Raw genomic sequence first — 43,700 nt, 5'->3', positions numbered from 1 at the left:
GCACCCCCTGCACCCCCTGCGCGGCCGGGGACTCGAGGGACACGGCAGGCTCGGCGTCGAGCGGAAGCTCCGTCATGCTGATCACCCTACCCGTAAAACTAGATTTCCGGAAACACAAATCTGGTTTTATCGTAGGGTGATCGTGTTGCGGGCCGGCCGGCCCGCCCGGGAGAGGAGGCCCCCTGTGGACGATGTACGCCGCCGGCCCGGCGAGACCACCGAGGAGTGGGTCGTGCGCATGACCGGCCTGGTCGCCGTCCACGACGCCGAGTTCTACGCCTCCGGCGGCCGCCGGCTCGTCGTGCGCCACCCCGGCGCCGACCGGCTGCCCAACGACCTGCGCGACGTCATCGACACGGCCGCGCACCGCGCCGGCTATAGCGGCGGCGGCACCGTCGGCACCTCCGGCCGACTCGAGGAACGACACACCCGCTGGTCCTGGCCCGCCGGCCACGGCTGCGACCCCGCCACCGTCGCGGACGCCGCCGCCACCGCGGCCCGTGCCCACACCCCGGCCGGCTGGACCGTGCACACCGATGACGACCCCGACACCTGACAGTGATCTGACGCTGATCTGACACACGAGCCCCGGCGGGGCTGGACACGGCAGCGCCGACGATGACAGCGAGACCGTGCCGGTCCTTATGTCACGGAGTGCTCGGGTGGGTCCCGCGTCCGCGTTGACCAGCCGCTGGGCACCCACGGCCCACCCGCCCACCTTTACGGGCGGGCCGGTGGGGGGTCTGGTGAGCGGGCCGGTGGGTGGACCCGTGGGTTGTAGGGATCGCGGGAAGATGGCGAGTCGCCACCGCAGTTGGCGCGTGGATGGCGAGCGACGCGGCCTACTTGGCGAACCGCTGGTCACGGCCCTGCGATCCTCCCGCTGTGCACCTGCTGGCGGTGCCAGCGCTCGCCAACAGGCCCGATGCCCGCCCGCGCGGCGCTCGCCAACAACGAGAACTGCCAGCACGGGCTCGCCATCTCCGGCCGATCCCTACATGGGTTGTAGGGATCGGATCTACCTGGCCACTCGCCGCGCTACTTGGCCACTGCGTGGCCAGAACTCGGTCTACTTGGCCAATCCGCTGGTCAGGGCCCCGCTGTGCATCGCGCTGGCACCGCCAGCGCTGGCCAACACCGCCGGTCGCCGGCGCACCGGCGATGGCCAACTACCGTGACCTGCCAGCTCGGAGTGGCCATCTTCGCGCGATCCCTACATGGGTGGGACAAAACTTCCCACCCACGACAACCGATTTCCCACCCTTCCCGCCGCGAGGAAGCGCGGGAAGGGTCGTGGCGGCGTGCACCCGAGCCACCAGTCGCCCTCAGGTTCGGCGCGTTCCCGCGCCGGCCCCACGGAGAACTCCCGTCCGCCCTCTCGTTGGCCACCGGCCAGGCCGAACTCGTCCTCGCCGGCCCACCCTGCCCGTGATCTACGCCACACTTCCCGGGACACGGTGGGCTGGAGTTGAGGAAACCGACTCGGCGGCCACCAGGTGACTCCAGTTGGCCACGGAGGGAGAGATTCCAGGCACCGCCCGCTACGGGTGGGGTGCGGATGTGTCGGACCCCTGCGATATCCCTTGATCCGGGAAGGGTTCCCTCCCGGCGACGCCGATCGTTATCTCTTGGCGGAGTGGTCGACGTCGCCGGGGCTCGCCTCGACTAGGAGACGCCTCTTGCATACCGCACGCCACCCACAAAAACCGCGCGGGTATGACGCCATGCCCCTGGACACCGCCCGCGGATCGCTGCTCGTGCGGGTCCTCGTGGTCACTCTCGCGAGCGCGCTGGGTGCCCTCGTCGGGCTGGTCGCCGGCCTCCTCGACTGGATCGACGGCGCGGATCCCGCCGGCGCCGTCCTCACCGGCGGCGGCGCGGGCGCCGGCGCCCTGGCCCTCGCCCTCGCGTTGGCCAGCGTGCTCGCACGCGGGCTGTGACGCCGGCCTGATCGCCCTGGGGAGGTCCTCCGTTCCGGGAGGACCTTCCCCATGTGCCGGTGACGGATACGGCCATCCACTTGACGTTACAATCTGACCTTGTATCGTCGTGGGTATGGCGACGACCACCGACACGGACTCACTGCTGGGCATGATCACCGAGGCGTACACCGACTACCAGCGCCACCTCGCCGCCGCAGAGACCCACCTGCGTGACGTGACCGACCCGATCACGCCGGGGCAGGTGGACGAGGACGGCGAGCCGTACCCGGACGACCCGCTGTCCCCCGGCGAGCACCAGACTGCGGCGGCCACGCACGCCGCCCTCGCCCAGGCCGCGGCCACCGCGCTCGCCGCGCTGACCACCCTGCGCACCTCCCGCCCGGCGCCGGCGGCGCGGTGATGGCCGACACCGACCCGACCACCACCGCGGCGGTCATGTTCTCCCGCCACGTCAAGGCCGCGCTGATGCACCTGCGCGCCGCAGCCACCGCGGCCGCGGCCGCCGGCGTCGACATCGACGGCCCCGGCGAGGCCGGGAACCTGGCCCGCGTCGCCGGCGACGCGGTGGAGGACCTCGACCTGTGGGCCATCCGCCACGCCGACACCGCCGGTGTCCGCCGGCTCGCCTACGCCGGCACCGAGCACTGGTGCGCCATCCCCGGCGGAACCCTGCCCCACCCGGACACCACCGCGGGCTCCGAGAGGCTGTGGACCCGCGACGACGTCCTGGCCTACCTGGACAGCGTCGGCGCCCCCGTCGGCGCCGACACCTGGTCCGGCTACGTCTCCCGCGACCAGGCCCCCGCCCCCGCCCGCCGCATCGGCCGGACCCCGGTCTGGGACCCGGCCGCCGTGCGGGCCTGGCACACCGGCCGGCGCGGCCGCGGCTGGCGCGCCGACCAGCCCACCGGCACCCGAGCGGACAACGACGGAGCCGGATGACACCGGCTCCGCCACCCCTCCCGCACCCCCGCAGCCACCCCCTCCGCCGAAGTGGGAGGTAGCGTGCCGACCATGGCCGATCATCACGTGACGGCCGGTGCCGCTGGTTGCGGCTGCGGCTGCCCCCGCCCGGTCCCACCCGCACCGGCCAGCGGGGGCGGGCGGCGGTGTACGCGTCCCGGGCCTGCCAGCAGCGTGCCTACCGGACCCGCCTCGCCGCCAGAGCCAGCACACCGGCCGACCCCCCGAGCGTGGCCGGACTGCTGGACGCGGTCCGCGCCGTGGGCCTGGCCCTGGACGCCGCGGTGCCCGACCCGGAGCTGGTGGCCACCCTCCGCCACGAGATAGCCGGGCTGCTGGCCCGACTGCCCACCGCGGCCGACCCCGGAGAGGACCCCGGCGGGCCGGGGGAGAGCCTGACGGACCTGACGGCCACGCTCGCCGGCGGCCAGCAGCTGCTGGACACCGCCGCGACCACCCTGGCCCGCCACGGCCGCGGCCACACCCTGCGCCGGCCTGACGGGGCGCCGGCGGGGACGTACCGGCTGCTGCTGACCGGCGGCGTCTACGGCGGCACGGTCACCCGGGACCACCGCGGGTGGACCGGCTGGGTCCCCGGCCCGGTACCGCACCGGACCCGGGCGCACCGCACCCGCGGCGCCGCGGTGACCGCCATCCTCGACGCGGTGGACACCCACCGACGCACCCGCCGCCGGCGACGAACACCCCCGACGATCGTCACGTGACGGTTATGCAGGGAGATGATCACCCCCCGGGCTCCGCTATACCCTCCGCTAGTCCCTCCGCTTCGGGGGCCGGTATCCCCTCCTACTAGGGACGGAGGGGGCCTGGCCGACAGGACGGGCCGAGCGGTGCTGGTCAGGGACCTGCCGCCCCCTCCGCACGTTGGCCAGGCTCCCCTGTCGTAGGACCGAGAATGTCGACGGGGACGGCCGGGGGCGGGGGATCAGGGCGCGGGGGCCTACGAGTCTTGGCCCACTCGGGTACACCCCGCACCCCCGCTGACCAGCCCACTGTGCACTCGGGCAACGCCCCGCTAAGCAGGGCCCCGGTCAGGTACGCGGACGGGCCCGCGGTTGGGGTCACCCACAGGCTGTCACCGTGGAAAGACCACGAGTGACACAGCCCGTGCTGTGCACCCGCCCGGCGGTCAGGCCGGGTCGGTCTCGGCCCGCCGCTCCAGCTCGCGGTAGACCGTGCTGCGTCCCCTCCTGACCAGAGCGGCCACCCGATCCGCCGGCACTCCCTGGGCCCGCGCGGCCTGCGCCGCGACCCACATCTCCTCCTCCGCCGTGTCCGCGCGGTGGACCGCGGCCACCAGCGCGTCCAGCGCGGCCTGGTCCTCGGGAGTGCGGGACGTCCATACCGGTCGGGCCATACCCGACACCCTACCGTTAGCGGCTCATATTGACACGACAACCCCACCCGGTTAGCGTTTCATTTTGAAACGACAACTCGGATGGGGGTACCGGTGGACATCACGATCAGCGGACTGACCAGGCCGCAGGCGCACACCCTCCTCCGACTCACCACCACGCTGCTCACCGCCGACGGCCCCAGCGCCACCCTCACCCGCCGGCAGCTGCACCCCGCCACCCTGCGGGTGCTCGTCGACCGCGGGCTCGCCTGGACCTACGAGCGCACCGCCGGGCCGACCGAGGCCGGGCTGGCCACGGTCACCGAGGCGCTGCGCCCGTTGCTCACCGGCCGCCTCGACCGGGTCCAGGCGGTGGCGGACCGGACCTGGCTGCCGCAGACCGTCGGGATCAGCCTGCATCCGGTCTACGGCGAGTGGGACGTGGAGATCCGCTCGCTGGCCATGGCCACCCCCGTCGGCACCTACGGCCCGTACCTGACCGTCCTGCCCACCCGCTACCACCGCCGGTAACCCCCCGGCCCCGACGAACCCACCCTTTCCCACCCACCACCAGGAGGATCATCACGATGATGGAGGCGATCATCGGCGCGGGCGCCGCGCTGCTGGGCACCCTCGCCGGCGGCCTGGCCCAGTGGGCCGCCGCCCGCGCCACCCGCACCACCGCCGAGCGCCAGGCCCGCCACACCGCGGTCGCGACCCTCACCGCCGCGCTCGCCGCGCACCGCACGGCCATGTGGGTCCGCGAGGACGCCCGCCTCACCGGCGCCAACCCGGCCGGCCTCGCCGGCCTGCGCGCCGCCAGCCACACCACCCGCGCCGCGATCACCGTCCCGCTCACCGAGCTGTGCCTGACCGCCCCCGACCTCGCCGACACCGCCCGCGCCGCCGCGGCCGCCACCTACGCCCTACGCCACCCCGCCGACCACACCCAGCTCACCGCCGCCCGCGAGGCCGCCCTCGCCGCCGAACGCACCCTCGTCGACACCGCCGCCCGGCGATGACCCGCACCCAAGCCCTGGACCGAGAGGAACGATCATGAAGCCCACACTCGCCCGCCTGATGCGCGCCACCTCGGCCGCGACCACCCTGGCCAACGAGGCCACCGAGGCCGCGCTCGCCGGCGAACCCGCCGACCCGCGGGTCACCGCCGCCCGGGACAGGGCCCGCGTCGAACTCCGCACCGCCACGGTCGAGGCGATGGCCGCGGGCACCCCGATCAACGTGGTGGCCGTCCTGAGCAAGCGGGTCCGCGACGCGGACCAGCGCGCGACCCGCGCCACCGGCGACTGACCCGACCACCACCGAGGGCCCCGGCGTCACGCCGGGGCCCTCACCCATGTCCAGGCCGCACCCGCCACGGACGATCGTCCGTACTGCATCCGTATGACGGATGCATAACTTGCTACCACCAAACGATCATGAAAACTGCCCCGCCTCGATGCCCGTTCTGGACCCGTGCCGAGCGCCACCGGACACCCGCCAGCGCACCATGAACCGCGAGCCGGAACGGGGTGGATCATCGGCGCGCCGCGCACGCTAGTCAACACTGTTGACTATCTCCCGGCGCCCCATGATCGCCAATAGCACACCCCCGCCCGCCTCCAACTACGAAGATCAAAAGCGCATCGAGGCGAGGCGGTTTTCATGATCGTTTATAGTGGCGGTTCGGTTGGCCGTCCGGGCGGCAGCCTGCTAACTGTTAGCACCCCTGTTAGCGGCTGACACCGTTCCTGACCTGGGTTTCAGGGTGTTAGCGGCCTTCCGGCCGAAACCCCCGAGAACCGGCCCTGGGCGTCTTCCGGCCCCCTCCGGGTACAGCCGCTAACGCCATCGACAACCCGTGGTCGGCGGAGATGCCAGCAGAGCGGCCCAGCGCGACGCTGGGCTCATGGCGAAGTCAGGGAAGTCCAGCAAGGGCTCGCGTGGGTCGACCCCCATGACCCCCCGGGCGGCATCACGGATCCAGTCCGCGGGCGACCAGCGGCCGGCCAGCAGCCGCACCGGCCAGACCCGGTTCGGTTCCCGCGCGCAGTCCAGCGCCGCGCGCAACACCACCGGCGACCGCGGCCGTTCTTGACCCACTCTGGTGCCGGGGCCAGGCCGACCTGGCCCCGGCACCTCACCGTGGCGCCCCCGGCACCTCACCCTGACACGGCGCCCGGGGCCGTGGATGTAGACCCTCTGTGCCCTGACCATCCCGGGCGTCCCGATCCCCAGATGTTGAGAACGCGCGTTTTCGACACCCTCAGATCGCTAGCACGCCTGTTCTCGCTAGCAGGGTGAGCTGCTAGTTCTAGCAGCCCGGCTAGCAGCCGAGACCCGCTCTGACCTGCGCTCTAGCAGCCTAGAGGCCCTTCGACGAACCCGCCGAAAACCGGCGCTGGGCTGCCTCTCGGCCCCTCCCGCGACGCAGCCGCCAGGACCACCCAGCCGCGCCTTGCGGGTAGCGGTAGCGGCCTGGCGCACCCCGCACCCCCGCCGCCGGCCCAGATCGGGTCACCGCGGCCACCGAGGGGCTACCGCTACCCGCTCGTGGACACCCAGCTCGGGCTGGGGTTGGCGACTGCGGTCCGGGTAGCGGCGCCGCTACCCGCCCGGCGCCGCGCGCTACCCGGACCGGTGGGCGAGCCGGGCCAGCACGTCGCCGTGGCACGGGGCCGGGGCGCACCAGCAGCCCAACGCCCGGCCGCGCAGCTCCCCGACGCGGGCGAGGAGGTCCGGGCGGGTCTGCAGGTGCCGCTCGTAGGCGGCGATCGCCTCGGCGCGTTCCTGGCTGCTGGCGCCGGGGTGCAGCCGGTGCGGGTTGCCCCAGATCGTGTCCCGGCCGATCCGGACGAGACGGCCGGTGTCGGCGAGATGGCGCAGCAGCGGGCCATACGGCTGGAACAGGCCGGGCAGCCGGACCACGACCGTGCCGCCGGCGGCCAGGCGCTCCAGGAGCACCCCGTCCGTCGGTCGCAGCCCGCCGGGGCCGTCGGTCTGGCCACCGTCGTCGAACAGGCCCAGTTGCACGGGCGGTGCGGCGACGCGGCGAGCCGCTGAGCGGGCCGCAGCCGGTTCCGCCCTACCCGGCACACCCGGGCGGGGGTGATCGGCGCTCAGCGTGGCGTACGGGGGCACGGTTATGCCCCCGTGGCGTGACGTAGTCGGACCGGTGCGTGCATGAGCCTGGCTGTGCTCATGGCTTGTCCGGACTTGTGTGGGATGGCCAGTAGTCAATGATCGAGTCGTGGGCTGCGTCCCAGCCTGGTGGGTCTGAGGCGGCCGCCGCAGAACAGAGGCAGTTCGGGGGGTGTCGGTCCGTAGCGAAGTACACCGCGATCGCCAGCGCCTGGTCCTGGGAGACGGCCCAGGCGAGTTCGCGGGACTCCTCGATCGTGGCGGGGGTGGAGGCGCTACGCCGTCGTCCTGCGCGGGCCGAGTCCCACCCGGCCACGGCCACGCCGTAGGCGGCCGCCTTCGCCTGGCACAGCCGTGCCTCCAGCTCGTCGACGCGTCGCTGCAGCGTGTCGCGTTCCTGGACCACGCGGACGTACTCGGCGGGCGGGATGGGGTGGGACGCATCGCGCATGCTCACGCGGCTCCTCCAACACGTTGGGCCACAGCGGTCTCCAGATCGGCCAGGGACGGCCGGACAGTCCCGTCGGGGTGGGTCGGGGTGGGTCCGGACTCCACGGGGGTCTCAGGAGCCGGGATGGGGGTCTCGGAGACCACCGGGGGCAGCGTCTCGGCGTGGATACGGATTCGATCAACATCATGATCGTGTGCGGCGTAGGTCGTGTCGAGCAGACCGGCGATGAAGGCGGGGGTACGCCGTGAGCGTTGGTAGACCTCGCTGGTCGCGATGACTGCCGCGACCAGACGGCCGCGCAGCACCGGGCCGAGCGCCTCGTCGATCGCTTCGCGTCGGGTGGTGGTGCCGGTCGCGGTGGCGACCTGGTGGCGGTCGATCGCCTCCCGCTGGCGGGCGGCGTTGCGTTCGGCGGTGACCTGGGCGAGCGCGGGCGGGAGGTCGTCGGCGTCGAGGACATGCCGGAGCAGCCCGGCCGGGGACGTGATGGTCCCGCGATCCCGGGCGGCGGCCGTGCGGGCGTGCACGTGCCGGGTGATCTCGCCAGGGGTGTAGCCGGCGGCGAGCAGCTCCACGACGCGGCCGCGGACCGCCAGCCCGCTGCGCGGGCCACCCCGGACCATCCGGGTGATCTCGGTGACGACCCGGGTCGTGTCGTCGTTGAGGCGGGTTCCTCCTCCTCCCACGGACACCGGCGGCAGCGGCGGCTGCGCGGCCAGGCCGGCGGAGGAGGAATCTTCCCGTTCCCTTCCCGTATAGAGGGGGGTCGCCTGACCCCCCCGATTCCGGGGTTTCGGGGGGGCGGCCTGACCCCCCCCAACGCCATCGGCCGGGGCCGGTTTCGGGGCCGGGTTCGGGGGGGTCGCACGGCCCCCCCCAACGAGGGTTCCGGCGGCGGTCACCATGGGCAGACCGACCCGGCTGGGTTGGCCCTTGACCGTCGACGGCAGGTAGACGATCAGGCCTCGCTGGCCCAGCGAGCGCAGCCGGCGGCCGCACTCCTTGGCGTCCGGCTGGCCGTCCCCCGTCGTCAGCCCGGCGACGATCGCGACGTCGGCGACGTAGACCTCATCCCACAGTCGGGTCCAGGACACGACCAGGCCGTGCACGGCCAGCAGGACGGCGTACTCGATCGGTGGCAGCCGTGGCCGCGTCCCCGCGGCGGCCAGGCTCACCGCTCGCCACGTCCGCATCACCTCGGCGCCCGGGTCCCGGTCCTCGGTGGCCCGGCCGTGGAACATCACGGCCTGCGTCGCGTCCGTGATCGCTGGGCCGCTCATCGCACACCACCGCCCGCGACCAGGGCGGGAGAAACGACCATCGGTGTCGGGTCTGATGCGGGGTGTACCGAGGGTCTGGCATGGGCGGTAACACGTCCGAGCCATTCCTCGGACGCAGTCGCCACCACGCCCGTAGGCATGGCAATCTGGAAGAGCACACGAACTCCTTGGCGGGAGAGAAGTGGGCGACAAGCGGGGGCACCCGAGGTGGCACTCGGGCCCCGCGCATACGTGAACGAGGGCCACGCTGGCTGGCGTGGTCCTCGTTGCGTTAGCTGGCCATCTGGACGTCCTCCTGGTCGCTGACGGAGGTCGTGTCCAGGTCGAGCAGGGGCGGAGCCTCGCGCAGCACGAGCTCCTCCAACCATCTGTTGAACGTGACGCCGGCGGCCGCGGCCGCCGCTTCGGCGCGCGCCTTCACCTCGGGTGATGTCCGGGCTTTGATCAACGCGGATCGGCGGTGTGACCGGCGGTTGGTGGTCGGATGGTTGCCCACCGGGCATTGCTATCGCATCCCGCAAGGCATGTGGTGAACGTGGGTACCCATGCGGCGTGTCGGGCGTGTCGGGCCTGGACAGGGCTGTGGCCCGACCCCCGGTTACGTCGGGGGTCGGGCCACAGTTGTTCTGGCGTGGGGGATTCATGCGCCCTTCACGGGTCGGCGGGACAGGTGCTGTCGGAGGGGCCGGGCCCACTGGCAGATCACTGGTGGGCCCGGCCGGGGGTGTGTCAGGACAGGGCGGTGGCGGCCAGGGCGGCGGCCCACAGGCAGGCGACGTGCAGTGCCTGGTCGGCCACGTACATGCCGTTCATGCCGTGGCTGGCCGTCGCGGCGAGGCCTGGGGAGCCGGTGCGCTCGAGGAGCCAGCGCACCGGTGCGCGCCGGTCCCACAGCCCGTGGCTGGCCACCGAGATCGCCAGCCCGGCGGCCGCGCCGGCCGGTGCCAGCGGCAGGTCCAGCACGGCGACCGCGACGGCGACCATGACCACCTGGGTGAAGTGGTAGCCCGCCAGGTGCCCAACCAGTGCGGCCCAGCCGACCGGGCCGCGGTCGGCTTTGTGCTCGGCGAGCCAGTCGGTCTGGCCGGTGAGATGGTCGCCGAGCTGGTGGGCGGCGTAGCCGGTCGCGAACAACGCGGCGAACATCGCGGCGGCGATCACCGCGACACCGCCGGCGCGGTGGAGGGCATCTGCTCCCAGATGCGGCCGTCCAGCTCCCGGCCGCCGGACTTGGGGGTGCGGCCGCCCCACTGCTTGAACAGGAACGGCACAGCGGCGGCTGTGCACTGGTCGCGCAGGGCACGGGCCCAGTCCGGATCGGCCGGCCTGGGGGTGGGGCCGGACTCGCCGCCGGCGACGACCCAGTCGATCCCACGCCGCGCGCCGAGGTGACGCAGCCAGTCCCGGACGACGGCCAGGTCCCCGGGGCTGGCCGGGACCGGACCGCACAGCCGGCCCGGGAGCCCCAGCCAGCGGGTGAGGTCCACCGGGCCCAGCAGCGGCTCGGCCGACACCCAGCGCACCGCGGCGGGGGTGTCCAGCAGCTGGGGCAGGCGGATGTCGGCCCACCGCTGGTCCTCGGCGCTCACGCCGAGCCACACGTTCGGCAGCGGCAGCACCAGCTGCCCGGGCCACCCATCGGCGTCGAGCACGGCCTGGACCAGCGCGGCGAACCCCGGCCAAGACAGCAGCGTCCGCGCCCGGGCCGGCCGCTTGGTCAGCACCTGGTAGGTGTGCTGGGGAGTGGCGGCCATGACGGCGAAAACCCTGGCGATGTACTCATCGGTGACATCCCGGTGGAACAGGTCGCTCATCGAGTTGACGAACACCCGCCTGCCGCGCCGCCACCGGTGCGGCAGGTCCAGCGCGGCGGCGTGCATCGCCACCCCGAACCCCGGCCCGGATGTCCGCGGGTCACCGTCGGTCTGGTACTTCGGGCTGCCCATCGCCTTGAGCCGCCCAGCCAGCGTCAGGGCGTAGCAGTGATCGCACCCGGCCGAGACCTGGTCGCAGCCCGTCGTGGGGTTCCAGGTCGCCTCGGTCCACTCGATCCCGCTGCGGTCACTCACCGGACCTCACCCGCCAGCGAGCGCACCGCGGTGAGCAGCAGCTCGGCGACGTGGTCCGGGGTGACACCGGCGGTGGTCTGCCACAGGGTGAGCAGATCGCCGGCGTCGTGGACGGTGGGGTCGGCGCCGAGCGCGGCGGCGAGGGCGTCCTCGGCGTCGTACAGCGCGAGCAGCAGCCGCTCGTCGTCCGGCAGCTCCAGCGGGTGGACACCGGCGGCGAGGTGCAGCGAACCGGACAGGTCCACCCGGCCGGCGTCGTCAATCACGTCGTCAGGCGTCCACCCCCGGTCCGCGAGGGCGACCAGGCCGCCGGCGAGCAGCGCCGCGGCGGTGACCGTGACCCGGGTGGCCTGGTAGAGCCCGGCACCAGCACGCAGGTCCGGGCCCAGCCGAGTCACGGTGCCGTCCTCGATGCCGGTGTCCAGCTGGGCGTACACCCACGCCTCGCTGTGGCCCAGCGCGGCCGCGGCCGCCGGCGCGGTCAGCCCGGCCGGGGTGTGCAGCGCGAGGTCCAGCAGCCGGGCCGCGTCGGTGTCGGTGAGCGCGGCCGCGCTGGTGGTGGTCTGGGTGGTCATGCCAGCTCCATGTCTCGTGCGGTCGGGTAGCCGGTGGAGGTCCCACCGGCGAGGGCGACCCGCGGCCGCCGGCGCACAGCCACCGGCGCTGGTGCCGGTGCCGGTGCCGGGGCCGCGACGGGCTCGGCCGGGGGGGTCACCCCGCACTGGTGCGGGGCGGTGGCGGCCGCCAGGACGGTGGGGTAGTCGGCGGTCCAGCCGCAGGTGCAGGACACGGTCGCGGTCACCGCCGGCCCGTCCCGCCGTTGCCGCGGGCGGTGCTGCGGGTGAGGGAGCCGTGCACGACCTGGGCGTGCGTGGCCTGGGCCTGGGCGAGCGCCGCGTCGGTGGGGGCTTTCAAGGTCAGCCCGCAGTCGGTGCAGGTGCAGCTGGCCATCACACGGCCCCCTGATGGTGGGTCGGCAGGCTGGTGACGCAGCGGGTGCAGATCAGCCCGGAGTAGGGGCCGTGGGTCGGGCAGGTCGAGCTGTTGGTTGGGTTCTGGTCGCCGGCGGCCGCCGGCGCGATGATGGGTGTCATCGCCTCTCTCCTGATGGGGATGGGTGAGGGCCCCGGCGCGGCGGTGCTGTCCAGGCTTTGCGCCGCGCCGGGGGCGCACTCAGCGGGCCGTCGCGTCCGCGTCGGCCGTGCCGACGTCGTCGTGCTCGTGCTCGCTGGTGTCGGTGAGGAGCTCGGCCAGGGTGACGCAGCCAGCGAGGCCCAGCGCGTCGCGCAGGATCCGCTCGTGGTCGAACGCCAGCCCGTCGCTGAGGGCCTGCGTGATGGGCACCCAGCGGGCGGCGGCCGCGTCGTCGCCGGCGGTCGGGGTGCCCGGGGTGGTGAGCTCGGTCAGGAACGCGTGGGTGACGTAGTGGCCGCGGGGGTCCCGGCCGGGGGCGTCGTAGGTGCCGACGTCGTCCAGCAGCCGCTCGGCGACGACGATGCCGGTCTCCTCCGCCAGCTCCCGGGCTGCGGCGGCGGGGATGGACTCGCCTGGGTCGACGTGGCCGCCGGGCAGTGCCCACAGGCCGGCGTACGGGTCGTGGCCGCGACGGACGAGCAGCACATGGGTCTGCCCGTCGAGCTGGGCCAGGGCGACGACGTCGGCGGTCAGCCGAATGTCGGACTCGTCCGGTGTGGTGTCACCGAGCGCGTCGCGCAGGATCGGCCCACGGGCCTGGATCGAGGCGCGGTCCGCGCGGTCCTGCCAGGCCAGGGTGAGGAACAGGCGGGTGCGGTGGCGCAGCAGGTCGGCGGCCTGCCGGGCCAGGCGCGGTACCAGGACACCCAGGCCGTCGGATGTCGTCGCGGGCCGGTCGGAGACGTAGACAACCGTGGCGCCGGGGGTGAGGGGGCTGGTGTCGCCCTCCGTGAGGGAGTAGATCGCGCCGTCGGGTCCGAGGCCGATCCAGCCGCCGTGCCCGTCGGCCCAGGAGCGGGCGCTGGCGGCGTCTTCCTGCGCGGTGGCGGGACGCAGCCGGCGGACGCCCCGCCCGTACATGGCGGGGGTGTAGAGCCAGCCGTGGCGGGTCGGTGGCTGGGCGCGGTGGGGGCGCAGGGCGTTGTCGGTCAGCTCGTCGACGGCGAGGGCTGCGACGGCGGCCGCGCCGATGCTGAGGGTGGCGTCCCGCAGCGTGGTCAGAGGGATCACGGTCGTGTCCTTTCGGTGGTGGTGCGGTGGGGTCGGGCGGGTCAGTGGGTGGCCACGGTGGGCCGTGTGGTGGGGGCGTAGCGGCCGTGGCCGGCTTTGGCGATCAGGCCTCGGTCGATGAGGACCGCGACGACGTCGTGGAAGTGGCGGGCGGAGACGCCGGTGGCGGCGATGACGGAGGCCTTGTCGGCGGCGCCGTCGCGGATGGCGCCCAGGACGGCCTGGGCGTGGGGGGACAGATCGGCGGTCGCGTGGGTGCGGGTCGCGGCCGGGGCCGGGACGGCGGCCGGCGGCGGTGTGGGCTGCTGGCGGGGTTTGCCGATGAGCGGCTGCCAGACGGTGCGCAGGGTGGTGCCGGTGGTGGTGGTGCGCTGCGCTGGCGTGCGGACCGGGGCGCCGGTGGCGTCGAGCAGCTGCGCGGCCGGTGGGGTCCACAGCTGCCCCTGGCGCTGCTGGGCGATGGTGGCCATGCGGGCGGCGAGGGCGGGGTCGTCCGCGGCGATCTCGGCAAGCAGCGCCGGGTCGACCTCGAACCCGCCGAACCGGGCGGCGAGGCTTTCGGCGGCGGCTTCCTCCACCGCGGCGTGACGGCCGGTGTAGACCTTGCCGAACTTCTTCTCCAGCTGGTGGCGGACGGAGGCCTCGACCTGCAGCGGTGCCGGCAGGGCCTGGTAGTAGGACTCGAGCACCGGTTCGGCGTCGAACGCGCGGCCGAAGCCGTCCCGGCCGGCGGCGGCGTCGCCGACGTAGTAGGCGAACCCGCCCTTGGGCAGCTTGCGGGCGTCCCCGGAGAACGTGGCGATGATGTTCTGGCCGATGTTGCTGGGCAGGCGCATCACGACCGCGTTGACGTTGATCATGTTCAGGCGCATGGACTCCAGGCCCCCGAACACCTTGATGTCGGAGTACTGCGAGGCCAAGATCACGCCGATGCCGGCCTTGCGGTAGGCGCGGGCGATCCGGTCGACGATCTCCGCATTGCGGGCGGCGTTCTCCCTGCCGACGATCTTCGGATCGAAGATCATGTGACATTCGTCGATGATCACGAAGAGGGCGGGCATCCGCGGGGAGATCGCGTGGACCTTGCCGCGGTCACCGCCGACCAGGCCGTTGTTCTCGGTGCGGATGGCGCCGACCATGTCGACGGCTTCGAGCAGCGCGGTGATCCGCCCGCCGCCGGTGCCGGTGACCGCCCAGTCGGCGTACTTCGCCAGGGTGGGCAGCGAGGACCCGTCCTGGGGGTCGATCATCCAGACGGTGGCCAGGCCGGTGGACAGCAGCGTGAGGCACAGCTGTTCGATCAGCCGGCTCTTGCCGGATCCGGAGGCGCCGAACAGGACTCCGGAGTAGGCGCCGCGCTTGAGGTGCATGGCTTCCCAGGGCATGAGCTGCCCGTCGGGCCAGCGACCCCAGTGGATCAGGCCGGTGTCGGGGTCGTAGCAGGCCTGCGGGCCGGGGTAGTCCAGGGAGCCCATCGCGCCGCCGCGGTCCAGGGTGAAGGTGACCCAGGCCAGGTGCTCCCCATCGGGATGGGTCTCGACGTCGATCTGGCCCTGGGCCATGCCCATCCGGCCGGCGACCTGGTAGGCGCGGGCCTGCAGGATGAGGCGGTTCTGGCCGGCGGCCCGGTTCAGCACGGCGAGGTACTTCTCCCCGTGGGCGATCTCCTGGCGGCCGGTCAGTTCGGCGCCTTCGAACAGCCCGCCGGGGCCGCCGATCCAGGCGTCCCACAGCTGCACGACCAGAGGCCGCTGGTCTTCCACCTCGACCGGTGCCGGCGGGGTCTCCTCCTCGACCGGCGGGGCGGGGATCTCGGCGGGCGGGTCGGGGATCCGGACCCGGTTCCAGTAGGGGGCGGCCAGGGCGTAGCCGCCGGCCCACAGCACCGCGGCGCGCCACCCGCCGGGGCCGGTCATGCACGCCCAGACGGTCCAGGTGGCGCCGGCGGTGGTGACCAGGACGGTGTACCGGTAGCGCCGGGCCCGGTCGGCCCAGCCGGCGGTGCGGCCCCGGGCCCACCACCACACGACCGCGAGGGCGAAGTAGATCCCGGACAGGGTGTAGCCGCCGTTCGGGACCATCTGGCCGGCGGCCGCGGCCGCCCACAGCAGGCCGATCACGGCGAACGGGGCGGCCTGCGCGCGGACGCGGAGCACCCGGCCGCGGCGGCGGTGCAACGCCTCGTGCGCCGCGGCGCGTAGCGCGACCGCGCGGCGCTGGTGGGCGTCGGCGACGGCGTGCAGCTCGGCGGCGCGGTCCGGGTCGTCGGCGGCGGCCGCCGCCGCGGCGCGGGCCTTCGCGGTGGCCTCGGCGGCGCCGTTGACCAGGCGCATGACCAGCGGGTCGTTCTGGGCGCGGGCGGTGTCGGCCTCCAGCCGGGCCGCGGCCCGGGCGGCGGTGTCCGCGTCGATCGCCGCGCCGACCATCGCCGCGGCGGTGTCGGCGTCGCCGGTCGCGGCGGCCGCGGCGAGGATCGCCGCCGGGGTCGGCGCGGACCGGGTCCGGCGTGTGCTGGTGCTGGTGGCCGTCACAGCGGCTCTCCTCTCCTCGGACGGGGCGGTGGTGGGGTCCGGCGGTCTCCGCACGGCCCACCCCGACGGATCGGGGTGGGCCGCACAGGCACAGCCGGGCCGGACTAGCCCTGGCCGTAGAAGGCGCTGTCGCGCGCCACCGCGTCGGCGCCGCCGGCGGCCGCGACGGTCTCGGCGACCGCCTGGTGCTCGCCGAGCAACCTGTCCAGCGCGAGGGTGAACAGGCCGTGGGCGGCGGTCAGCCCGTCGCGGGCGGCGGCGATGTTGCCCACCACGTCGTCGTCGTTCAGTTCGACCTGGGCCAGGCCGGCGAGGAGGACCTCGAGCTCGGTGTCGGTGGTGTGGCTGATGTTGCCGGTGAGCGCCTGCAGGTAGGCGATGGCGCCGGGCAGGTCGATGATCTCCGCGGACTGATCGGTCATGACGTCCTCCAGGTGGGGGTGTGGGGCTGGTCGGGGGATGGGGTCGGCCGGGGCTGTGGAGGGCCGCGGCAGCGCGGCGGGTCGGGCCGCGGCTGCCAGCGGAGGACCTGTCGGCGGGTCACGGGGTGGGCTTGCGCAGCGAGGCCCAGGCGGCGGCCGCGGGCTGCTCCCACACCGCGTCCACCCGCTGACCGGTGCTGTCGGTCACGTCCGCGGCGATCGGCTTCCCCGCCGGCGGCGTGGTCGTGGTGGGCGCGGGGTCCTCGATCACGATCACCACCACCGGCTCCTCGACCACCGGCTCGGCGGGTGGGGTGTCCAGGTGGGAGCGGTGGATCCGGGCGCCGCTGTCGGTGGTGACCAGCGGGTCGTCGACGAAGCCTCGGTGGCCGCAGACCGTGCAGCGCGGGGGCAGGTGGGAGCGGTGGACGGTCTGCCCGTGCTCGCTGGTGACCAGCGGGTCGTCCGCCTGGCCGCGCTTCCCGCAGACGTCGCAGTGGGGCAGCAGTTCGTCGTCGGCGAGGTGGGACTGGTGCACGGTCACCGCCCCGTTGGTGACCAGCTGGTCGGTGTCGGTCCCGGGCTGGCCGCAGATCTGACAGGTCGGCGCGGCCCCGTCTGGTGCTGTCCCCGCGGCGTCCTGTGGGTTGTGGCCGCGGCGTTCGGTGTGACGCCGGACCCGGGTGGCGCGCCGCTCGGCACGGGCGTAGCGGCGGCGTTCCCGGGCCAGGTGGATCCGGTCGCCGTACCGGTCGTCCGCGGCCTCCCGCCCGGCGTGGAACGCCTGGGCGAGCAGCCAGCCGAGCAGGCCCAGCGTGGTGCCCGCGCCGCGGGTGGCGTAGCGGGCGACCTCCTCCGCCTCCGCACCGGCCCGGGAGCCGACGACGATCGGCCGGCCCTTCACCGCGGCGACGATGTTCGTCGCCGCCTCCACCGTCGTCTTCCAGAACACGTACAGCAGGTACAGCGCGATCAGGCCCTCCATGTCACGCCGCCACGGTGGAGAAGCCGGACAGCAGTGCCATGGCCTGGCCGTAGGCGAGCTGACCGATCGGGGTCAGCTGGAACACGAACGCGGCCAGCACGACCGCGAAGACGTGGGCGACCTTCAGCTTGTCCTTCTTGATCAGGACGAAGACGAGCCAGCCGAAGCCGATCAGCGCCAGCATCGTCACGACGCCGCCGGTGACCCCACCGGAGATCGCGGATGCCTGGGTCGTCGCGGCCAGCAGCTCGGTGTGCGGGGTGGTGGGCGTGGGGGTCATGGGACAGGTCCTCTCTGAACACAGGGACACGGGAAGATCACGAATCACAGGAAGATCACGAAGATGAGGAGGAGGAACAGGACCGCCCCGACCCGGCCGGGACGGGCGGCCAGCCACGCGGCGCCGTAGCAGGCGGCGGTCGCGGCCAGCACCGCCGTCGTGACCGCCGGGTGGGTGCCGCGCTCGCCGGCGACGTCCGCGACGTCGGCCAGCGCCGGGGGCCGGCGGTGATGGGTGGCCAGCCACCGCTGGACCCGGCCCTCGCCCGGCCCGGCGGTCCCCTCCGTCCACAGCACCCGGGCACCCAGGCCGCCGTGCAGCAGCCAGGCCAGCCGGTAGGCGGCCCCCGCGGTCGGCACCGCCACGACCATCAGCCACACCACCGCGACCCGCCGCAGCCGCAGCGCGTACCCCGCGCACCACGGCCCGGTCGCGATGTACCGGGCCATCCCGGCGACCTCCGCCGGCGGGGCGGCGACCGCCTCGGACTCCAACAGCCGGCTACGGACCGTGGCCGTCCAGGGGGCCGGCAAAGTGCGGGAAGTGCGGTGTACCCTCACGCGCGCGGGCGCGTGTTGCCCCTCCCCCGCGGCCGCCTCGAGTGCGGCGATCGCACTCTCCGCACTTTCCGCACTTTCACCCACGGTGAGCACCCCCCGGGGTGGCGGTGGCGGCCTGGTGGAGCTGGTCGCCCAGCTCCACCAGCACCCGCGCCGCCGCCTGGGCGACCTCGGCGCGCCGCGCCGGGGGCACCGCCGGATCCGCGAGCCCGGCCCGCAGGTAGTCCCACGCCGCCCCGGCCGCCTCGGCCGGTGTGGTCGCCGCCGTCTGCCGGGACACCAGCCGCACCTGCCGGCGCTCCCACCGGCTGGCCAACGACCGCCGCCGGGCCGTGGTCGGGTCAGTGCGCATGGCCGGCACCCACCAGGTCCTCGGTGCCCCCGGACAACGCCGCGGCGATCCGCACCGGGTCCCGCTCGGGATCCGCCGGCGCCAGTGCCGGTGCCGCCGGGACGGTGATCAGTTCGGGTGAGGCCGGCACCCAGCCGGTCAGCTCGTCCGCCTCACCGGCGATCCGGGCGGCCTCCGCCGCGCGGGCGGCCCGCACCTCGCGGAGCACCCGAGCGCCGTAGTTCTTCGTCCCGAACCGGCGATCCAGCTCCGCGCCGCTGAGCTCCGCCTCGGGGTCCGCGTCCAACTGCGCGTTGATGTAGGCGGCGATCGCCTCGCGCTGCGAGACAGGGGCCTTCTGCGTCTTGTTCGCGCCGGCCCGCCGGGACCGAGACGACGGCGAGACATCCGACCGAGACGCCACCGGGCGAGACCGAGACACGGATGGGGCCGGCGTCTCGGTCACCGTCTCGTTGGTTGTCTCGCTGACCGAGACGACCGGCGGCGGTGCCGTCTCGACCGTGCGGACGATCGGGGGCGCCGCGGGAACGACCGCCGACGCGACCGCGGTCCGCTGCGGGGCTTCCGCCTCGGCGGCGGCCCGCGGGGCCTGGGCGACGTCCGCCTGGTCCTCGTGGTCGCCGTGCGGGGTGCTGACCTTCAGCAGCGACACCAGGCCGAACGCGATCACCGGCCAGATCGCCATGATCTGCACCCACTGGCCTGGATCGTCCTGCAAGGCGTCCGCGCCCGCGGCCTGCAGGTTGCACGCCCCGGAGAACACGATCGCCGCGAGCAGCACGACCACCGGCCAGAAGATCGACACCCCGTGCCGGCGGCAGGCCAGGATCGCCGCGCCGGCCGCGATCGCCATCAGCTCGCCGGTGCACGCGAGCATCCACGACGCCCACTCCGGCTGACCCGCCCACCGCGCCACGTCGTGCACGTGGACGAACGCGACCGCGAACACCCCGGCGCCCAGCGCCGCGGGCAGCACCGTGAGCGCGGCCCGCTCCCACCGCGCCGGCGCCGCGCTCACCGGGACACCCCCGGATCCGCCACCGGCGAGGCGGCGACCCGGCGGGCCTGGTCCACCACGACCTGGGCCGCGCGAACCGCCACCAGCGAACGGGCCGCACCCACCGCACGCGCCGCGGTCTCCCGCGCGCTCAGCGCGGCCGCCAGCGCGACGCGGGCCTGCTGGGCCACGCTGGCGTCGATCAGGTCGCCGCGGGCGACAGCGGCCGCGTAGGCGACCAACGCCTCCGTCTCCGCCTCGATCGCCGCGGCGTACGCGCGGGCGGCCCCAGCGAGCTCGGTCTGGGTCTCCTGCCAGGTCGCCCACGCCCGGCCCAGATCCATCACCGTGTCAGTGACCAGCAGGTACGGGCCGGCGGTCATGCCACCCACCCCGCACCCAGCACCACGACCGCCACCGCCAGCAGCAGCGGGATCGCCCGGCGACGCAGGTAGTCCAGCCAGTCGTGGAGGCGGTCGGGGGCCGTCGGGTCCAGCAGATCGGCGGTGGGCCGGCCGATCTCACGGACCAGCCAGCCCCCGGCCGCCACCGCCACCGCGTCCGGCACCCCGCCGGCCAGAGGCATCCAGGTCGCCACCAGCCCATCGGGCACGGCCAGCACAACCGCGACCCAGCAGGCCATCCAAGCCGCGCAGATCGACACCCAGTCAGCCGCCACGGCCAGGGCGGACCGCAGCCCACCCTGGCGCGACGCCTCCAGCGCGGACAGGTCCCAGCAGGTGACCAGCCGGTCCCCCAGCCAGTCCCTCACCACCGCCGCCAGCTCCTGGTGCTCGGCCTCGTCCACCGCGTCCGTGGCGAACTCGACCTGCATCACCCCGGCGTCCGGCTGGGGCCACACCGCCACCGCGACCGGGCACTGGCCGACCAGGCCGTGGCCCGTCCAGCCCTGCCGCGGGCTGTCCACCGCCACCACGGTGTCGATCTCCAGATCGAGACCGGACGCCGTGAGCCACCACAGGTCCTCCGCGCCCAGCAGCTCGGGGCGGACCTCGAACACCGTCGTCCACGCCGTCGCGATCATGAGGCCACCGCCTGACCGTGGTCGGCGTCGTGGTCGGCGTGCCGAATCGCCCAGGCGATGTCCATCAACCGGGCGTCGGCCGTCCGCAGCCGGGACGGCGGGTAGGCCAGACCCATCGCCGCGAACGCCCTGGAGCACAGGGCCATAGCCCGCGTCGCGACCCGTAGCGCGGTCTCGCTCTCCGCGCCGCCGGCGGGCGACGCGAGCGTCACCGCCGACGCCACGGTGGCCTCGGACGCCTCGGACAACGCCCGCGCGGCCAGACGAAGCAGATTCCTGGCCCGGGGGGTCTGCATGGCGTCGGCGGTGACGCGCAGGATCTCGTCCAACCGCGCGACCTCAGCGAGATAGACGCTGTGCGCTTGGTCCAGCCGCTCCTCCGCGGCAGTGATGGGGGCGGTCATGACGTCCTGACCCTCAGACGCTCCCGGCGCTTCAGCGCCCGGCGCTCGTCCTCGGACAGACCACCCCAGACACCGGAGTCCTGCCCGGTGTCCAACGCCCAGTTCAGGCAGTCGCTCGTGACCGGGCAACGCCTGCAGACGGCCTTCGCCTCTTCGACCTGGCGCTCGGCCGGGCCGGTCGTACCAACAGGGAAGAAGAGTTCCGGGTCCTCATCGCGGCACAGGGCACGGTGACGCCAATCCATGATCAGCGCACCCCCCCGGCCAGGTCAGGACGGCGGAGAGTCGGGAATCGGGCAGGATTGCCCATGGGTCTGACCTCCGGTGCAGTCGGGGGCGGATCCCTCCGGCCAGTGTTGCGATCACTGGCCGGAGCTCTCATCACAGTCATTGCAATGACTGTGATGAGCATCGTGACCCGTCAGCTCCAACCGGTCAAGGGCTCTGAGTACATTCATGGCCATGACTTTTCGGGAGGGGCGATGACACCGGCTCGGCGACACGTGCCTGCGTACCAGCGGGTCGCAGATGACCTGCGCACTCGGATCGAGGCGGGAGAGTTCGGCGAGACAGGCCGTCTCCCAACGGAGCCGCAGCTCCAGAAGCAGTACAGCGTGTCGTCGACGACTGCCCGCAACGCGGTGAAGAGGCTGGCGGCGGCTGGAATCGTGGAGACAATCCACGGGTCAGGTACGTATGTGATAGATCATCAACTTCTGACGATCTACGCGACTCACAGCGAAGATCTTGATCGTCGGGAGGGGATCACCGCTCAGGACTCATGGATGACGGATGTCCTGGAGGCGATGCGTCGACCGAGCCAGCGCTTTGAATGCCTGAACGTTCCCGCGACTGCCGATCAGGCGACTCTGCTCGATGTTGAGCCGAACGCTCCGCTGGTAATGCGACGTTGTTGGCGCTCAGTCGACGACGTCCCAGCCTCAATCGAGGCGTCGATCTTCCCCCGCTGGCTGGTAGATGAGATCCCCGAGCTGGCCTCACCACACGACATCAGCCAGGGCACCACATCGTTCGTGGCGGAGCGCGGGCACCCGATGCGGCTGCACCGGGACTACCTGTCCGGGCGTCCCCTGACGGCAGTGGAGTCCGGCTTCTTCGAAGCCCCCGCTGGCGTATTCGCCTTGATCAGGCAGCGGGTGTCCTACGAGACGCCTGGCGGCAGGGTCCTCCGCGTCACCGAAACCGTCTACCGTTCGGACATGCATCGAGTCGTCTACGACGTCGCAGGCCGCGGCAACGAGCGTCACCCATGACCCCCACGCTCTACCTGCGTGGGGCGGTGCCGGACGACGCGGACACGATCCTCCGCTGGCGTCGGGAGACTGCGGCCCGGCTGATGACGTTGCACGGCACCGATCAGTGGTCGACGCCGTTTCCACGGGAGAAGATCGTCGCTTGGATCGACCAAGGTGCGACCGTCATGGCCGCGCTCGAGCCCGGTGGCCCTGCCGTCGGGACGATCACGACCTCGCCACACGGCGATCCGTCCTTGTGGACGCCTGAGGAACTCGCGGTCCCTGCCCGGTACGTGTTCAAAGCGAACGTTGCCCCAGGCCTCGGCGGCCGCGGAATCGGAGCATGTCTCATCACCTGGACCCAGACACGGGCGGCCAAGGCGGGCGCTGATGTCGTTCGTATCGACGTCTGGTCAACGAACCACCAGCTCCAGGAGTACTACCGCCGTGCTGGTTTCACCTACCTCCGGACTGTTCCAGGTACCAACTCCGGAGCCCTGTTCGAGGCACCCGCGACGATCACTCCGGATCTGCCCATCGTGGAGTCGGACGACGTTCGAGTGGCATGAAGGTCGCGAGCTCACGGCCAAGATGTTCTGAAAGATCCAGCTTCATCGGGGTGGGGCGCCAGCCCCACCCTTTGGGCGGAGCGTCGTTAAAAACGAACGTTTTGAACTCGCCACCGCGATTATCATCGCCGAATCAAGATCTGATGTCAGCCTCTCTGCCGCGGCACGCGCACCGCGCCCACGGCCCGCAGCCGCCAGGCTCGGGCCACGCATCGTCCAAGCGGGTTGACCACAGCCCGCACCGATGCTGCTCGGACGACCGATGCGCGGCCCGAGCCGCGCATCCCTGGCCAGGCGGCTCCACAGGTCATGTCAGGCCTTCGGCAGCGATAGCAGAGTAGCCAGCATTTCCGCTGGCGGAAATGCTGGCGCTTTTGCCGCGCTGGCGACGCTCGTGACGGTCGAACCATGCCGCCAGAGCCTCCTCCACGATCTCCTGCGGTCCCATGCCCGCTGTCTCCACGGCAGCGGTGAGGCGAGCGTCTGTCTCGGCCCTGATACGGACAGAGAGGGCTACGCGCCGGGGACCGGGGGGGCGGCCGCGCCGGCGCGCTGGCCTAGGTGCTGGCTGTTCTGCCAGCTCTGGTGCTATCTCGTTGCCATCACCAGAGCTGGCGGACCTGCTGTCTATCGTGCTGGCGTGAGCGCTGGCAGTATCGCTAGCGGAAGAGTCAGCATCCGAGCCAGCTTTATTGCTAGCTTTTTCGCTAGCAGATTTGCTGGCGTTCTCGCCATCATCTTCGGATGCTTCTGGGCGAGGGCGCGACGTGGGAACTGCAGGAATGACGGCCGGATCTGTGTAGGCGTCGCCCGCCTTCTGTAGCCGGCCACGGCCCTGCTGGATGAGCGAGCGGGCCATCAGTCCCCCTTGATCACGATGTCGAGCACAGAGCCGTATGCGGATGCCAAGGTCCGGGCCTCGCGGCCCGGTGCGCTCGTGATGGGCACCGACGCGGTGCGGGCCTCCTCACGTACCGCGTAGTGCGGGATGCGTGCGTCGAGAAGCAGATCGGGGTAGGTCTCGGCGAGTTGACGGTCCAACTCTTGGTGGATCTGCCGGACCGGCCGAGGCGTGATGCTCCGTACGATCCCCGCCACCTGCAGATCGGGGTTCGGGCCGCGTTGGATGTGTCGGACCGTCGTCATCGCCTCGCCGGCCCCGATGTACCCATCGAGGGTCAGGGTCGCGGGGATCACCACCACGTTTGCGGTGACCAGCGCAGCCCCCGCGAGCCGGCCGCCGGCTCGCGGGGGAACGTCGATGACGACCAGGTCCACGTCGATGACTCCTCGCACGGCGCGGGCGAGCCGGTGCTCGAGGCCGATGGTGGCGTCGACCTCCCGGTGGGACAGAGCCCGCTCGGCGGCCAAGACCCGCACCAGATCTGGCCATGCTTCGCCGGCGGGGGAGAGGGCGTCCTGAACCAGCTCGGCCGCGTCAGCCGGGTCCGGGTCGTTGGGGTCGATGAACAGGAGGTCGTTGACGGAGTACGCCGGGCTGTCGACGCCGAGCTCATCCGTCAGCGTGTGCCGCGGGTCCAGATCGACGGCTAGGACCCGCATCCCACGCGCGGCCGCAGCCGCCACCAGCCCGGACGCCAGCGCCGTCTTCCCGACGCCGCCCTTCTCGCTATAGACCGCCACCGTCGTCAACGCCATCTCCCTACTTGCTCCACCCGGACATCGTCTGGCCAGAGTCTGGCGCCATGGCCAGCACGGCGGCAAGCATCTTGCTTGCATATCCGCAAGCGAAAATTCTGCTCGCCAGGGCGGGCTTCGCCGTGGCCTGGCGATGGTCCTTCGGCGCGCCGTACCGATGACCAGCGCACCGGTCGAACCGAGGATGTCGGAGTGACCGAAGTCGAGCTTCCTGCCCTTGCCGTGATCGCTGGCGATTGCATGACGGAGCTGGAGGCGAGCAAGTGGAAGTGCGGGCGTGGCAACCTGGCAGCTGTACTGCTGGGGCTGGTTGTTGACGGGCTCGGTACCTTCCTCGCCAAGGCCGACTGGACTCACGGATGGATCGGCGTAGGGGACACGGTCCGTCTCGAGTGGGCAGGCGGTCCTACGGTTGCCGCCGTCATCGACTATCTGATGCCAGCCGTTTTTGAGGGAGAGCTCTGCGGTATCCCGGGCCTGCGCCGGGGACGCGTGGAGGAGAGTTCTGCAACCCTGATCTGGCTGGCCGCGTCGCCTACTCGCCTCCATCTCACCTGGCTGCCGGCGCCCGGCAGCGCGGCCGCCGCCGGGTAGCCGAGATCCGATACGGGTACGTCCGCGTACCCGTATCCTGCGGGGGAGTGGATCGGGAGGAGGCCGTGGTGGCGGATGCGAATGTGCGGATTCCGGCGGAGGCGCGGGATCGGCTGGCGGAGGTGGCGGCAGCGGAGGGGTTGTCGTTGCGGGCGTATCTGGCCCGGTTGGCGAGCACGCTGCTGACGCCGGCGGAACGTGCGGAGCGTGCCGAGCGGGCGCGGGTGGTGCTGCGGGAGTGGAGCGGCTACGACCCGACGGAGGAGGAGGCCGCGCAGGCCCGGGCGGAGCTGGACCGTCGGCTGGCGCGGGCGCTGGGGCGGTGAGCGCCGCGCTGCACGTGGTGCTGGATGACACCGCGATGGTCTCGGCCGGGCACGGCAACAGGTTGGCCTCCGAGCTGATTCACCTCGCCCACACCGAGCCGGGGCATTTCCTGTACGCGCCGGCGTGTGCGCTGGTGGAGGCGGACCGGGCCAGGCCGGGGACCGCCGAGCACATCGCCGCGCTGCCTGCGGTGACGATCGTGGAGCTGGACCTGGCGGCCGCGCTCGCGGTGGCCCGTGATGAGGGCTGGGCGCCGGCGCATGTCCGGTACGCGGCCGAGCCCACCCCGGAGCGTCCCGAGGGTGCGGTGATCGCGACGGCGGCGCCGGACCGGTGGGTGGGCCAGCCGGTGCGCCTGTTGGATCTCACTCCGTGAGCTGGTCCGGCGTCCCCAGGGACGCCGGACATCTTGGGGTGTCGGTAAGAAACGCGTCACCAGGTGCAAACGGCGGTGATCTAGCTGGCCTGCGGCGAAGCGGCGAGCTGGTGGCGGGTCCGGCCGGCGGCGCGTAGCTCGCGCAGGTCCGGGATGTGGTTGTAGAGGGTGCCGGGGCTGACACCGAGGAGCTTCGCGATCGAGGTGACGCTGGCGTCGGGGTTGGGGAGCATGTCGCGGGCGGCGCGGATGATCTCCGGTGTGGCGACGGTGGGCCGTCCGCCGACGCGGCCGCGTTCGCGGGCGGCGGCCAGGCCCTCGCGGGTGCCGGCGACGATGAGCTCGCGGATGAACTCGGCCAGCGCGGCGAAGACGTGGAAGACGAGCCGGCCGCCGGGGGTGGTGGTGTCGAGGTTCTCGTGCAGCGAGGTGAACCCGATGCCACGGCGGCGTAGGTCGCCCACGGTCGTGATCAGGTCTTGGAGGGATCGGGAGAGCCGGTCGAGCGCGGGGACGACGAGCGTGTCGCCGGGCTGGGTGAAGGCGAGGCATGCGGCGAGTTCGGGGCGGTCGGTGTCGCGGCCGGACTGCTTCTCGGCGAAGATCCGCCGGCAGCCGGCGGCGGTGAGCGCGTCGAGTTGGCGTTCGAGGTTCTGCCCGCCGGTCGACACCCGGGCGTAGCCGATGCGGATGTGGGTGAGCACCGCCGGCTCGGCGGCGAGGAGCTCGGTGGGCTCGAAAGCTGCGGTCACGACCGCGATCATCTCAGGAAACGGTCTGTCGACGGTTCTTGACGGTGCCAGTTTTTGAAGGAGTTTTTGACGACTCCGGGGCCCTTGTCGATCTTCTCGGGCAGATCTTCAGGAAACGATCCTTTCTTGAAGATCGAATTCAGGTTTGTTGTCAGCGGGCGGGTATGGGGAGAGGACAGGCCGTCATTGGCTTGTCGATCTCGCGAGGGGGCGAGAGCGATGGCTACGAAGACCTTCGGTCCGCCGACCGAGGCGGTGCTCGCGCCCGACCAGAAGGTGCTGGATCTTCTGGACGTACTTCGTCGGCATCTGGACATGGATGCCGTGTCGCTGAGCATCTGGGAGGGCGATCTGGCCGTCACCCAGGTTGTGAGCGGGGACGGCGCGAGTTTCGGTCTTGCTCCCGGGGTGACGGTCACGCGAGGACGGCAGCTGTCCCGTGAGATTCAGGACGCCAGAATCCCCCTGGTCATCGGCGACGCTCGCAGCGAGCCCCAGACCGCCAAGTCGAACATCATCAAAGATCTCGACATCGGGGCGTACGCGGTCACTGACCTGTCCGACGCGCAGGGCGAGCCATACGGCCTGCGCGCCTGCGTGGCCCACCGGCCTCGGCCGGGGCTGGCGCCCCGTGAGGGCCGCTTCCTGGGCCTCATCGCGTCGTTCCTGCAGGAGTTCCTGATTGATCTGCGCAGGCTGTGGGAGACCCGCAGCGGCGTGTGGCGCTGTATTAGCCGTCTCATCGACACCGGCGGCCCACGGATCGTCTACCAGCCGATCGTGCGGATGGCGACCGGGCAGGTGACCGGGGTCGAGGCGTTGTCCCGCTTCCCCGCCGACTGCTTCGGCCGTACCCGTGACACCGAGGGCTGGTACGCGGACGCTCGCGCCGTTGATCTCTACTCTGAACTGGAGACGATCGCCATCAGACGGGCCCTCGCCGCTCTCCCTGACCTGCCTCCGGGAGTGAAGCTCGCGGTCAACGCCTCGCCCAGCACCGTCGCCCACGGTCTACTTCCCCTGACACTCGACCTGCCCGACCCCAGCCGCCTCATCGTCGAGGTGACCGAGCACGAGCGGTGGGCGGACACTCCGGACGCCATCGAGGCTGTCAGGCTGCTGCGTGGAACCGGCGTGCATATCGCCGTCGACGACGCCGGCACCGGCTACTCCGGACTCGAGCAGCTCATCGCGCTCCGACCGGACATCATCAAGCTCGACCACACCATCACCCGCGGCATCGACCGCGACCCCGTGCGCGCCGCGCTCGCGGCAGGCCTGGTTGTCCTCGCCGGAAAGATCCACGCAAAGGTGATCGCGGAAGGGATCGAGACCGTCGAGGAACATGACGCCGTCCTCGCGGCCGGCATCGAGCTGGGACAGGGCTACCTGCTCGGCAGACCAGGCCCCCTCGCCACCGCCTGCGCGACCAGCCGTGACCAGACGTCCTAGAAAGGGACCACGGCGCGGGTCCTTTCCGACTGGGCCTCGCGCGGGTTCACTCGCTGAGCACCAGGCGGCTGGTCATGTCGAGCTTCACCTCGCCGTACGGGGCGACGTGGGTCCAGAACAGGGGCGTGAGGCCGCGTCGGTCGGCGTCGGTCAGCTGGTCGGTCCAGTCGTCGGCGAGGACGTCCTGGACCATCAGCGTGTTGACGTAGACCAGGGCGGCCTGCAGCACCCGCAGGCAGAGCACGGACAGCTCTTGTTCGTCGCGGCGGTTGGTGGCGATGTCGCCGCCCTTGCCGAAGAAGATGACGCTGTTGGCGCGGTTCCAGGACTCGACGACGTTGAGGCCTTCGTTGATCTCGCGTTGCAGGTCGCGGTCGCGCAGGTAGCGGGCGACGAACAGGGTCCGCTGGGCTCGGCCGACCTCGATCATGGCCTGGTAGGTGGGGTGGATCGCGTTCGTGCGGGTGAAGCGGCGCAGGATTGCCTCGGCGGAGGCAGTGCGGGTCCGGATCGCGGTCGCATATTTGATCATCTGGTCGTACTGTTCGGCGACCAGGTCCCAGCGGATCGGCCGAGTTAGCGCCGGCGTGAGCTGGGGGTAGGCGTCGGGTGCGCCGGCGGCGGGCCGATAGAGGCGGACCTTGTTGATCCGTTTGATGCGGGGTAGCAGGTCGAAGCCGAGGAGCCGGGTGATGCCGAAGCCGATCTCGGACTGGCCGTGGGAGTCGACGTAGTTGCCCTCGACCTTCATCGCCGTGTCGTGGCGCATCGCGCCTTCGACCATGGCGGCGACCTCGGACGCCGAGCAGGTGAGCAGCTGGGAGTGGATGGCCATGCTCTTGCGCTCGACGTGCCAGTAGATCAGCACGCCGCGGCCGCCGTAGCGGGAGTGCCACTCGGTGAAGATGTTCTGGTCGAACGCGCCGAAGTGCGTCGAGTCGCTGGCCACGGCGGTCGAACCGGCGCCCCAGACCTGCCGCTCGCGGGCGGCGAAGGTGGCGTTCGCGATCTCGATGGCGATCGTGCGGGCGAGCTCGGTGGTCAGGTAGCGGCGCCGGACGTAGCGGATGTCGTCCTCGCTGTGGCCGTTCTGCGCGGAGCCGGCGATCGCGCGGATGCCGGTGTTGGTGCCGTAGGCGTAGATCGCGAGCATCAACCGCTCGGCGAGGATCTTGGGGGGCAGGTCACCGCGGCCGGCCGCGGTGGTCGCGGCCGCGAGGCAGCCGGTGCGCAGCACCGCCTCCTTGAGCATGTCGATCAGCGGCACCGTGCCCCACCGGGACCGCACCTCGGCCTTCAGCCGGCGCAGGTTGCGCGGCTCGGGCGCGGCATCCAGGTCGCTCAGTTTGATCGGCCCGTTCTTGCCCCGCTCGGCGATCTCCAGCCAGGGCAGCTTCGGCACCGCGAGGTCGAGCGCTGCCAGCTCGGCGCGCATCTCCTCACGCAACTGGTCGATGAACACGGTCGGGTCCAGCGGCTTGCGCAGCGCGGCGTAGTGGCCGGCCCGGTCGGCCTCGAATCCGGCCGGCAGGTCCTCGTCGGGGTTGCGCCACTTCTCCGCGCCGACGACCCAGATCTCCTTGCACCGCAGACTGTCACGCAGCGCCTGGAAGGTGCAGATCTCATACACGCCGCGGACGACCCGCTTCGGGCCCTTGGCCGGGTCGGTGAACACCAGCTCCGTCCAGTCGCCGAGCAGCCCCTTGTGGGTCGGCACGGACTCGCCGGCCGGGAGGTAGGTCAGCCGGGTGTCGGCGTACCGACGGATCAGGTCGAGGGCGTCGAGAACCGGCCGATGTGTGTCGTTGTTCGACCGGAACTCCAACACCCCGAGCAGCGCGATCAGCCCGCGCCGGTAATGGTTGGAGTAGGAGGCCTTCAACGTGGTCTGCACGGTGCGCCGGTACACCGGCCCCTTGGTCTTGAACTCGTGCACCAGCTCCCGCAGCGTCTGCTCCCCGCCAGCCACGGCCGGGAACACCACCTCGCGGACCTGCCCGTCGGGGCTGTCGAGCGAGGCCTCGGCGATCGCGAACAGGATGTTCTCCTTGCCAGTCACCCGCTTGAACGCGTTGACCAGCTCGTCGGTGACCTTCCTGTCCGCCCGCGCGCCGATCCGGTGCACCGTCGAGATCAGCAGCTCGACGAGCGTGTCGGTGATCTCCTGAAGCCGGTGGTGCAGCAACGCCGCGAGTAGCGCCAGCATCAGCGGCTCGGGATGGTCACGCAGGTGCGACGGGGACTCCACCACCGCGCGAGCCCGCCAAGACGCCACAACCCGCGGGGCGACATCCGCGAACAGCCCGCCGGGCAGCTCGACCGCGCGGACCGCCCGCAGCTTACGGATCTCGGTGAGCATCGAGTCCAGACTGACGTTGCCAGGCACCGACTTGATCAGCGCCAGCACCGAGTCCTGACCGGTGTCGTCATCCGGGACATCGACCGCGACCAGCGCCCGTAGTCGGCCGGCGACGTCGACGGACAGCCGGCCGGCGACCCGGGCAGTCAGCGCCTGCTCCGCCTGATGCAGCGCCGAGCGCACGATCCGCTCAATCCGGCCTGCGGCTGGTGGTTCGATCCGCTCAGCGCGGCACCGCGCCAGCAGCTCGCCGCGGACCAGCTCCGAGCGCCGCTCGGCCTCGCACACATGGCCGGCCAGCCACTCGGCCAGCTGGTCCGCGTCGGCGACCGAGCACTCCCGGAAGCCCAGATGCTCACGAATCTGCACCCGGTGGTACTTGATCGTCCGGCCGGTCCACTCGTAGAAGCCCATGTCGCCCGGTTCGACACCGACTTGGCGGGCCACGTACTCCACAGCCTCGTCCGGCACCTCGCTGCGGCCCCGCGGGAACCGACCCATCTGCGTGAAAAACTTCAACATCACCGCGAAGCCGAGCCGCGTCGGCCCACGCTTGCCAGCGATCAGCTCCCGCTCGTCATCCACCAATATCCAATGCTCGACGAGCTCATCGAGATCCAGTGACCGGGCCACGCCCGAACATCATGGCCCGGCCCGCCAGGCACCAACAGCCCACCACCACAAGGAGGCACAACTAAAGATCACCCGCGTTTGCACCTGGTGACACGTTTCTTACCGGCACCCCATCTTGGCGCGCAGGATTGAAAACGCACGTTTTCGTCGTCCTAACAGGCGGGCGCGGGCCGGTTCTCGTGCCGTTTGCGTGACCGGATGTCCTCGCTACGTCGCCGAAGCACCCTCATGCGACGTGTTGTGCGCGAATAGTGAATGGGTGGCTTATCGGGGGTCTTCGTCGCCGCGTCGTCGTCCGAGTGCTCGCCGGGCGCGAGGGCGCCCATCACCCGGGCCGGGGTGGGGGGATCTGGCGACAATTGTGGTGTTCTGCGCCGTGGCTGTCGTCGTGATGGTCCAGGTGCTCGTGCAGGTGCTGGGCTGGTGGATGCTTCCGCTCGGGCTGCTCCTGGCGCTGGCTGCCGTCGGGGTCTGGCGCGCGGTGCGCGCCAGCCGGATCCGCGAGATCGGACGGAGGGCCGCGGCCGCCCATCTCGACACGTTGAGCCCGGCCAGGTTCGAGCAGCACGTCGCGGATCTCCTGACCCGGGACGGCTGCCAGCGGGTGCGGGTGGTCGGGGGCCGGGGAGACGGCGGCGTGGACGTGCTCGCCCACACCCCACGCGGGGCCCGGATCGCCGTGCAGTGCAAGCACTACCGCAGCCGTCCGGTGGGCCCGTCCGAGGTGCGGGACTTCAACGGCTGCGCGTGGACGGACCACCAGGCCGACATCGCACTGCTGGTCACCTCGAACCGGTTCACCGACGCGGCCGCGGCCTTCGGCCAGCGCCACCGCATCCAGATGGTCGACCGGGAGCTGCTGACACGGTGGATGGCCGGCGAGCGGATCCTGCCCGGCATCCCGGCACCGCGGCGCGGGCCCGTCGATGTCTCGCCTACCTCCGGAGAGGCCTCGCGATGATCGTGCTGTTCGTGTTCCTCGTGCTCCTGCCCGGGTTCGCGGGGCTGTACTGGCTGTCCCGCTGTGGCGCGGCGACCCGCTCGACCGGCCGGCTGTGCTACCGGCGGCGCCGGGGGCTGCTCAGCCGCTGCCACGACCACGGGTTCCAGCTGATCGCCCGCGGTGACCTTCTCGCCATCCTGTTCTTCGCTGTCGCCTACGGCGGCTTCAGCCTGTACAAGGTCGTCAACTAGGCGAGTCCCGCCGAGCACCCCTCGCCTGATCTTGTCAGGAATCGAATGTTTCTCGACAAGATCATTGCTGGGTGGGTGGGGAGGGGTCCCGGGACTGGGGTGGGGTGCCTCGCAGGACGCGTAGGAGTGTCATGGCGCGGCGAACGCGGGTGGCATCGCGACTGAACAGCGCGATGATCCCGGCGAGCAGGGTCAGGATGGCGTCGGGTAGATAGCGCAGGAGCATGCCGATGATGATCGGGAGCGAGGCTGCGGTCAGGCAGGCGGCGACGACGCTCATCGGGATGCCCTCCGCATCGCTGCCGCTACCATTCCGGCCGGCGTGAGCAGGCACGGCCATGGAGGGAAGGCGCGGATGCCCTCGCATCCCGGTGGCAACGACTGTTGTCGTCGGGAAGCGCCGGGGTGCTGGCACGGTTGCCTCGGCGCTGTGGCCTCACCAGAAATTGGCCGCTCCCATGCATGGGAGCGGCCAATTTCTGGTGAGGTGGTCTCTCCGTGCCGGCAATGCTCGTTGTCGCATCGCGCGGCTCCCCGGACGGTCGACAGTCTGGCCACCAGAAATGACCCGTCCCCACTAGTGGGGACGGGTCATTTCTGGTGGCCATTCACACAGCCGGGTCTGTACACCGGTGTACGGGGGTGCAGCTGGAGGTCGGCTCGTCCTCGGCGGCAACAGTCGTTGCCGCATGCCAACCACGACGTGGTGACAACGTCTCTCCCGGACTTCGGCAACGAGTGTTGCCGCCGAGGTGGTGCTGGCTAGCGTCGGGCTGTGGACGATCTCGATGCGGTCTGGCGGCTGCTCGCTCTGCCTCCGCAGGCCACCGATCCGCTGGTCCGGCTGGCCGCGATGGCCGAGGCCCAGCGGGTGTTGGTCGCCGCGGTGGACCGCACCGTCCTGGCCGCGGTGGAGGCGGGGGCGAGCTGGGGGGAGATCGGACGGGTCACCGGCCGGACCCGTCAAGGCGCCCGGCAGCGCTGGATCCGCCTCGTCGCCCCGCCCGCGCTGGCTGAGACCCCGGATCCGGTGGTGTTCGCACCTCCCGCCGAGGACGAGCTCGCCCTGCCCCGCCCGTGGGATCTGCGTCCGCCTCCCGGCGGGAGCTGGCCCGAACTTCCCAGCGCGGCGCTTTCCGCACGCATCGCCGTCCACCAGGCCCGCCACGACGAACCCCCGGACGACCCCTGGCCGCCTTACCCCGTGCGCTGACCCGACGGCGCGAGCGCCGCACCACCACTCACGATCTTGTCGGGAACGGAACGATTCCCCTTGAGATCGAAGTGACGCGGTTCGCGGCCTGTTCGTGACGGTGGCGTACAACCTCCTCCATGACCGACAACGGGGGAGATCGTCAGCGGAGGCAGGAAGGCCCAGACCGGCGGGGGGATTTGCTGCTGGTGGGGGCTCTTGCGGTCACGCTGATGGGGCTGCTCGCGGGGCTGCTGGCCTCGCTGTTCGCGCTTCAGTCGGCCGACGAAGCGCAGCGAGTCATACGGGTCATGCAGTCGCCGGCGACTGACTCACCGGCGGTGAGTCGGTCGCCTACAGCACCGTCGACTAGTCATTCGCCGGATACGACGGGGTCTACAGAGATGCCGAGGCCGCCTCTGGGAGGAGGGTCGGACCGTCCGACCGCGGCAGCCGTCCCGCCGATTGTGATCAACAACTATCCGCCGGGGGAGTCCTCGGGGGGAGACAGCACCACAGGGGTGATCACCGCGATCGGCGGAGTCTCGGTAGGGCTGATCGGAGCGACCGCTGTGCTGCTGCAGTCGCTCACGAAGTGGTCGCAGCGTCACCGGCCCGTGACCTCGGACAGCGGCGAGGGGGAAGACCCGCCGGCGGGGAGTTCCTGATCGACACGCGTTCTGATCTTGTCGGGTATGGAACGCTTCCTGGACAAGATCAGGCGAGGGGTGGCGGGTGTGGGTCGGTGTCCTGGTCAGGATCCGTAGCGGTGGCGGAGCTGGCGTTCCTGCTCGGGAGGCAGGTCTCGGGTGGTGACCAGGAAGACGCCGGCGCCGAGCTTCTGGGCGTTGGCGCGCAACGCGAACGCCGCGCCTACCGCGTAGTCGTGGACCCGCTGCGCGGTCGCGGTGTCGATGGCGCGTAGGTCCATGATGACTGCGCCCTGGTCGCGGAAGGTCTCCACGATCCGGCCGCAGTCGGAGAGGTCCTCGGCCAGGACCGTGTCGGGTTCTCTCGGCTCGTCGGGTGTGGTCACCGCGGTGGGTCTCATGCACAGATTGTCGGCCGGCGGGTGGGGTTGGCCGGCTTCGTCTGGCTGACCGAGTCGGTGCTGCTCTCCGATCACCACCGCGCCCGCTCTGTGATCTTGTCGGGTATGGATCGTTTCTTGGACAAGATCAGATGAGTTTGCCGCCATGCGGCCACGGTCCGGATTCTTGACTGAAAAACGTGTCAGAAAGTCTCCGTGTCGGACAACGGTTCTTGGACCGTTTTTCGTACACTTCGATCATGACGATGATCGGTGGGTCTGAACTCGAGGGCCTGGACGACCCGCTCGCCCCTGAACCCGCCCTCGCCGGCGCGCTCGTCGGCTACGCACGGGTGTCGACCGCCGGGCAGAACCTGGACCGCCAGACCCGAGCCCTGGCCGACGCCGGCTGCATCCGCGTCTTCGCCGACAAACTGTCCGGTCGCAGCGCCGACCGACCCGAGCTGACCGCGTGCCTGGACTACCTACGTCCCGGGGACGTCCTGGTGGTCCCGAGCCTGGACCGGCTCTCCCGGTCCCTGCAGGACCTGATCACCCTGGTCACCGAGCTCCGCCGGCGCGGGGTCGGGTTCCGGTCGCTGCACGAGGCGCTGGACACGACGACCCCCGGCGGTCGGCTGGTGTTCCACGTCTTCGCCGCGCTGGCGGAGTTCATCCGGGAGCTGATCGTGGAGGGCACCCGCGAGGGCCTGGACGCCGCGCGGGCCCGCGGGCAGCGCCTCGGCCGGCCACCCGCCCTGTCCACCGAGCAGATCCACCACGCCCGCGCGCTGCTGGCCCAGCCGGACGCCACGGTCTCCTCGATCGCGCGGCTGCTGGGCGTGAGCCGGTCCACGCTGTACACCCACGTGCCCGAGCTCGCCAACCGCGGCACCCAGATTCGCCCGCCGGCGGGCGCGCGGTGAGCGTGGCGCTGCGACTGGTCCGGCGGCGCTGGATGGCGTGGTGGAAGTGACCGAGCGGTCCTCCCGCATGTCCTGCAGGGGCTGGGCGGTATCGGTAAGACGCACCTCGCCATCGAGTACGCATACCGCTGCCAGGCCCACTACGACCCGATCTGGTGGATTCCCGCCGACTGGCCCGAGCTGATCCGCAACCTGATGCCGCACGGGCCGGGCCAGGTGCTCGTCACCTCGCGCAACCGCAGGTGGCAGAGCATCGTCGACATGATCGAGGTCGACGTGTTCGATCGTCGGGAGAGCCTGGAGTTCCTGGACCGCCGGGTGCCCGACCTCGGCGAGCCGACGCGAACAACCTCGCCGAGGCGATGGGGGACCTGCCGCTGGCGCTGGAGCAGGCCGGGTGCACTGTAGTTCGAGACCGGTATGGATGTGCGCGAGTACCTTCAGCTAACCCGCAAGCGGCCTTCCTTCGAGAGACCGAGAATCTGACTTCCGCGATTGGTTCCAGCACCCCAAGGGGCCTCTTCCACTACACCTCTCGCCGACTCCGGGAATGGGTAGACACTAATTCCCGGCCGCGAAAACAGCGATGCCGACACGGCCATTAGCGGCGGGAATTAAAAGCAGAATGGATATCTATCCTCCGCCCGTGAATTGGGCGTTACTCCCATAGCTATCGTAAATTTCATCATCAGAAATGGTGGCCCACCAAGACCCCCACTTTGGTGGGGTCGCACGCCGATGTTCCCAGGAAGAGCCACATGCGGGGCCAACTATCCCGCGAATAACGCCACAGCTCTTGTTCGAGCGTTGCTCAACGGTTGAGCGTTGGTTGTTTTTTGCTCTGGTAGCGGGGCGGGCCCCGATGCGGAGCCGTTCGACCCTGTGAGGTGATCGCTAGCAAGCTGCTCACGCAAGATCACCAGGGCTGCCACGGCCCCCAGGTTGCGACCGGGGGCCGTGGTCTTTGGCTTCGCCCCTGGGTAGGGTACCGAGAAGCCCAGAGAGGGAGAAGCACCCCTCTCAGTGGTAGAGGATAGCAACCGCGAGCCGGTTTTACAAAGCTCTCACGAACCCTTGTTTGCTATATAGAGTCTCAACCATAATGGTGCGGCCAACCCTAGAGCTCTCCTATAGCACGGTTGTTCTCATTTAACCGAAGCAACGTGAAAGCTCTTCAAATTTTACGCGACACGCCGTCGCAGGTTCTTGCATCGACGCACCGACTGTGCTAATCTGCTAGATTTTCATTTCCAATAACAGGTTAGTTTGTGCATTCTCCGGAAAACTTTGCGAATCGGCTTCCACGCGGTGGGCCGGTAGAGTGTGGACTGTCCGTCAGGCCGCTCGTTGCGCTCCGTTCTCTCGTATGAGGGGAAGGAGAGAGCGACCGAAGGGCACAAGTAACGCGCAGTCCCCTGGGTAGGCCCGGCTGGTTGCGTCCTGGGTGTCCTCGGGCGCAACCAGTACGGGGAAGAAGACCGGAAGAGTGTTTAGGGAGAAGCACCATGCACGATGACCAGACGGGTCCTCCTAGACGGTGGTGGACCCGCATCTCGTCGCTGACAGTACTGGCTGCTGTCGCGACCTACCTTGTCGTGACGGACGGTTTCGTCGTCCCGCTCACGGCGCTGCTCGTCGAGCTGGGCCGCGGGATCCTCGTCGCGTGGGTGGAAAAACGACGCAATAGGGCCAAGCGTGCCCACATCCCCGCCCCCCGGAGGCCCGTCCACTCGCCACCGACCCAGCGGGTCGGTGGCGAGCACATCGAAGAGGTCACGGTCACGATCACGATCCGGAGCGCCAGCCGTAACCGGTAGTACTCCGTACATGCGTCACGCTGGGCCGCCCGTCCCGTGTATCGGCACGGGACGGGCGGCCCAGCGTGACCAGGATCAGTGGTCGGAGTCGTCCGGGTCGGGGAGGCCTGCAGCTCGCGGTCCTGGCCATGAGCGGCTTCTCCTCGGGTCTGGGCGGGTGGTCAGGTCGGTGGCGTCGCGGACCGTGGTGAGGGCCGGCCCGCCGCAGTCGGCGCAGGCGCGGACGTGGGCGGTGTGGGGTGCACACAGGCCGGCGCGGGAGCCGTCGGTGTAGACGATCTCGTAGCGGATCGGCTGGCCACACAGCCCGTCGATCCGGTCGGTGCCGGCGAGGCCGCTCATCGGGTTCGCCTCCCAGTCGCCGGCGTGGAACGCGCAGACCGGCCACCGCCGGCGGCGGCCGGCGACCACGACGTGGTGGGGGTGCACAGCGGGCGGGGCGTCGGGGGTCACGGCTGCTCCTGGAGCTGGTCGGCCGGGGTGGTCTCGGTGTCGGCGGCGCTGATCATGAGAGTGGCCATCTGGGCCTGGATGAGCCCGAGGGTCGCGTCGGTGGTGGTGAGGTGGGTGTCGAGGTCGGCCTGGTACTGCTCGGCCGCCTGCTTGACGGCGGTGTAGCGCTGGTGGAGCAGTCGGACCTGGTACGGCTTGGGGCCGTCGGCCTGGACCCGGGCGATGTCACGGGCCAACGATTCGAGGTCGGCCTGGGCTTTGGCGGCGAACGCGCCGTCGACCATGCTGCGCGTCTCGGTGGCGTCGGCGAGGGGGACGCGGGTGAGTTCGGCGCCGAAGCGGGCGGCGAGGGTCCGTAGGTCGGCGAGCGCGGCGGCGTGGCGGCGGTGCACGAAGTACACCCCGGGGTGGATCCGCACCGCGGCGAGCACACGTTCGACGTAGTCGCGGAGCATCTTGCGGAGCCGGTCGGCGGAGACGTACTGGCTGCGGGTCCGGTAGTCCTCCGCCACCCGCATGATCAGCTCGTTGATGGTGTCGCGTTCGGCGGGGTCGAACGTGTCGACGGTGTCCTGGTCGGTGGCCAGTGTCATCGTCCCGGAGCCCTCGGGCAGGCTCGGGTCGGTGGCGCGGACGAACTCGGCGGTGGCGACCCGGACCTCGTAAGAGAGGGCTTCGTCGCCGTGGTCGGCGAGCTCGCGCACGAGGTGGCGTACGACCCGGGCCTCATCGCGGGCCACGTTGCGCATCATCAGGGTGACGGTGCGGCCCTGGCTGGCGTGGGCGCGGCCGCGGTGCCCGTCGGGGGCGTATCGCGCCTTCGCCGCGGACGTGGCCTTCTCGAACGCGGCGTCCTGGCGCGGCGGGCCCGGCAGGAACCCGACGTCCAGTCCGAGCTCGGTGAACCACTCCCGCAGCTCGGTCTCGCCGCATTGCTCCACGTCGGTGACGTTGTAGATGACCAGATGGCCCAGCAGCCCCTCGCCGTCCTGGCCGCCGGCGGTGGCGGCCAGGTAGCGGTTCAGGTCGGCGTTGCTGGTGGTGAGGTCGGGCGGTTCGGAGGTCGGCGTGGTCACGGTCAGCTCCCGTGGTGTCGAAAACACTCGTTCTTGTCAGCTCGTCCGGCCCGGGCCGGGCCGGACGAGCTGGTGGTCCGGTCAGGCCTGCCAGGTGAGGAGGGACTCGGCGGGGATCGTGACGACGATCGGGGCGGTGGTGGGGCGGACGAGCAGAGCGGTGTGGTCGGGCAGACCGGACAGGGTGTCGGCGAGGTCGGGCCACGGGCAGCGGCCGCGGTGGCGGAACAGGACCTGGGTGGGGAAGGAGTCGAGGAGCTGACGTGGCGGGTCGGGCTGGGTGACGACGAAGGTCACGTCGATGCCGGCGGCGTCGACCATGGCCAGGTCCTCGGGGGTGGTGCCGCCCAGGACCGGATGGGTGAGGGTGTCGAGCAGGTAGGTGTCGTCGATGGTGAGCCGGATGCGGGAGCCCCGCGGCTGGTCGGGGGTCTGCGCGAGCCACCAGGCGGTGTCGAGCATCTTGGTGGCCCCGGCGGGGTAGGTGGTCCGCCAGTCCGCGACGGGGTAGGTGCGGTCGCGGTGGCGGTCGTGGATGACCCAGCGGGCCGTGTCGGCTGCGGTGATGCGGGCGGCCAGGACGGTCTTGCCGGTGCCGGCGTCGCCGGCGAGCAGGATCCGCCCGTCGACGGTGAGCAGCTGCCCGTCGGCGGTGTGCCCGATCGGCACCTGCGGGCTGGTGGGCAGGTCCAGGCTGGTGGTCAGGGTCATGTCAGTCCTCCTCGGACGTGATGGGGTGTGCGGGGCCGGACGGGCTGGTCAGATGGTGCGGAACAGGTCGGCGGTGGCGTGGGTGTCGTGGAGGTCCTCGATGCGGCGGACGTCGTCGCAGATCGCGTCGAGGTCGGCGGGGTCGTCGGCCCAGTCCCCGACGGTGACCGCGAACACCCGAAACCCGAGCCGGTGCCGGCGCTGCTTCCAGGAGGCGATCCAGGTGGGGTGCAGCTCCGCGGCCCCGTCGGTGATGATCACAATGTCGGCCCGTCCGCGGCCGGTGGCGTTGAACTCGGCGTCCAGCAGCTCGGCCGCGGCGTCCAACGCCGGGGGGAACACGGTGCCGCCGCCGGGGAACAGCTCGGCGAGCTGGATCTGGTCGGCCAGGTCCACCGGCCGGTCGGCGGGGAACACGATCGGCTCGCACGGCTCGGTGGAGAACAGGACGGCGGCGAACGCGCGGGGTGGGGTGGCGGCGCGGGCGGAGTCCAGCAGCGCGAGCGCGAGGGCCTTGGCGTAGGCCTCCCCGGTGATGCCGTGGGCGTCGTCGTTGGTCATCGAAACCGAGCAGTCGATCACGGCGATGATCGCACCCTGGGCGTCGTGTTCGACACCGCGCTGGTCGTAGACCATCAGCTGCCGGTCGGCGTAGCGGATCGCGAACTGCGCCCGCAGCGCCGGTACGGCGAGGGCCACCAGCTCGTCGGGGACCAGGCTGGCCAGGTCGTCGCCCAACGTCACGCCGACGTACTCGCCTTTGGCGTGTTCGACCCGGCGGGATCGCTGCGCGGTGGCCATCTGCCGGAACCGGCCGATGAGCTGCGCGAACTCGGCGAGTTTCCCGCTGCGCAGCTTCCTCGCCAGGCGCATCCGCTCATTGGCGTCCAGTCGTTCGAGCTGGCCGGGTTCCACCCCCCACCGGGTCGCCGCCGCGGCCTGCGCGACCAGCTCGGTCTCCGCCTGGGCGGCCGCGGCCCGGGCGGCGGCCCGGACCCGGGCACCGTCCAGGCCGTCACTGTCCTCCCCGGCGTCCGCTTCCTGCGCGGCCTGGGCGGCGGCGGCCGCGTCCGCCGCCGCACCGTCAGCGTCGGCGATCGCACGCTGCACATCGACGACCTGGGGCTGGTCCACCTCACCGTCGGGGTCCCCGTCGACGCTGTCGGCGGCGGCGTCGAGTGCCCGGCGCAGCGCCGCCGCGGTGGCGGTCTCCTCCCGGCGGGCTTGGCGCAGCTTCGCCCGTGCCCGCTGCCCCGCCGTGCCCTGCGGGGCCTTATCCAGCTTCTCGATCATTGCCCGGACCACGGCGGCCTGCGCCAGCACGGCCATCGCCGCCAGGTACGGGTCCCCGGTCGACAGCCGGCGCAGGTCGCGGTGTTCCGGGCTGCCCAGCTGGGCGGCCAGGATCGCCCGCGCCGGCCGGCGGGCGTCCTCCACCTCGCCGGCGTCGAGCAGCTGCGGGCTGCGGGCGTAGGCGGCCAGCCACAGATCCCGCGCCACCCCGGGGATGCCGAACCGGGCGGTCAGCGCGGTGTCGACGTCGCCCAGCGCGGTGCACTCGTCGGCGATCTGCTCCCAGACCGCCAGGTCCGCCTGATCGTCGGTGTGCACCAGCGGCGCCGGCCGCCGCGTCCACGGCGCGGCCGCGGCCTGCAGCTCGCCAAGCCGGGTCACCGCCGGCCCCCCGCCCGACCCTCCAGGCTGGGGATCTTGTCCGCGTCGACACCGAGGGCCTCGGACAGCAGCCGGGTGTAGACGTGCTGGGCCCGGTCCGCCGCCCGCTGGTACGGGCCCAGGGTCCGCCCGGCCCGCGCGGCCGCGTCCCGGATCGAGAACAGCCGCTTCGCCGCGCCGGCCAGCTTCGTGTTCTGCCCGACCGCCCAGTCCATCAGCTTGCCGTCGTCGCCGGCGGCCACGAGCTTGTCGAGCTCGGCGGCGATCCGGTCCACCTCATCGGCGAGGTCGGCCAGGTCCCGGTCGTCCGGCGACAGGTAGCCGCGCACCACCCGGTCGACCGTGCCGCGGTGCGCCGGGGAGTCCCACAGCACATGCGCGAGCACCGCCAGGTCGTCGACGGCCACCTGGTCGCGGCCGGCGAGCCAGGCCGCGCCCTGCAACAGCCGGACGGCCTGCTTCCACCGCCGGTCCGAGCTGGTGATCTCCCGGCCGCGCAGGTCCGCGCGCAGGTCCCGCACCGCGACGATCACCTCGCCGGGCAGGGCCACCGCCGGCACCAGAGCGGCAACGGCGTGCTGCACGTCGGCCAAGGCCACGGTGGTCCGCGCCGCCGGCGGGCCGGTCGTGACCGCGGAGCGCAGCAGCGCGTCGAACGAGTCCGGTTCGGACAGGTAGTCGACCTCCATCCGGATCAGCAGCCGGTCGTACAACGCGGCGGTGGTCTCGTCCTCGGCCAGCTCGTTCGACGCGCACACCGCGCTGACCAGCGGGCAGCCGATCGGCGCACCGCCGGACTCCGGGTGGTAGATCCGCTCGTTCAGGAACGCCAGCATGCTGTTCAGCGCCGCCGCGGAGCATTTGAAGATCTCGTCCAGGAACGCCACATGCGCGCGGGTCGCGTGCCCGTCCAGCACTTGGCGGTGCTCACCGCGGGCGGTCAACGCGGCCAGGTCTACCGGCCCGAAGATCGCGCTGGGTGCGATGAACTTGTGCAGCAGGATCTCCCAGTAGGTGGCGTCGGTGAGCCGGCCGGTCAGCTCCCGCACGATCGCGGACTTGCCGGTGCCGGGCGGGCCCAGCAGCAGCGTGTGCTGCCCCGCCAGCAACCCGGTCACGATCATCTGGATCTCCGTGTCGCGTTCCTGGAACAGCGCGCCGACCTCGGCCATCACCGCCTCCAGCCCGGCCCGCAGCCCGGCCGCGGTCCCTGCCGGCCGCTGGCCCTGTATCTGGTGCATTCGCCTGTCTCCCAACGACGTTCACCTGGCGGGGGCACACGCCGTGTGGCGCACCCCCGACGCTAACCGATCATGACCATGAAGTCAAAAACGAACGTTTTTAACGCTCGGATCTGTGACGACCCGGACTGACGACCCGGGCTGAGGAGCGGGTGCCACGGGTCTTCCTGCGCTGTCTCCGTGGAGGATTCCGGGTTCCTCCGGCTCGCGGGCCGGAGGAACCCTGTGGTGCTGACGGTGCTGGTCAGCGGTCCGGGTCGGCCGGCGGGGTCCTGGGTGTCCGGCGGCGGGCCGCGGGCCGGGAGGTCTGCTCAGCCTGGAGGGCGTCGCGTTCGGTCTCGGCGCGCACGGCGCGTTCGCGGGCCTGGTCGAGCTGGTCGCGCAGCGCGGCGAGCTCGGCGGTGGTGGCCGCCCGCAGGGCGGTGAGGTCGGTGGCGAGGCCGTCGCGCTCGCGAGTGAGGGTGAGCACCGCGGCCTGGGCGGCGCGGGCGGTGTCCTCGGCGCCCAGGCGGGCCTCGATCTCGCTCTCGGCGCGGGCGGTGGCGGCCGCCGCCCGGTCCTCGGCCGCGGCGGCCTGGGCGCGGGCGGTCTCCGCGGCCGCGGTGGCGCGGGCGGCGGTGGTGGCCTCGGTGCGCCAGGCCTGTTCGGCGGCCGCGGCCCGGGTCTCCGCCGCGGTGGCCGTGTCCCGGGCCGCGGAGGCCTCGGCGGCGGCCTGGGCGGCCCGGGCCTGCGCGTCGGCGCGGGCGTCGTCCGCGGCCTGGGCGCGGCGCCGGGAGTCCTCCGCGTCGGCGACCGCGGCGGCACGGGCGGTCTCGGCGGCGGTGGCCGCCGCCTGGGCCTGGTCGCGGTCTGCGACCGCCGCCGCGGCGGCGGCCCGTGCCTCCTGGGCGGCGGTGGTCGCGGCGGCCGCGGTCTCCCGCGCCGTGGCGGCCTGCGCCTCGGCCCGCGCCGCGTCCTCGGTGGCGGCGGCGGCCTGCGCGACCGCGGCGTCCCGGGCGGTGCTCGCCGCGACGGCCGCCTCCCGCGCGGCCTGGGCCTCGGCGGTGGCGGCGGCGACCTGGTCGGCCGCGACCCGGCGGACCTCCTGCGCCTCCGCGGTCGCCGCCGCGATCCGGGTGGCGGCCGTCGCCTCGGCAGCCGCCACCGCGGCCTGGATCCCGGCCGGGGTCAGCTCGGCGGCCAGACCGTCCGCGAGCCGGTCCACGTACATCCCGAGGCGGTCCATCACCTCCTCCACCGCGGCGACGTCCCCGCCGACCCCGCCGGCGGCGCGCCGGGCCGCCCGGGCCCGCTTCGCCTCGTCCTGGCACGTCCGGCCGGTCTCGACCGGGTCGCAGTACCGGCGCTTACGGCCGGCGCCGCCGGACCGCTGCGGCACGTCACGGCCACACCACTGGCACGGCAGCACCCCCTGCACCCCCTGC

55 protein-coding genes are annotated in these 43,700 nt (G+C 71.9%); 20 read left to right on the top strand and 35 right to left on the bottom strand.

Features of this window, described 5'->3' with window-relative positions:
- Nucleotides 1-184: 184 nt before the first annotated feature.
- The 5 genes from AWX74_RS40485 to AWX74_RS36585 all read left to right on the top strand — a co-directional run bounded on the left by AWX74_RS40485 (nt 185) and on the right by AWX74_RS36585 (nt 3,631).
- Entirely contained in the window at nt 185-556 is a 372-nt protein-coding gene (locus tag AWX74_RS40485) for a hypothetical protein (RefSeq protein WP_091286441.1), read from the top strand.
- Between the two features lie 1,168 nt (nt 557-1,724).
- Nucleotides 1,725-1,940 carry a hypothetical protein gene (locus AWX74_RS36600; RefSeq protein WP_091286437.1) on the top strand — a complete coding sequence of 72 codons (216 nt, stop codon included), beginning with the start codon at nt 1,725-1,727 and terminating at the stop codon, nt 1,938-1,940.
- Nucleotides 1,941-2,055: 115 nt separating this feature from the next.
- Entirely contained in the window at nt 2,056-2,343 is a 288-nt protein-coding gene (locus tag AWX74_RS36595; RefSeq protein ID WP_091286433.1) for a hypothetical protein, read from the top strand.
- On the top strand, nt 2,343-2,885 hold the full coding sequence (locus AWX74_RS36590) for a helix-turn-helix transcriptional regulator (protein WP_091286430.1): 543 nt from the start codon (nt 2,343-2,345) through the stop codon (nt 2,883-2,885). The genes AWX74_RS36595 and AWX74_RS36590 overlap by 1 nt, the downstream gene beginning before the upstream one ends.
- A gap of 107 nt (nt 2,886-2,992) precedes the next feature.
- The gene (locus AWX74_RS36585; protein ID WP_091286426.1) at nt 2,993-3,631 is read left to right on the top strand and encodes a hypothetical protein; all 639 of its coding nucleotides are present in this window, start codon (nt 2,993-2,995) and stop codon (nt 3,629-3,631) included.
- A 425-nt stretch (nt 3,632-4,056) separates the two neighbouring features.
- Here the strand turns inward: AWX74_RS36585 and AWX74_RS36580 are convergent, their stop codons facing one another.
- A complete protein-coding gene (locus AWX74_RS36580) occupies nt 4,057-4,284 on the bottom strand; it encodes a hypothetical protein (protein ID WP_091286423.1) in 228 nt (75 codons plus the stop codon).
- A gap of 81 nt (nt 4,285-4,365) precedes the next feature.
- Between AWX74_RS36580 and AWX74_RS36575 the strand changes: the two genes are divergently transcribed.
- Genes AWX74_RS36575 through AWX74_RS36565 form a run of 3 tightly spaced genes read left to right on the top strand, consistent with a single transcriptional unit; the run spans nt 4,366 to nt 5,574 of the window.
- Nucleotides 4,366-4,794: a hypothetical protein gene (locus tag AWX74_RS36575; protein WP_091286419.1), complete on the top strand. Its 429-nt coding sequence runs from the start codon at nt 4,366-4,368 to the stop codon at nt 4,792-4,794.
- A 56-nt stretch (nt 4,795-4,850) separates the two neighbouring features.
- Nucleotides 4,851-5,285 carry a hypothetical protein gene (locus AWX74_RS36570; RefSeq protein ID WP_091286416.1) on the top strand — a complete coding sequence of 145 codons (435 nt, stop codon included), beginning with the start codon at nt 4,851-4,853 and terminating at the stop codon, nt 5,283-5,285.
- A 34-nt stretch (nt 5,286-5,319) separates the two neighbouring features.
- Entirely contained in the window at nt 5,320-5,574 is a 255-nt protein-coding gene (locus AWX74_RS36565; protein WP_091286412.1) for a hypothetical protein, read from the top strand.
- A gap of 1,317 nt (nt 5,575-6,891) precedes the next feature.
- On the opposite strand, the gene AWX74_RS41025 is transcribed toward AWX74_RS36565, so the two are convergent.
- The 22 genes from AWX74_RS41025 to AWX74_RS36470 form a co-directional block, all read right to left on the bottom strand.
- Complete coding sequence (locus tag AWX74_RS41025) at nt 6,892-7,404, bottom strand: DUF4326 domain-containing protein (protein WP_207550494.1); 513 nt, start codon at nt 7,402-7,404, stop codon at nt 6,892-6,894.
- A 58-nt stretch (nt 7,405-7,462) separates the two neighbouring features.
- Nucleotides 7,463-7,855 carry a hypothetical protein gene (locus AWX74_RS41020; protein ID WP_207550493.1) on the bottom strand — a complete coding sequence of 131 codons (393 nt, stop codon included), beginning with the start codon at nt 7,853-7,855 and terminating at the stop codon, nt 7,463-7,465.
- A gap of 2 nt (nt 7,856-7,857) precedes the next feature.
- Nucleotides 7,858-9,135 (bottom strand): hypothetical protein, encoded by a 1,278-nt coding sequence (locus tag AWX74_RS36555; protein ID WP_091286405.1) that lies wholly within the window; start codon nt 9,133-9,135, stop codon nt 7,858-7,860.
- Nucleotides 9,136-9,406: 271 nt separating this feature from the next.
- Nucleotides 9,407-9,583 (bottom strand): toxin-antitoxin system HicB family antitoxin, encoded by a 177-nt coding sequence (locus tag AWX74_RS36550; RefSeq protein WP_193209980.1) that lies wholly within the window; start codon nt 9,581-9,583, stop codon nt 9,407-9,409.
- Nucleotides 9,584-9,864: 281 nt separating this feature from the next.
- Nucleotides 9,865-10,296, bottom strand: a complete 432-nt coding sequence (locus AWX74_RS36545; RefSeq protein WP_242666584.1) for a DUF3307 domain-containing protein — start codon at nt 10,294-10,296, stop codon at nt 9,865-9,867.
- Entirely contained in the window at nt 10,293-11,204 is a 912-nt protein-coding gene (locus AWX74_RS36540) for a DUF5131 family protein (RefSeq protein ID WP_091286398.1), read from the bottom strand. Before AWX74_RS36540 ends, AWX74_RS36545 begins: the two co-directional genes overlap by 4 nt.
- Nucleotides 11,201-11,779, bottom strand: coding sequence for a DUF6197 family protein (locus AWX74_RS36535; protein WP_091286394.1), 579 nt, complete (start codon nt 11,777-11,779; stop codon nt 11,201-11,203). The genes AWX74_RS36540 and AWX74_RS36535 overlap by 4 nt, the downstream gene beginning before the upstream one ends.
- Nucleotides 11,776-12,006: a hypothetical protein gene (locus AWX74_RS36530; protein ID WP_091286390.1), complete on the bottom strand. Its 231-nt coding sequence runs from the start codon at nt 12,004-12,006 to the stop codon at nt 11,776-11,778. Before AWX74_RS36530 ends, AWX74_RS36535 begins: the two co-directional genes overlap by 4 nt.
- Entirely contained in the window at nt 12,003-12,155 is a 153-nt protein-coding gene (locus AWX74_RS39315; RefSeq protein WP_114476456.1) for a DUF1059 domain-containing protein, read from the bottom strand. The genes AWX74_RS36530 and AWX74_RS39315 overlap by 4 nt, the downstream gene beginning before the upstream one ends.
- On the bottom strand, nt 12,155-12,298 hold the full coding sequence (locus AWX74_RS40480) for a hypothetical protein (protein WP_165615948.1): 144 nt from the start codon (nt 12,296-12,298) through the stop codon (nt 12,155-12,157). Before AWX74_RS40480 ends, AWX74_RS39315 begins: the two co-directional genes overlap by 1 nt.
- 79 nt (nt 12,299-12,377) lie before the next feature.
- Nucleotides 12,378-13,409, bottom strand: a complete 1,032-nt coding sequence (locus AWX74_RS42205) for an NUDIX hydrolase (protein ID WP_278184686.1) — start codon at nt 13,407-13,409, stop codon at nt 12,378-12,380.
- A gap of 41 nt (nt 13,410-13,450) precedes the next feature.
- Nucleotides 13,451-15,940: a P-loop NTPase family protein gene (locus tag AWX74_RS36520; protein ID WP_091286387.1), complete on the bottom strand. Its 2,490-nt coding sequence runs from the start codon at nt 15,938-15,940 to the stop codon at nt 13,451-13,453.
- A gap of 104 nt (nt 15,941-16,044) precedes the next feature.
- Nucleotides 16,045-16,362 (bottom strand): hypothetical protein, encoded by a 318-nt coding sequence (locus tag AWX74_RS36515; protein ID WP_091286385.1) that lies wholly within the window; start codon nt 16,360-16,362, stop codon nt 16,045-16,047.
- A gap of 118 nt (nt 16,363-16,480) precedes the next feature.
- Nucleotides 16,481-17,347 carry a hypothetical protein gene (locus AWX74_RS36510; protein WP_091286382.1) on the bottom strand — a complete coding sequence of 289 codons (867 nt, stop codon included), beginning with the start codon at nt 17,345-17,347 and terminating at the stop codon, nt 16,481-16,483.
- Nucleotide 17,348: 1 nt separating this feature from the next.
- Complete coding sequence (locus AWX74_RS36505; protein WP_091286379.1) at nt 17,349-17,627, bottom strand: hypothetical protein; 279 nt, start codon at nt 17,625-17,627, stop codon at nt 17,349-17,351.
- Between the two features lie 44 nt (nt 17,628-17,671).
- Nucleotides 17,672-18,121 (bottom strand): hypothetical protein, encoded by a 450-nt coding sequence (locus tag AWX74_RS36500; protein WP_091286374.1) that lies wholly within the window; start codon nt 18,119-18,121, stop codon nt 17,672-17,674.
- 142 nt (nt 18,122-18,263) lie between these two features.
- Nucleotides 18,264-18,539, bottom strand: a complete 276-nt coding sequence (locus AWX74_RS36495) for a hypothetical protein (protein WP_131799637.1) — start codon at nt 18,537-18,539, stop codon at nt 18,264-18,266.
- A complete protein-coding gene (locus tag AWX74_RS36490) occupies nt 18,529-19,557 on the bottom strand; it encodes a hypothetical protein (RefSeq protein ID WP_091286368.1) in 1,029 nt (342 codons plus the stop codon). Before AWX74_RS36490 ends, AWX74_RS36495 begins: the two co-directional genes overlap by 11 nt.
- The gene (locus AWX74_RS36485; RefSeq protein ID WP_131799636.1) at nt 19,554-19,919 is read right to left on the bottom strand and encodes a hypothetical protein; all 366 of its coding nucleotides are present in this window, start codon (nt 19,917-19,919) and stop codon (nt 19,554-19,556) included. Before AWX74_RS36485 ends, AWX74_RS36490 begins: the two co-directional genes overlap by 4 nt.
- On the bottom strand, nt 19,916-20,581 hold the full coding sequence (locus tag AWX74_RS36480) for a hypothetical protein (protein ID WP_091286362.1): 666 nt from the start codon (nt 20,579-20,581) through the stop codon (nt 19,916-19,918). The genes AWX74_RS36485 and AWX74_RS36480 overlap by 4 nt, the downstream gene beginning before the upstream one ends.
- Nucleotides 20,578-20,985, bottom strand: coding sequence for a hypothetical protein (locus tag AWX74_RS36475; RefSeq protein ID WP_091286358.1), 408 nt, complete (start codon nt 20,983-20,985; stop codon nt 20,578-20,580). Before AWX74_RS36475 ends, AWX74_RS36480 begins: the two co-directional genes overlap by 4 nt.
- The gene (locus AWX74_RS36470) at nt 20,982-21,230 is read right to left on the bottom strand and encodes a WhiB family transcriptional regulator (protein ID WP_091286357.1); all 249 of its coding nucleotides are present in this window, start codon (nt 21,228-21,230) and stop codon (nt 20,982-20,984) included. The genes AWX74_RS36475 and AWX74_RS36470 overlap by 4 nt, the downstream gene beginning before the upstream one ends.
- Nucleotides 21,231-21,389: 159 nt before the next feature.
- Between AWX74_RS36470 and AWX74_RS36465 the strand changes: the two genes are divergently transcribed.
- Both AWX74_RS36465 and AWX74_RS36460 read left to right on the top strand, forming a co-directional pair.
- Nucleotides 21,390-22,259, top strand: coding sequence for a GntR family transcriptional regulator (locus AWX74_RS36465; protein WP_165615946.1), 870 nt, complete (start codon nt 21,390-21,392; stop codon nt 22,257-22,259).
- The gene (locus AWX74_RS36460; RefSeq protein WP_091286351.1) at nt 22,256-22,810 is read left to right on the top strand and encodes a GNAT family N-acetyltransferase; all 555 of its coding nucleotides are present in this window, start codon (nt 22,256-22,258) and stop codon (nt 22,808-22,810) included. The genes AWX74_RS36465 and AWX74_RS36460 overlap by 4 nt, the downstream gene beginning before the upstream one ends.
- Nucleotides 22,811-23,117: 307 nt before the next feature.
- Here AWX74_RS36460 and AWX74_RS40475 read toward each other — a convergent pair whose 3' ends face one another.
- Both AWX74_RS40475 and AWX74_RS36455 read right to left on the bottom strand, forming a co-directional pair.
- Nucleotides 23,118-23,258 carry a hypothetical protein gene (locus AWX74_RS40475; RefSeq protein WP_165615945.1) on the bottom strand — a complete coding sequence of 47 codons (141 nt, stop codon included), beginning with the start codon at nt 23,256-23,258 and terminating at the stop codon, nt 23,118-23,120.
- A gap of 410 nt (nt 23,259-23,668) precedes the next feature.
- Nucleotides 23,669-24,454, bottom strand: coding sequence for a ParA family protein (locus AWX74_RS36455; protein ID WP_242666585.1), 786 nt, complete (start codon nt 24,452-24,454; stop codon nt 23,669-23,671).
- 207 nt (nt 24,455-24,661) lie between these two features.
- Here AWX74_RS36455 and AWX74_RS36450 point away from each other — a divergent pair, with 207 nt between their 5' ends.
- From AWX74_RS36450 to AWX74_RS36440, 3 genes are all read left to right on the top strand, one after another.
- Nucleotides 24,662-25,063, top strand: a complete 402-nt coding sequence (locus AWX74_RS36450; protein WP_091286346.1) for a hypothetical protein — start codon at nt 24,662-24,664, stop codon at nt 25,061-25,063.
- 68 nt (nt 25,064-25,131) lie between these two features.
- On the top strand, nt 25,132-25,389 hold the full coding sequence (locus AWX74_RS36445; RefSeq protein ID WP_091286342.1) for a hypothetical protein: 258 nt from the start codon (nt 25,132-25,134) through the stop codon (nt 25,387-25,389).
- A complete protein-coding gene (locus AWX74_RS36440) occupies nt 25,386-25,766 on the top strand; it encodes a PIN domain-containing protein (protein ID WP_193209985.1) in 381 nt (126 codons plus the stop codon). Before AWX74_RS36445 ends, AWX74_RS36440 begins: the two co-directional genes overlap by 4 nt.
- A gap of 80 nt (nt 25,767-25,846) precedes the next feature.
- Here the strand turns inward: AWX74_RS36440 and AWX74_RS36435 are convergent, their stop codons facing one another.
- Entirely contained in the window at nt 25,847-26,518 is a 672-nt protein-coding gene (locus AWX74_RS36435) for a recombinase family protein (protein ID WP_242666583.1), read from the bottom strand.
- A gap of 219 nt (nt 26,519-26,737) precedes the next feature.
- Between AWX74_RS36435 and AWX74_RS36430 the strand changes: the two genes are divergently transcribed.
- On the top strand, nt 26,738-27,970 hold the full coding sequence (locus tag AWX74_RS36430) for an EAL domain-containing protein (protein WP_091286336.1): 1,233 nt from the start codon (nt 26,738-26,740) through the stop codon (nt 27,968-27,970).
- Between the two features lie 46 nt (nt 27,971-28,016).
- Here the strand turns inward: AWX74_RS36430 and AWX74_RS36425 are convergent, their stop codons facing one another.
- Nucleotides 28,017-30,962 (bottom strand): Tn3 family transposase, encoded by a 2,946-nt coding sequence (locus AWX74_RS36425; RefSeq protein WP_091286333.1) that lies wholly within the window; start codon nt 30,960-30,962, stop codon nt 28,017-28,019.
- A gap of 376 nt (nt 30,963-31,338) precedes the next feature.
- Here AWX74_RS36425 and AWX74_RS36420 point away from each other — a divergent pair, with 376 nt between their 5' ends.
- Both AWX74_RS36420 and AWX74_RS36415 read left to right on the top strand, forming a co-directional pair.
- The gene (locus AWX74_RS36420) at nt 31,339-31,923 is read left to right on the top strand and encodes a restriction endonuclease (RefSeq protein ID WP_242666582.1); all 585 of its coding nucleotides are present in this window, start codon (nt 31,339-31,341) and stop codon (nt 31,921-31,923) included.
- Complete coding sequence (locus tag AWX74_RS36415; RefSeq protein WP_091286330.1) at nt 31,920-32,156, top strand: hypothetical protein; 237 nt, start codon at nt 31,920-31,922, stop codon at nt 32,154-32,156. Before AWX74_RS36420 ends, AWX74_RS36415 begins: the two co-directional genes overlap by 4 nt.
- Before the next feature lie 61 nt (nt 32,157-32,217).
- On the opposite strand, the gene AWX74_RS36410 is transcribed toward AWX74_RS36415, so the two are convergent.
- Nucleotides 32,218-32,436 carry a hypothetical protein gene (locus AWX74_RS36410; protein WP_091286326.1) on the bottom strand — a complete coding sequence of 73 codons (219 nt, stop codon included), beginning with the start codon at nt 32,434-32,436 and terminating at the stop codon, nt 32,218-32,220.
- Nucleotides 32,437-32,931: 495 nt separating this feature from the next.
- On the opposite strand from AWX74_RS36410, the gene AWX74_RS36405 reads away from it, so the two are divergent.
- The gene (locus AWX74_RS36405; RefSeq protein WP_091286323.1) at nt 32,932-33,369 is read left to right on the top strand and encodes a hypothetical protein; all 438 of its coding nucleotides are present in this window, start codon (nt 32,932-32,934) and stop codon (nt 33,367-33,369) included.
- A gap of 733 nt (nt 33,370-34,102) precedes the next feature.
- Here AWX74_RS36405 and AWX74_RS36395 read toward each other — a convergent pair.
- Nucleotides 34,103-34,399 (bottom strand): cell division protein SepF, encoded by a 297-nt coding sequence (locus AWX74_RS36395; RefSeq protein WP_091286453.1) that lies wholly within the window; start codon nt 34,397-34,399, stop codon nt 34,103-34,105.
- A gap of 245 nt (nt 34,400-34,644) precedes the next feature.
- On the opposite strand from AWX74_RS36395, the gene AWX74_RS36390 reads away from it, so the two are divergent.
- The 3 genes from AWX74_RS36390 to AWX74_RS36380 all read left to right on the top strand — a co-directional run bounded on the left by AWX74_RS36390 (nt 34,645) and on the right by AWX74_RS36380 (nt 37,121).
- The gene (locus tag AWX74_RS36390; RefSeq protein WP_091286449.1) at nt 34,645-35,304 is read left to right on the top strand and encodes a recombinase family protein; all 660 of its coding nucleotides are present in this window, start codon (nt 34,645-34,647) and stop codon (nt 35,302-35,304) included.
- Nucleotides 35,305-35,499: 195 nt separating this feature from the next.
- Entirely contained in the window at nt 35,500-35,712 is a 213-nt protein-coding gene (locus AWX74_RS41830) for a hypothetical protein (protein WP_226933257.1), read from the top strand.
- 1,097 nt (nt 35,713-36,809) lie between these two features.
- A complete protein-coding gene (locus AWX74_RS36380; RefSeq protein ID WP_131799635.1) occupies nt 36,810-37,121 on the top strand; it encodes a hypothetical protein in 312 nt (103 codons plus the stop codon).
- A 75-nt stretch (nt 37,122-37,196) separates the two neighbouring features.
- Here AWX74_RS36380 and AWX74_RS36375 read toward each other — a convergent pair whose 3' ends face one another.
- The 6 genes from AWX74_RS36375 to AWX74_RS40460 all read right to left on the bottom strand — a co-directional run.
- Nucleotides 37,197-37,574, bottom strand: a complete 378-nt coding sequence (locus tag AWX74_RS36375; RefSeq protein WP_091286310.1) for a hypothetical protein — start codon at nt 37,572-37,574, stop codon at nt 37,197-37,199.
- Nucleotides 37,571-38,650 carry a DUF6744 family protein gene (locus tag AWX74_RS40470; protein ID WP_165615944.1) on the bottom strand — a complete coding sequence of 360 codons (1,080 nt, stop codon included), beginning with the start codon at nt 38,648-38,650 and terminating at the stop codon, nt 37,571-37,573. The genes AWX74_RS36375 and AWX74_RS40470 overlap by 4 nt, the downstream gene beginning before the upstream one ends.
- An 81-nt stretch (nt 38,651-38,731) precedes the next feature.
- Nucleotides 38,732-39,361 carry a hypothetical protein gene (locus AWX74_RS36365; RefSeq protein WP_091286303.1) on the bottom strand — a complete coding sequence of 210 codons (630 nt, stop codon included), beginning with the start codon at nt 39,359-39,361 and terminating at the stop codon, nt 38,732-38,734.
- Between the two features lie 48 nt (nt 39,362-39,409).
- On the bottom strand, nt 39,410-41,035 hold the full coding sequence (locus AWX74_RS40465; protein WP_091286298.1) for a vWA domain-containing protein: 1,626 nt from the start codon (nt 41,033-41,035) through the stop codon (nt 39,410-39,412).
- Nucleotides 41,032-42,276, bottom strand: coding sequence for an AAA family ATPase (locus AWX74_RS36355; RefSeq protein ID WP_226933256.1), 1,245 nt, complete (start codon nt 42,274-42,276; stop codon nt 41,032-41,034). The genes AWX74_RS40465 and AWX74_RS36355 overlap by 4 nt, the downstream gene beginning before the upstream one ends.
- Before the next feature lie 244 nt (nt 42,277-42,520).
- Nucleotides 42,521-43,700, bottom strand: a 1,180-nt coding sequence (locus AWX74_RS40460) for a hypothetical protein (protein ID WP_091286292.1), incomplete at its 5' end; no start/stop codon positions are given.

Origin of the sequence: Parafrankia irregularis (assembly GCF_001536285.1) — a bacterium.
Classification (GTDB): Bacteria; Actinomycetota; Actinomycetes; order Frankiales; family Frankiaceae; genus Parafrankia; species Parafrankia irregularis.
Note: the sequence above shows the minus strand (reverse complement) of the source record. Positions and strands in the feature narration are given on the sequence as shown.

Excerpts from the sequence above, each read along its gene's own strand:
- AWX74_RS36600 (WP_091286437.1), top strand. The coding sequence starts at position 1,725 with ATGCCCCTGGACACCGCCCGCGGATCGCTGCTCGTGCGGGTCCTCGTG.
- AWX74_RS36510 (WP_091286382.1), bottom strand. The coding sequence starts at position 17,347 with ATGGAGGGCCTGATCGCGCTGTACCTGCTGTACGTGTTCTGGAAGACG.
- AWX74_RS36470 (WP_091286357.1), bottom strand. The coding sequence starts at position 21,230 with ATGGATTGGCGTCACCGTGCCCTGTGCCGCGATGAGGACCCGGAACTC.
- AWX74_RS36495 (WP_131799637.1), bottom strand. The coding sequence starts at position 18,539 with ATGCGCACTGACCCGACCACGGCCCGGCGGCGGTCGTTGGCCAGCCGG.
- AWX74_RS36480 (WP_091286362.1), bottom strand. The coding sequence starts at position 20,581 with ATGATCGCGACGGCGTGGACGACGGTGTTCGAGGTCCGCCCCGAGCTG.
- AWX74_RS36515 (WP_091286385.1), bottom strand. The coding sequence starts at position 16,362 with ATGACCGATCAGTCCGCGGAGATCATCGACCTGCCCGGCGCCATCGCC.
- AWX74_RS36465 (WP_165615946.1), top strand. The coding sequence starts at position 21,390 with ATGAGCATCGTGACCCGTCAGCTCCAACCGGTCAAGGGCTCTGAGTAC.
- AWX74_RS36570 (WP_091286416.1), top strand. The coding sequence starts at position 4,851 with ATGATGGAGGCGATCATCGGCGCGGGCGCCGCGCTGCTGGGCACCCTC.
- AWX74_RS36430 (WP_091286336.1), top strand. The coding sequence starts at position 26,738 with ATGGCTACGAAGACCTTCGGTCCGCCGACCGAGGCGGTGCTCGCGCCC.
- AWX74_RS36590 (WP_091286430.1), top strand. The coding sequence starts at position 2,343 with ATGGCCGACACCGACCCGACCACCACCGCGGCGGTCATGTTCTCCCGC.
- AWX74_RS36565 (WP_091286412.1), top strand. The coding sequence starts at position 5,320 with ATGAAGCCCACACTCGCCCGCCTGATGCGCGCCACCTCGGCCGCGACC.
- AWX74_RS41830 (WP_226933257.1), top strand. The coding sequence starts at position 35,500 with ATGCCGCACGGGCCGGGCCAGGTGCTCGTCACCTCGCGCAACCGCAGG.
- AWX74_RS36355 (WP_226933256.1), bottom strand. The coding sequence starts at position 42,276 with ATGCACCAGATACAGGGCCAGCGGCCGGCAGGGACCGCGGCCGGGCTG.
- AWX74_RS36410 (WP_091286326.1), bottom strand. The coding sequence starts at position 32,436 with ATGAGCGTCGTCGCCGCCTGCCTGACCGCAGCCTCGCTCCCGATCATC.
- AWX74_RS36475 (WP_091286358.1), bottom strand. The coding sequence starts at position 20,985 with ATGACCGCCCCCATCACTGCCGCGGAGGAGCGGCTGGACCAAGCGCAC.
- AWX74_RS36505 (WP_091286379.1), bottom strand. The coding sequence starts at position 17,627 with ATGACCCCCACGCCCACCACCCCGCACACCGAGCTGCTGGCCGCGACG.
- AWX74_RS36460 (WP_091286351.1), top strand. The coding sequence starts at position 22,256 with ATGACCCCCACGCTCTACCTGCGTGGGGCGGTGCCGGACGACGCGGAC.
- AWX74_RS36415 (WP_091286330.1), top strand. The coding sequence starts at position 31,920 with ATGATCGTGCTGTTCGTGTTCCTCGTGCTCCTGCCCGGGTTCGCGGGG.
- AWX74_RS36485 (WP_131799636.1), bottom strand. The coding sequence starts at position 19,919 with ATGACCGCCGGCCCGTACCTGCTGGTCACTGACACGGTGATGGATCTG.
- AWX74_RS36595 (WP_091286433.1), top strand. The coding sequence starts at position 2,056 with ATGGCGACGACCACCGACACGGACTCACTGCTGGGCATGATCACCGAG.
- AWX74_RS36555 (WP_091286405.1), bottom strand. The coding sequence starts at position 9,135 with ATGAGCGGCCCAGCGATCACGGACGCGACGCAGGCCGTGATGTTCCAC.
- AWX74_RS36365 (WP_091286303.1), bottom strand. The coding sequence starts at position 39,361 with ATGACCCTGACCACCAGCCTGGACCTGCCCACCAGCCCGCAGGTGCCG.
- AWX74_RS36535 (WP_091286394.1), bottom strand. The coding sequence starts at position 11,779 with ATGACCACCCAGACCACCACCAGCGCGGCCGCGCTCACCGACACCGAC.
- AWX74_RS36380 (WP_131799635.1), top strand. The coding sequence starts at position 36,810 with ATGCACGATGACCAGACGGGTCCTCCTAGACGGTGGTGGACCCGCATC.
- AWX74_RS36580 (WP_091286423.1), bottom strand. The coding sequence starts at position 4,284 with ATGGCCCGACCGGTATGGACGTCCCGCACTCCCGAGGACCAGGCCGCG.
- AWX74_RS41020 (WP_207550493.1), bottom strand. The coding sequence starts at position 7,855 with ATGCGCGATGCGTCCCACCCCATCCCGCCCGCCGAGTACGTCCGCGTG.
- AWX74_RS40475 (WP_165615945.1), bottom strand. The coding sequence starts at position 23,258 with ATGGGACCGCAGGAGATCGTGGAGGAGGCTCTGGCGGCATGGTTCGAC.
- AWX74_RS40480 (WP_165615948.1), bottom strand. The coding sequence starts at position 12,298 with ATGACACCCATCATCGCGCCGGCGGCCGCCGGCGACCAGAACCCAACC.
- AWX74_RS39315 (WP_114476456.1), bottom strand. The coding sequence starts at position 12,155 with ATGGCCAGCTGCACCTGCACCGACTGCGGGCTGACCTTGAAAGCCCCC.
- AWX74_RS36575 (WP_091286419.1), top strand. The coding sequence starts at position 4,366 with ATGGGGGTACCGGTGGACATCACGATCAGCGGACTGACCAGGCCGCAG.
- AWX74_RS36395 (WP_091286453.1), bottom strand. The coding sequence starts at position 34,399 with ATGAGACCCACCGCGGTGACCACACCCGACGAGCCGAGAGAACCCGAC.
- AWX74_RS36390 (WP_091286449.1), top strand. The coding sequence starts at position 34,645 with ATGATCGGTGGGTCTGAACTCGAGGGCCTGGACGACCCGCTCGCCCCT.